We start from the raw sequence: 55,741 nt of genomic DNA on the forward strand, positions 1-55,741 counted from the left end.
GACCACGCCAGGCCCGCAGGCGCCAGCAGCCCCAGGATTGCCAGGGCGAGCGCAGCAAGAACGCGCGAGATGGCCGCCGTCATTTCTGGCCGTGGACGATATCGACGCCCTTGAAGCCGCCACTGGAGTGGCAGTCCGCGCAGGTTTCCTGTGTGACCAGCGACTGTGTCTGCGTGCGGTTGCCATACGACGCGCTGCCAAAGCTGGTCACGTGGGCGATCGCCTTGGACGAGTCGTGGCAGGCCGTGCAGGTGGCCGCCTTGGGCGATATCACCGTCCACAGTTTCGGATCGGCGGTGCCGCCTGGCTTGCCGGTGACAGCGCCGAGCGGGCCCTGGTCAACCTTGTAGGAGTTGTTCACGTGGCACGCATTGCAGTTGATGCCCACGCCCGGCCACGCGACCTCGGCTGCGTAGTTCTCGACGTATCCCGTCGGTGCGCCGGTATAGCCAGCCGTGGTGGCGGCCTGCCGCACGAGGTCAATGATCGACACGAACGTGCTGCCCGCCGGGACAGTGGTGCCGGCCGTGATCACCGTCGAGGCAACGTTGGCGATCGTGAAGCGCTGGTCGGTGTAGAACGTGCCCGTGGCCGTCAGCGCGCCGTCCTTGTTGAACGGGCCTTGCACCGGGTTGCCGTGCGTGAACGGATAAGTGCGTTTCGAGTTGCCGTGGATGCCGTGGATCATCCGCTTGAACTGGTACGACTCGTTCATGGCCAGGCCGTTGGTCATCACGGTGGCCGACATCTTGTTGGCGTCGTGGCAGGTGACGCAAGCTTCCACCGTATTGCGTGCTCCGCCGTGGAATGCCTCGGACAACGTGTTCGAGCCCGAGGTCGTGCCCAGGGAGCCGTGGCATGCGTTGCACTTCTCGTTGGACACGATCACGCGGCGCGGCGTCAGCGGGCCTGACAGTGCGACGTCCATGTACGTGTGCTGCACGACGGTGTTGACCAGCGCCTTGGGGACGACTTCGGGCCGCGGGTCGGTGGCCCACTTCACCTGCAGCTTCGGCTCCTTGATCTGCCCGATGCTGACGACGCGCGCCGTACCTGCAGCCACCGCAGTCGCCGTATCGGCCGGAACAGTGATCTGGACCGTGTAGTGATTCGTGCCGTCGTTGGTTCCGGCCGTCGCCCAGGCGTTCGCACCGCTGCCGCCGGTGTTGTTCGCCGAGAACTCCGTGATCGCCGTGTTCTGGCCCACCATGTTCATGTAGGCCAGGTAGAAGCGCAGGTTGCCGAACCTGGTGTTGTTCGTGCCCGAGGCCGGTGTGCAGGCGCTTGCTGTGCCGGTGTACGTGCACTCGGGCGTGATCAGGTTGTAGGCGGCGTTGCCAGCCGTCGGGTCAGACAGGAAGTACTTGACCGTGACCTTGCGCGTAACCGCGTCAAAGGCCACGCTCTCGATGTTCATCTTGTACTTGGCCGCGTTCTCTTCGTTCTGGTTCCAGTGCACGCGCTCCGGCGAGATGTTGGAGCCCACCACGTGGCAATCTGCGCACTGCTTGTTCGTCAGGGCCTTGGCTTGCGCGCCCGCACCGACGAGCGTGCCGGCAATGACCTTGTGACTCGTGTCCCAGTCAGAGCCCGCATTGTTGGCGTGGCACGTCAGGCACGCTTCCTTGCTGGGGCGGGTCTTCCAGTTGTCGCCCTGTGGCGTGGCGGGGTTGGAGCCCGAATGGCACTTGGTGCAATTGCGCAGGTCTTGCGGGAAGCCGACCTCGGCAAACCCGATCTTCTCGTCCTTGTAGCCCCAGATCGTGTAGTCCTCGCCGCCTTTGCCTTCGTCGAGTGCCTTCTTGAGCAGCTTGCCCGAGTGGATCTTGTGCACCATGGTCGACAGCGTCAGCACGTTGCCGCTGTTGGCATCGGTCGTGCCGGGGTTGTGGCACGTCACGCAGAACTGCGTGTCGACCCGGCCACCGCCGTGCAGCGCCAGCTTCTCGTGGCACGAGTTGCATGACGTGACGTCGGTCATCTTGCGCGTGAGGGCGGGGTCGGTCACCGCGACGGATTTGCCGTCAGCGCCAATGCGGAAGTCGAAGTACGGATTGACCTTGACGGTTTCGCCGGCCGCATTGACGTAGCTCAGCTGTATTGCCACCCGGTGCGTGCGGTTGGGCTCATACGTCACGCCGTTGGTCAGGGCGGGGTTGGTGATGTCGGTCTTGAAGGTGTAGGTGTAGTAGCCGTCTGCGTTGTAGGTCAGCTGCGCCGCGGCCAGTGCGGGGTCGGTCTGCTTGCCGTCGGCAGCGGCCTGCTTGGCCGAGGCGAGCGCTGGCACGCCGTTCGGGCCAACGCCAGCGGTCGCTGTCTCGGTGCGGAAGGTGTAGCTTTGCCACACGTCGGGGTCGCCGTTGGTGCCAGGAACCAGCTTGGCAATGATCAGGCTGACATCGGAGAGCTTCAGGTCCTGCTTGACGGCGCCGTTGGTGAAAACGGCGAAGTTGACTTTCGGCGGGCTGGCTATGGTGACTGCAGCCACGCCTGCTGCCTGCAGTACGCTGAATGGAGCCGAGGAATTGGCTGAGGTGTCGTTGGCCGGTTGCGCCGCCGCAGCGGCCAGGGCCTGCTGCACTGTGGGTGCAGGTGTGGGCGGGACCACGGGGCTTGCGCTACCGCCGCCGCCTCCGCCGCAGCCAGCGAGTGTGAGCGCGGCAGCGGCAACTGCCGCGAGGGCGATATGGGTAAACGAGCGCTTCATGGTGACCTCCGCCAAGGGATGCATTGCTGCCTGGTCGGCGCCCCGCGAACCCATGCAGCGAGGCGCTCGATTGCCCCCATTCTGGGGATGGCTACCCGCACCCGGTATCGGAACCCGCTCAAAAGTGAGCTAGGAAAACTCCTAGCGTCACCTCTGCCTTCACATGCCGCTGAAGAACCCGACACCCACCAATGTCAACAGCGTCAGTCCCACCACGATCAGGACGAACGCGAGTGCCTTCGATGCCGTCACCTTCGCGGCTGATGGTGCATCGACCAGCCGTCCTTGCAGCTCGCCGCTGGCGACAAGCCGCTCGTACTCCAGCGCATGTTCGCGCCTGAAGTGCTCCAGCGACAGGGTGCCGGTGAACATCGCGACTTCCACCGGGAACTTGTCAGGCCGGAAGTGGTTGTTGAAGAAGTGCACCGTGAACAGGAACACGACGGCAAGGAACGCCTCTTCACCGTGGAAGATGGCCGCCACGTTGAAGACCCAGCCCGGCAGGAAGGAGCCGAAGAAGCCCGGCAGCCACATGACGAGGCCGCTCACGCCAATGATCGTCACGCCCCAGAAGGGAGCCCAGTAGTCGAACTTTTCCCAGTACGTCCAGCGGTCGAACACGGGCCGTGGGCCCTTGCCGAAGAACCACTTGAACATGGCGACGATGTCCCACAGGTCCTGCAGGTTCGGGATCAGCGAATCAGGCCCGAAGAAGCGGAAGGTCTTCCAGTGGCGCGCGATCCGCAGCGCGACATACAGCAGGTGCCAGAAGAACACGCCAGCGAAGATCACGGCCGATGTCCTGTGGATGAGGCCTGCAACCTTGGGCCCGCCGAGCAGGTGCATGACCGTGGAGGCCCACGGCACGTCCGGGTAGAACAGCGGCATGCCCGTGAGCGTGAGCACCATCAGGCTGAGCGCGAACAACAGGTGGGCGATGCGCCAGATGGGGCTGAACCGCATGATGTGCTTGCCACGCAGGTCGGCCGGCACGTCATCGAGCCGCACGCGCCTGTCGCCGCCATGGGCCTTGCGGTCCTGGTACTCGCGGTAGAACCACAGCGCGGTGTGCAGCCAGAAGAATCCGAAGGTGCCAACCAGCAGCCCGGCCATCATCTGGAAGGCGATCCAGATCTGCGGGTAGCGCGCGAAGTTGTGCGCGTGGCCGTGCGGCAGGAAGCTCGCAAAGCCAGGCGGCGGGTCGGCGAGCCCCTTCTTCGGGTTATGGCAGGTCGCGCAGGTTTTCATCCGGTTGTCCGGATGCACCGTCGACTTCGGGTCGTTGACCTTCAGGATTTCGTGGCTGCCGTGGCAGTTGTAGCACTTGGCTGTGTAGCTGTAGCCGAGCGTGGTGATACTGCCGTGGTAGGTGGCTTTGTACGAGTCGAGCTGCTCTTTGTGGCAGCTGCCGCAGTTGCTGCTGATGGCCAGCTTGAACGGGTCGCCCGTTGTGTTGGCGACCGAGTGCGCCGAGTGGCAATCGGTGCAGACGGCGGCTTTGGCGTCCTTGTTCTTGTCGTTCGCCCTGCCATGGACCGAGTCCTTGTAGGCATCGAGCTGGTCGGTGTGGCAATCGGTGCCGCACGTTTGCGAAATGCTCATGCGCCACTGCTGGTACTCGGGTGAGGTCTTGGCCGGCACGTTGAAGCTGTGCGTGTCGTGGCAGTTGTCGCACGTCGCGTTGGCCTTTGTCTTGTCGTCGGCATTGGGCCGCGCGTGGAACGACTTGTGGTAGGCCTGCACGTTCTTTGCGACGGCAGCGAGCCCCGGCCGTTCTGCGGCCTTGCCCTGCTTCTGGGCCTGGTCCCACAAGTCCTGGTGGCAGCTGGCGCAGTCCACTTTTTTCAGTGGCGTGGATGTGGCCTTGGCGTGGGCGTTGGCCTTGTCCGCGTTGTCGGTGATGTCCGTGTGGCAGGCGACGCACTGCATCTTCGCGTGCACGCTCCTGCCGAACTTGTCGGGTTCGACCGGATGCAGTGCACGTGGCTTGCCAGCAACGCCTGCTACTTCCAGTTTCGATTTCTTGCCGTCATGGCAGCTCAGGCAGGTGGCGTTGTCCAGTGACGGCGGCGCGGCCTGCGCCTGGGCATGCACGGCGGGCGCGCAAAAAAGAAAAGCGGCAAGCCACAAGGCTGCCGCGAATGGGAAACGATGCCTGAAGTGCATGTCAGCCTCGCCGTGTTCGCCGGTTGGAGAAGTCGCGCATGGGGTCTACCCACGGTCACTGCCGAGCAACTGGTGCTCGATCGCATAGCGCACCAGGTCGACCTGGCCGCTCAGCGTCATCTTGTCCAGGATGTTGGACTTGTGGGTGCTGACCGTCTTGATGCTCAGAGACAGCTCGTCAGCGATCTGCGTGAGCTTGGCGCCACTGACGATGCGGCTGAAGATGCCGTATTCGCGATCGGTCAGGCGCGTGTGTGGAAGGTGGTCCCCATTGCGTACAGGATCGGTCGCGAGCAGCTCGGCGACCTTCTGGTTGATCCACATGCTCCCATTGGCGACCCGGCGCATGGCCTCGAGCACGATCGCGGGCTCCGAGCGCTTCATGAGATAGCCCGAAGCGCCGGCGCGGATCGCGCGCACGGCGTACATCTCCTCTGGCTGGTCGGTGAACACCAGCACAGGCAGGCGCGGCCGTTCGGCCTTGAACCGCTTGATCAGCTCCAGGCCGCTGCGCCCGGGCAAAGACAGCTCAAGCACCAGCAAGTGGTACTCGTGTGCGAGCACCATCGCCAACGCTGCATGCGCATCGCCAGCCTCGCCAGCGAAGGCAAGGTCAGTGCAATCTGCGAGCAGGGTACGCAGGCCGAGCCGAACGACTGGCTGGTCATCTGCAATGAATGCGTCGTGCTTCAAGGGGCTGTCACCATGGTTGAATCAAGTCCGTTCTGCGTTGATGGTTTTTATTAGGCGCGTCGTGTTCGAGCTCGGGCTTCACATATGTCAACGTGCGAGTCGCCGCCTGCCAACCGCATGCCAGGCGCAGCGCCGGATGGATAGCGCCTTGTCCTGAATCAACCCCGCGAGCCTTCGGCTATTGGCGTGCGGCATACTGGCCGCGAAAATGGCCGGTATGTTGAGCGCGCAAAGTCTTTCCTGTATCCGTGGTGAACGCCCCTTGTTCGAGGGCGTGGGCTTTGACGTTGGCGCCGGTGACCTGGTTCACGTGCGCGGCGCCAACGGCTCTGGCAAGACGAGCCTGCTGCGAATGCTGGCCGGGCTTGCCCTGCCAGCTGCGGGGGATGTGCTGTGGAATGGCGTCTCCATCGCCAGCGAGCCGGCCGCCTACCACCGCGAGCTGCTGTACCTGGGCCACCTGCCTGCCATCAAGGACGACTTGAGCGGCACCGAAAACTTGCAACTGGCCAGCGAGCTCGATGGCGACAGCCTGGGTGAAGACGCTGCGCGCGCGGCCCTGTTGCGAATCGGCCTGGCCGGGCGTGAAGACCTGCCGGCACGGGTGCTGTCGGCGGGGCAAAAGCGCAGGGTGCTGCTGGCGCGGCTGCTAACGCGCCGCGCCAGGCTCTGGGTGCTTGATGAGCCGTTCACCGCGCTCGACGTGAAGGCCGTTGACATGCTGGGCGCGCTCGTCACAGAGCACCTGGCCCAAGGCGGCAGCGCTGTCGTCACCAGCCACCAGCCACTGCCCATGGCCGATGCCAGGGTGGTTCAGCTGTGAACGCGCTGCTTGCAGTCACCCGCCGCGACCTTCTGTTGGCCATGCGCCGCAAGACAGAAGTGCTCACGGCGCTGTTTTTCTTCGTGATCGTCACCAGCCTGTTCCCGCTGGGCATTGGCCCTGAGCCAGCGCTGCTGCGCAAGATAGGCCCGGGCGTGCTGTGGGTGGGTGCGCTGCTGGCCACGATGCTCGGCCTGCAGCGCATGTTCGCTGCCGACCATGCCGACGGCACGCTCGAACAAATGGCACTCGCGCCTTCGCCGCTGGTGTTGCTGGTGGCCGGCAAGAACCTTGCACACTGGCTGGTGTCGGGCTTGCCGCTGGTGCTGCTCGCTCCTGTGCTGGGCCTGCAGTTCGGCCTGGATGGCGAAGCGCTGGCCATGCTCACGCTAGGGCTGCTGCTGGGCACGCCTGTGCTCTCGCTGATAGGCTCCATCGGCGCTGCGCTCACGCTGGGTGTGCGCGGCGGCGGTGTGCTGCTCAGCCTGCTGGTGCTGCCGCTTTTCATTCCCACCTTGATCTTCGGGGCCGGCGCTGTGCAGGCGCAGCAGTCGGGCCTGGGCGCGGGTGGGCACTTATCCTTGCTGGCAGCCATGCTGCTGCTGGCCCTGTTTTTTGCGCCGTGGGCGACCACGGCGGCCGTGAGGATCGCACTCGAATGAGCAACCGTGTTGTCAACTGGTTTCGCCTGGCAAGCCCTGCCACCTTCTACCCGGTGGCCGGCCGGCTCGTGCCGTGGTTTGCTGCGCTGGCCGTGGTGTTTGGCGCAGCAGGCCTGTGGACGGGCTTTTTTATCGCACCGACGGACGCAGTGCAGGGCGAGGGCTACCGCATCATCTTTGTTCACGTGCCCGCGTCGTGGATGTCGATGTTCATCTACCTGGTGATGGCTGCGTGGGCGGGTATCGGCCTGGCGTTCAACACGCGCCTGTCATCGATGATGGCGCAGGCGCTCGCACCCACGGGCGCATTGATGGCCTTCCTGTCGCTCGTCACGGGCTCGTTCTGGGGCAAACCCATGTGGGGCACGTGGTGGGTGTGGGACGCGCGGCTCACGTCCGAGCTCGTGCTCATGTTCCTGTACATCGGCTTTATTGCCCTGCAGGCGGCGATTGACGACCCGCGGCGTGCCGACAAAGCCGGCGCGATCCTGGCGCTGGTGGGCGTGGTGAACGTGCCCATCATTTATTTTTCCGTGAAATGGTGGAACACATTGCACCAGGGCTCATCTATATCCATGACGAAGGCGCCGTCGATGGCGCAGACGATGTTGTGGGGAATGTTGTTGATGGCGCTTTGTTTCTGGATGTATTCGATTGCCGTGGCCTTGAAGCGGCTGCGTGCGATCATTCTTGAGCGCGAATCCCATGCGCAATGGGTGCACGAACTGCCGCAGGTGGCCGCATGAGCTGGAACTCGCCTTCTGAATTTTTTGCCATGGGCGGCTACGCCCTGTACGTGTGGGGCAGCTTCGGCGCCTGCGCACTGGCACTCGCTATCGAACCATTTCTGGTGTCGCGCCGCACGCAGGCCGCTTTGCGCGGCGCGAAATTGCAAGCCCGGGCCCGGCGCCTGGACAAGGAAAACTCATGAAATCATGGAAGAAGCGCGGCGCGATTGTGGTGGGCGGCGTGGCCGTGATCGGCATCGCAGCTGCACTGGTGCTCAATGCGCTGAACAGCAACATCGCGCTGTACGTCACGCCAACAGATGTCGTCGCGGGCAAGTCGCCAAAGGGCCAGGCGTTTCGCATCGGCGGCATGGTCAAGGACGGCTCGGTCAGGCGCGACAACCTCACTGTGCACTTCGTTGTGACCGATATGGCGCATGACATCCCGGTGTCGTACACCGGCATCCTTCCGGACTTGTTCAAGGAAGGCAAAGGCGCCGTGGTGCAAGGCCGCCTGACGCCCACAGGCGACTTCACGGCTTCCGAAGTGCTGGCCAAGCATGATGAAAACTACATGCCGCCCGAGGCCAAGCATGCGCTGGACAAGGCGCAGAAAGCCAAGGACGCCGCCAAGCCTGCGACGACCGAGAGCGCTGCAAAGGTCGCACCATGATTGCCGAACTCGGTCACTTCTGCCTCATCCTGGCACTGTGCGTGTCAATGCTGCTGGGCACGCTGCCCTTGATCGGCGCCCACCAGGGCCGGCGTGAATGGGTCGTGCTGGCGCGGCCCAGCGCACAGGCGCTGTTCGTGCTGCTGGCCGCTGCGATGGCTGCCCTGGCATGGAGCTTCTACCTCAACGACTTCAGCGTCGCCTACGTGGCGGGCCACTCGAATTCATTGCTGCCCACGGTGTACCGACTGGCGGCCGTGTGGGGCGGGCATGAAGGCTCGCTGCTGCTGTGGGTGTTCATGCTCGCGGGTTGGACATGCGCCGTGGCGCTGCGTTCGCGCACGCTTGACGAGGCGATGGCTGCGCGTGTGCTTGGCGTGCTCGGGCTGGTCACAACCGGCCTGCTGCTGTTCATCCTGCTCACGTCCAATCCGTTCGACCGGCTGCTGCCTCCCGCTGAAGAGGGGCGCGACCTGAACCCGCTCCTGCAGGACCCGGGCCTGATCATCCACCCGCCGATGCTCTACATGGGCTATGTCGGTTTTGCGGTGGCGTTCGCTTTCGCGATTGCGGCGCTGCTGTCTGGCCGCGTCGATGCGGCGTGGGCACGCTGGTCGCGCCCGTGGGCCACCACGGCGTGGATATTCCTGACCATCGGGATTGCACTCGGCTCATGGTGGGCCTACTACGAGCTGGGCTGGGGCGGCTGGTGGTTCTGGGACCCGGTCGAGAACGCATCGTTCATGCCGTGGCTGATCGGCACCGCGCTGCTGCATTCGCTGGCCGTGACTGAAAAGCGCGGCGCGTTCAAGAGCTGGACGGTGTTGCTGGCGATCGGCGCTTTCTCGCTGTCGCTGCTGGGCACGTTCCTTGTGCGCTCGGGTGTGCTCACGTCAGTTCACGCCTTTGCGACCGACCCGCGTCGCGGCATCTTCATCCTTGTGTTGCTGGCACTGGTGATCGGCTCGTCGCTGTTGCTCTTCGCGTGGCGCGCGCCCAAGGTGGGGCAGGGCGGCACGTTCGCGCTGATGTCGCGTGAAACGCTGATGCTCACTGGCAACGTGTTGCTCGTTGTCGCGGCGGCATCGGTGTTGCTCGGCACGCTGTATCCGCTGCTCATCGACGCATTGGGCATCGGCAAGATTTCTGTCGGCCCGCCGTACTTCAACACGGTGTTCGTGCCGCTCATGACGCCCGTGCTGTTCCTCATGGCCGCCGTGCCGCTGGCCCGCTGGAAGCAGGCAAACGTGGCTGACATGGCGCGCCGTCTATGGGCGCCGGCGCTGGTTGCGGTGATTGCCTCGGTCGCGTTCCCGCTGGCGATGGGCGGCTGGACGTTCCTCACGGCGCTGGGCAGTGCGCTGGCCGCGTGGATCACCGCGTCGATGGTGCAGCAGATCGTGCGCAGCCTGAAGTCGTCGGGCATGCCGCCGATGTCGTTCTGGGCCATGCATTGCGGCCACGTGGGCATCGCCGTGTTCGTGCTCGGCGTGACCATGGTGGGCGGCTTCCAGGAAGAAAAAGATGTGCGCATGGAGCCGGGCGACACCGTGACGGTGGGCGGCCATGAATTCAAGTTCCTGGGCGTGCGCAAAGTGCAAGGCCCGAACTACGTGGCTGACCGCGGCGAGTTCCAGGTCACGAAAGGCGGCGGCGCGCCCAAGGCGCTCTTTCCTGAAAAGCGTGCCTATGCATCGTCCACGATGCCCATGACCGAAGCCGCGATCGACGCAGGATTTACGCGTGACGTGTATGTGTCGCTCGGCGAGCCGCTCGAAGGCCAGGCGTGGGCCGTGCGCGTTTACTTCAAGCCGTTTGTGGACTGGATCTGGGGCGGCTGCCTGCTGATGGCGCTGGGCGGATTCTTCGCGGTGCTCGACAAGCGCTATCGCGTGGGTCGTGCGAAGGCGAAGTCACCGGCGATGGTGCAGGGAGCCGCGGCATGAAGGCGCGCTTTCTCATCCCGATCGGCCTGTTCCTGGTGCTGGTGGTGTTTCTGGCGCTGGGCCTGCAGCACGACCCGCGCGAGATTCCGTCGCCGCTCGTGGACAAGCCGGCGCCGCAATTCAAGGTGGCGCAACTCATCGCCGAAGACAAGACGTTCTCGCCGCAGGACATGAAGGGCCAGGTCTGGATGCTCAACGTGTGGGCGTCATGGTGCGTGGCCTGCCGTGTGGAGCATCCGTTGCTGATGGAGATCGGCAAGTCGAAAGCGGTGCCGCTGATCGGCCTCGACTACAAGGACACGCGCCCCGCAGCGCTGAAATTCCTCAGCCAGCACGGCGATCCGTACACGCTCGCGATCGTGGATACCGATGGCCGTGTGGGCATTGACTTTGGCGTGTATGGCGTGCCCGAGACCTTCATCATCGACAAGCAAGGCGTAATCCGCCACAAGCAGATCGGCCCGATCACCGAAGAGGCGCTGCAGAAAACCATCATGCCGCTGATCGAGAAGTTGAAAAAATCATGAAGCGTTTTTTTGCGTGCGTGGCCCTCGCGCTGGCCCTTGTTGGCGCAGCCGCGAAGGAAGCGGCACCGCTTGCTGAGGACCCCGTCGTCGAAAAGCGGCTGATCGCCATTTCCGAGGAATTGCGCTGCCTGGTGTGCCAAAACGAGTCGCTGGCCGGCTCCCGGGCGGACCTGGCGAACGACCTGCGCCGCGAGTTGCGCACGCTCATTGGCCAGGGCAAGACCGACGCGCAGATCCGTGAGTTCATGGTCAGCCGCTACGGCGACTTCGTGCTGTACCGCCCGCCCGTCAAGCCGCAGACGTGGCTGCTGTGGGCTGGCCCGTTTGTATTGATGCTGGTGGGCGTGATCGTGCTTGTGGTGTATGTGCGCCGCCGCCGCGCCGAGCCAGCGGCAGCCCCCCTGACAGAAGAAGAAGCCCGCCGCGCGCAGGCGCTGCTTGAAGTGAGCGAGCCATGATTGAATTTGTATTGATCGCAGCCATTGCGGTGGCCGTGGTGCTGCTGCTGGTGCTGCGCCCGTTCTTCTGGCAGCGTGCGCAGGCGGGCCCGGTGCAGTCGCAGCGCAGGCTCAACGCGCAGATTTATCGCGAGCAGATGGAGCGGCTCGACGCCGACCTGGCAGCGGGCACGCTCGCGCAGAGCGAATACGCAGAGACGCGCGCCGAACTGCAGCGCCGCGCGCTGGACGACACGCAGGAAGAAGACGCCGCGCTGGTGCTCAAGACGCCGCGCCGCACGATGCTTGCCGTGGCTTTCGTGCTGCCCGTGGCCGCAGCGGCGCTTTACGCCGTGATCGGCACGCCGGCTGCGTTGTCGCCGCAAGCGACAGCGCCAGCGGCAGCGGCCACGCCCGACATGCAGCAGATCGAGCAGATGGTCGCGGGCCTGGCAAAAAAGCTGGAGGCTGATCCATCGAACCTGAAGGGCTGGGCCATGCTGGGCCAGTCGTACAAGGTGATGGGCCGCAATGCCGAGGCTGAGAAAGCCTTCGACAAGGCGGGCGCCTTCCTGGAAGGCGACGCTGCCCTGCTCGCGAGCTACGCAGACGTCGCCGCCAGCAACGCGGGTGGCAGCTTCAAGGGCAAGCCCGCGATGCTGATCGACAAGGCGCTGAAGGTGAACCCGGCCGAGCCGATGGCGCTGTGGCTGGCCGGCACCGTGGCCATGCGCGACAACGACAACCGCAAGGCGCTCGCATACTGGCAGCAGCTGCTGCCGCTGCTCGCGCCCGGCTCGCAGGACGAGCAGATGCTGCGGGGCATCATCGAGGAAGTGCGCGCCAAGGCGGGCGACGCGCCGGGCACGGCGGTTGCGGCCGCCACACCGCAGGCCAGGCCCGCGGCTGCGGCCACAACGCCGGCTGCCAGTGTCACCGGCACCGTCACGCTCGACGCATCGCTCAAAAGCCGCCTGGCCGCTGGCGACACGCTGATGGTCATCGCCCGTGTGCCGGGCACCCGCATGCCGGTGGCCGTGCTGCGCGTGCCCGCTGCCGGGCTGCCCATGCCCTTTACGCTGGACGATTCACTGTCGATGAGTCCGCAGGCGCTGCTGTCGTCTGCGAAAGAGGTCGAGATTGAAGCGCGCATCTCCAAGTCGGGCCAGGCCCGCGCGGAGCCGGGCGACTTGATCTCGACGGTGCAGACAGTGAAAGTGGGCGCGCGCGGCGTGACGCTTGCCGTCGCCTCCGTGCGGCCCTAGGAATCGTCCTAGTGGGGCTAGGCGCGGTGGCCCCCGCGCTTCGGAATCGGCCCATGCGCCGATTCAGCGCACGCCGATGGAGCAAAAACGCCATGACTGAGACAGTTCACTCATGGCGCACAGCACCACTCCCCTCAAGGTCTTCCTGGCCGATGACTCCGAGCTGATTCGCGCTCGCGTCGCCGCCATGCTCGGCGCGCCCGCCATGGACATCGTGGGACAGGCGCAGACACCGCGCGCCTGCATTGACGGCATCCTCGCCACGCAGCCTGACGTGGTCGTGCTCGATGTGCAGCTGGAAGGCGGCATGGGCCTGGACGTGCTCAAGGCCGTGCGCTCCGCCGACCCGGGCATTGCCTTCGTCGTGTTCAGCAACAACTCCGCGCCTGCCTACCGCAAGCGCTACCTCGCGCAGGGCGCTGTCCGCTTCCTGGACAAGACCACCGAATTCGACCAGCTCGTGCAGGCCGTCGCCGCTGCACCTGGCCAGCTTGCTCATTGATTCTTCCGGAGACCCGCCACATGACTTCCTCTGCAGCTGTCCCCGCATCTTTTACTTCCACCATGCGCGTGATCCCAGTGACCAGCCGAAACCCCAACTCGACGATCTCGCCGATGCGCACCAACTGCTCTGCATGCCACCTGCGTGACCTGTGCCTGCCGTGCGGCATGGAAAACGCGGACATGGCCACGCTCGATGCCATGGCCTTCAGCCGCCGCCGCGTGTTGATGGGCGAGGCGCTGTATAGCGCCGGTGAACGTTTCCACAATATTTACGCCGTGCGCAGCGGCACATTCAAGTCGAGCCTGGTGCTTGCCGACGGCCGCGAGCAAGTCAGCGGCTTTCACATGGCAGGCGAGTTGATGGGCATGGATGGCCTGGCGCAAGGCACACATGCCAGCAGCGCCACTGCACTGGAAGACACGGAAGTCTGCGCCATCCCGTACACGCACCTGATCGAGCTGTCCGCCGCCAACCCCGGCATGCAGCACATCGTGGGCCGCCTCATGAGCCGCGAGATCGTGCGCGAGCACAGCCTGATGCTGCTTCTGGGCAGCATGAACGCCGAAGAGCGGCTCGCTGCCTTCCTGCTGAACCTGTCGCAACGGCTGAAGGCCCGCGGCTATTCGCCGAGTGAATTTCACCTGCGCATGTCGCGCGCCGAAATCGGCAGCTTCCTGGGCATGAAGCTCGAGACAGTCAGCCGCACGTTCAGCGCCTTCCAGCAGCAAGGCCTGCTGGAAGTGGACAAGAAGCGCGTGCGCATCACCGACCTGGAAGGCCTGCAGCGCGCACTCGACGTGCGCGTGCATTAACGCGCGCCTGCGGCGATGCACCCCCTGCCCACTGCCGATGCGCAGGACCTGCGCGTGTATCTGCGCTACCTGTCGATGACAGGCGGCTCCGACCTGTTCTTCTCGGTAGGCTCGCCTCCGGCGCTGAAGGTGCAAGGCATCATTCGCGCGATGGGCCTGCCGCCACTGGCGCCGGGCAGCGTCAGGCAGCTGGCCCATTCCGTGATGAACGAAGCGCAGGTAGCGCAGTTCGAGCGCGACCTTGAATACGATCTTGCCGTGGTGGTGGAAGGCGCGGGCCGCTTCCGGCTGAATGTCTTCATGCAGCGCGGCGAAGTGGGCCTGGTCGCGCGCTTCGTCAAAGACCACATCCCCTCCCTCGCGCAGCTGCGCATGCCGGCGCAACTGGCAGACCTGGCGATGCTCGAGCGCGGCCTGGTGCTGGCCGTGGGCGCTGCGGGTTCGGGCAAATCGACCACGCTCGCCGCCATGATCGACTGCCGCAACGCGGGCGCGCCGGGCCACATCCTCACGGTGGAAGACCCCATCGAATTCCTGCATGGCTACAAACGCTGCGTCGTGGACCAGCGTGAAGTCGGCATGGACACGCACACCTTTGCCGATGCGCTGCGCCACGCGATGCGTGAAGCACCCGACGTGATCATGATCGGCGAGATCCGCGACGCGGAGACGATGCAGCACGCGCTGTCGTATGCGGACACGGGGCACCTGTGCCTGTCGACGATGCACGCGAGCAATGCAGCGCAGGCCATCGAGCGCATCGTCAACTTCTTTCCCGCCGATGCGCGGCAGCGCACGTTGATGGACCTGTCGATCAACCTCAAGGGCATCATCGGCCAGCGGCTGATCCATGGGCGCGGCGGCAAGCTGGTGCCTGCGACCGAGCTGATGCTGCAGTCGCCCTTCATCGCCGACCTGATCGAGCGCGGACGCATCGACGACATCACGGCCGCCATCGGCCGCAGCGAGCCGCTGGGCATGCACACGTTCGATCAGTCGCTGCACGAGTTGTTCGTGGCCAGCGAGATCACCGCCGAGCAAGCCATCGAGCATGCCGACTCGAAGACCGATGTGGCCCTGCGCATCCGCCTGGGCGCTGGCGCGGCTACTGCGGGTAGCGACCTGTCGATGCAAAGGGGCTGACGCGATGACGTGGCCCTTGCCGCCCGGCTGGCTGGCCGGCGTCGCCACCGCAGCCGGTGACGCCGTACCCGGCGGGCCCTGCAACGTTGAAATCGAGCGCCTGCAGGGCAACCGCGACGACGGCGTGCTCGCGGCGTGGGACGACCCCGGCCCGCGCCATGTGTTCGAGCTGGAGCGCGATGGCGAGACCGTCCGCATTCCTGTGGACGAGGTCCGCAAGGTCACGTTGCTGCAGACTGTCGAGCCCGGCGACGATGCGGCCAAAACGCCCCTGCAGGACTTCAACGTCGTCTATTCAGACGGCAAGGTGTTGTGCGGCCAGACGCATGGGTTTTTTCATCGCCGGCATTCCGGGCTGTACCTCTACCTGGTCGGCCCTGCAGGGCTGCGCGCAATCTGGCTGCCGCGCGGCGTGATTGCGGGGATGCATGTGGAGGCGGCCCATGCGCCTGTCGAGGCGCCCGCGACGGATATGCGCGGCCTTGCCGATCGCATCGAGTCTGCGCACCACCGGCCGGTCGCACGCCTGCCGCGCGCGCTGTTCGAGCTGGGCTTCATCGACGGTGCGACGCTGGCGCAATGGATGCTGCTGGAGGGCGACGCGCTTCGCGATGCGCTGGAAGACGCGCTGATGCGCCACCGGCTCACGCAGACGCAACTCGACCGTGCACAGGCGCGCTCGGCCGGCATGCCCGAAGTGGATGCGTCCGGCTTCGCCAGCTCCGCCGATGCCATTGACCGCTTGCCGTGGCCGATGGCTGCCAAGTACCGCGTGGTGCCGCTGGGCATCGTCGGCGAAGTGATGTACGTGGCAACCGCTTCGCCCGCAGACACCGCGCTGCAGCGGCGCGTTGCCGTGCAGGCGGGCTGCGACGTGGCATTTGCATGGTCGTCGCAACAGCTCATCGACGCGCGCCTGGCCCGGGAGGTCGAGGGCGCGGGCCAGGGCGGGCTGAGCGAGAAGGACATGATCATGTGGACGCCGCCTGCCAGCGGTGCGAATGCCACGCAGGACTTGCAGGAGCTGCTCACGTCGGCGCGCGATGAAGTGCGCGCGAGCGGCGGTGAAGTGCAGGGCACCATCATCGACGAGCGCTCGAGCGTGGTGCGGCTGGTCAAGCGGATGATTCTGGACGCCTACGAGCAGGAGGCCTCCGACATCCATATCGAAACGAATTCGCCTGCCGAACAGTCGCGCGTGCGCTTTCGCAAGGACGGCGACCTGGAGGACTACCTCAGCTTGCCGCCCGACTTGCGCTCGGCGCTCGTCTCGCGTATCAAGGTGATGAGCAAGCTCGACATCGCCGAGCGCAGGCGCCCGCAGGACGGCAAGATCAACTTCGCGGACTACGCCGGCATCAAGCTCGAACTGCGCGTGGCGATCCTGCCCACGCACGACAGCCTCGAAGACGTGGTGCTGCGCCTGCTGGCCACCACCCGGCCGATGCCGCTGGCCAAGCTCGGGTTTTCGGCGCGCGATGCATCGCTCGTGATGCAGCTCGCGCAGCGGCCCTATGGCCTGTTGCTGGCCTGCGGCCCTACGGGTTCGGGCAAGACGACCACGCTGCATTCGCTGCTCGCGCAGATCAATACCGACGCCCGCAAGATCTGGACGGCCGAAGACCCGATCGAAATTACGCAGCCGGGGCTGCGGCAGCTGCAGGTGAATCCGCGCATCGGCGTGACGTTTGCGTCTGCGATGCGTGCTTTCCTGCGGGCTGACCCTGATGTGATCATGATCGGCGAGATCCGCGACGAGGAAACATCGCGCATCGCCATCGAAGCTTCGCTCACGGGCCACCTCGTGCTGTCAACGCTGCACACCAACAACGCGGCAGAGAGCATCGTGCGCCTGCTCGACCTGGGCATGGACCCGATGAACTTCGCGGATTCGCTCGTCGGCATCGTCGCACAGCGGCTCGTGCGCAGCCTGTGCCCGGCGTGCAGGCAGGCCGAGCCGATGATGGATGCCGAGTTCACCCAGCTCATCGCGCTGTACTGCGAAGGCACACCCATCACACCGCAGGAGGGCCGCGAGAGGCTGCTGCACGCGGCAGGCCCCGCGGGGCCGCAGCGCTGGAGGCCCGTGGGCTGCACGGCATGCGGTGGCAAGGGCTACCGCGGCCGCATGGGTATTTACGAGCTGCTGGAAAACGGCCCGGGCGTGCGCAAGCTGATACAGGCCCGCGCATCGACTGCCAGCATCTTCAACGAAGCTGTGGCCTGCGGCATGCGCAGCCTCAAGCAGGACGCGCTCGAAAAGGCGCTCACCGGCGCGATCGACATGGCACAGGCCGGCACGGTGTTCGCACAGCCCAGCTCGCCGGCGCTGCAGGCCGGCGAGTTTGCTTGACCCATATCAAGTGCGGTTGAGCAGCGCTTCTCCAGAATGAACGGCGACCAGACGCGGGCCTGGAATGGCATGAGCCCGCTGGAGACCCCATGACGCACGACACGACCCAATCCATCCGTGAGCAGCATTCGTCCCTGGCTGCCGTGCTGCGCTCGCTCACGATGATGATCGCGCACGGCCCTGCCGACGAGCCGGACCGCTTCTTCGACGTGATGCGTGCGATGCTGTTCTATATCGACGAATTCCCTGAGCGGCTGCATCACCCGCGCGAGTCGAATGTGCTCTTTCCGCGGGTGCTGAAAGTCGCGCCCCAGCTGATGAACGTGATCGAGGCGCTGGAACACGATCACCTGGCCGGCGAGCAGCGCGTGCGTGACTTGCAGCATCTGCTGCTGGCGTGGGAGCTGCTGGGCGAGTCGCGCAGGCAGGCCTTCGAGCAGGCCGCGGCGCAGTACGTGCGCTTCTATCTCGACCACATGCGCGTCGAGGAAACGGAAGTGCTGCCGCTCGCCAAGCAGTTGCTCTCGCCCGAAGACTGGGCCCAGCTCAATGCCGCCTTCGACGCTGACCCGGACCCGCTCACCACGGTGAACCGGCAGCCAATTTACGACCGGCTCTTCAGCCGCATCGTGTTGGCGGCACCGTCGCCGGTGGGGGTGGGGCCGGCGTTCGGTCGGGCGTAGTCAACCCGCTTGCGGTTGGCCCTGTTAACTGTCGGTCTTCGCAAAGAGCGCCACGCCTTCCAGTCCCTCAAAGTGTGAATCGCAAGTCAGGAGCTGCGCGCCCACGTGGAGCGCCGTTGCATAGACGATGGCGTCGGCCGTCGCCAGCTTGTGTTCACGGTGCAGTTCAGCTGCACGCAGCGCGATCGCCGTGTCGAGCGCAACGATCTGGCACTTGCTGGTGTAGGCGATCACCTGGTCGGCTGCCTCCTCGCCGACTTCGCGCACCAGCCATTTCGACAATTCAAGCTGCACGATCGTCGGGACGATGCAGTGGTCAGTCGCGGGAATCTGCTGGCCCAGCTTCTTGCCAAGCGGGCTGGCGACGAGCCACTCGATCCACGCCGACGTGTCGACCACGCGCATTTGCAATCGCGGCGGCGTCGCCATCAGGTGCGGTCCTTGCGGTCGCGATAGCCGTCTTTGCGAGCGCCCCTGGCGATACCGGCCAGATCCTGGAGCGCGGGCACCGGCATGACCAGCACACCTTTGCCCTTGGGGACGAACACGAACTCCTGGCCGGCCTGCCAATGCTGCTCGTCGCGCACCTGCTTGGGAATGGAGATCTGGAACTTGCTGGAAAGAGTGGCTGTCGCTTGCATTTGTACCAATCCATGATCGATAAATAATTGGTAAGAATACATCATGCATTTGAACCGCTATGTCTTCCTTCAGCCAACGACGCCCCACGCCGGCCGCGGGTAATCCCTGATACGCAGGATCGCCTCATCTCCTAATCTCTGTATACAGAGTACAGAACACGGAGACAGCATGACCGCGCCCCAGGACAAGTTTGAAGACACGGCCAGCACAGGCGGCACCACCGCCCGAAAGCTCACGCCCTTTGGCGGCTACTTCACCAACAAGGAGCCCGGCCACGACAAGGAGCTGACGGAAGTCGGCCCGGGCACGCCGACGGGTGAGTACATGCGCCGCTTCTGGCACCCCGTCTGCATGACGATGGAGCTGACGGATACGCCGCGCTTCCTGAAGATCCTGGGTGAAGAGCTGGTGTGCTTTCGCGATCACAGCGGCCACATCGGCCTGCTGCATGCGCACTGCGTGCATCGCGGTGCATCGCTCGAATACGGAAAGATCCAGGAGCACGGCATCTCGTGCTGCTACCACGGCATGGTGTTCGATGTGGACGGCACGTGTTTGCGCGTGCCCTTCCCGGAAGGTGAAGAGGAAGAGGGCGAGCGCTATCGCTGCTCGATCCGCCAGGGCGCGTACAAGACCGTGGAGCATCACGGCCTGGTGTTCGCCTACATGGGCCCGCCCGACCAGGAGCCGCCGTTTCCCGAGTGGGAGGGCAACTTCACCGTGGCCGATGGCGACGAGCTGGTGCCTTACAGCAACTTCCAGCATTGCAACTGGCTGCAGGTGCAGGACAACTCGGCAGACAACTATCACACGATGGCGCTGCACGCGAAGGTGCAGGTGACCGGCGAGCATTACCAGGGCACCACGTTCGATGAAGTGGGCGCCGCCTCGATGGAAGTGCCGCCCGACATGCACTTTGTGCCGATCCATGGCGGCCGCGGCCTGGCCTGCTCGGGCGCGCGCCGCTCGGACGACGGCCACATGTACATCCGCGTGCAGCATCAAGTGCTGCCCAACCTCAGCCTGCATGCGTACACGTCGGAAGACGGCCACAAGAAAAAGCTGTTCGGCCGCTTCCACATGATCCGCTGGACGGTGCCGGTGGATGACGTCAACACGAAGATGGTGGGCTGGCGCGTGATGGGCCCGGGCATCGACACGCGCGGTGTCGGCGACAAGGCCCTGGTGGGTTACGAAACCATCGACTTCCTCGAAGGCCAGGTGGCCATGCGCAGGCCGCAGCGCTTTGGCGACTACAAGCTCGAAGACATGCCGCCCATTCCGGGTGATCACCGCGCACGCCCCAACTACAAGGACTGCCAGTACGCACCGGGCGACTACGAGGCGATCATCAGCCAGCGACCCATTGCGATTCACGCGCTGGAGAACCCGACGAAGTTTGACGCGGGCCTGTACATGTTCCGCAAGCTGTTGCGCGACGCGGTGCGCGGCACGAACCCGAAGGCCGGCCCGGAGCAATTCGCGGCGTGGCTGCGCGAGTGTGGCGGAGCACCCAACAGCTATTGCTCGGGCAATGTGTTCGAGCTGCCCGTGGGCCGCACCAAGGAAGAAGAAGTGACGCTGCGCCGCCATCTGGCGCGGCAAGTCGTGGCGATCCTCACGGAATCAGACACCTTGAAGGGCGCAGAGCGCGAAAGCTTTGTGAAGGCGAGGCTGGAGGTGCTGCAGCAGGACGTGCTCGCGCGGCGGCAGGCATGAGTGTTGCGCTGCCCGAAGCGTTGATCGATGTCGAGGCCGCGGCTGCGCCCTTGCTGCGTCTGCGCGTGCAGGCGATCCGCATGCAGGCGGAGGGCATCCACGCTTTTGAGCTGGTCGATGCGGATGGCACTGAACTTCCGCCCGTGGCCGCGGGCGCGCATGTCGATGTTCATTTGCGCGGCGGTCTCGTACGCTCGTATTCGCTCGCCGGCGACCCGGCGGACCGCACAACATGGACGCTGGGCGTACTGCGTGAAGCCAACGGCCAGGGCGGATCGAAAGCGATGCACGAGAGCGTGCGAGTCGGCGAGTTGCTGACGGTGAGCCATCCGCGCAATGCATTTGCGCTCATGCCGCAGGCCGCACACACAGTGCTGCTGGCCGGTGGCGTCGGCATCACGCCGATCAAGGCGATGGCGCATGCGCTGGCTGCTCAAGGCGCATCGTTCGAGCTGCATTACTGCGCGCGCACGCCGCGCCACGCAGCGTTCACGCGCGAGTTGCAGGCGATCGTGCCGCCGGGCAGGTTGCACTTCCACTTCGACAACGGCGTGCCGGGCCAAGGGCTCGACATTGCCGGCGTGCTTCTGAAACAAGCCGGTGGCGCACACCTGTACTACTGCGGCCCCGCCGGCTTCATGAAGGCATGCGCCGAGGCCAGCACACACTGGTCGCCGGGCAGCGTGCACTTCGAACACTTCAAGCCGCCGGAGCCTGCGCCCAGGGCGGTTGCAGATGGCAGCTTTGAAGTGCGCCTTGCACGCCGTGGCATCACATTGCCGGTGTTGCCAGAGCAGACCATCGTGCGGGCCATCGAGCTTGCGGGCTTTCGCGTGCCCACCTCGTGCCTGTCGGGCCTGTGCGGCTCGTGCAAGGTCAACTACCTCGAAGGCGAGGTGGAACACAACGACTACATCCTGAGCGACGAAGAAAAAACCCGCTGCCTCACGCTGTGTGTTTCGCGGGCCCGCAGCCCGATGCTTGTGCTTGATCTCTGAATTGCCAGTCACTTCTTCTTGCGAAAGAACATCATGCTCGACAAAGTCAAAAACCACTCGATCTACCAACCCACGCAACCCGGCCTCACGTTCCCGCAGGTGCCTGAGTTCGACAACTTTGAAGCAGATCGCCTGCACCGCAAGCAGCGGCTCGTGGCAGCGTGCCGCGCCTTCGCGATGGAAAAGCTCGACTATGGTTTTGCCGGCCACCTGACCATTCGCGACCCGGAGCATCCAGAGCTCTACTGGACCAACCCGATGTGCGTTCACTTCGCGCAAGTGAAGGTGTCCAACCTCATCCTCGCAGACCACAAAGGCCGCGTCGTTGAAGGCAACTACGCCATCAACCGCGCCGGGTTCGTTCTGCATGCGGCCGTGCATGAGGCGCACCCGGACATCGTTGCGATGTGCCACGCGCACACGGTGTACGGTACCGCGTTCGCTGCGCTGGGTCGCCCGCTCGATCCGATCTCGCAAGACGCGGCGGCCTTTTTTGAAGATCATGTCGTGATCAAGGACGAGGCGGGCCAGGTGGCGGTGGAAGAGAGCGCGGGCCTGGCCGTTTGCGACTGGTTCAAGGGCGTGAAAGCCGCCATCCACCAGAACCACGGACTGCTCACTGCCAGCCGCCACAGCATTGAAGCCGCGGCCTTCTGGTTCATTGCGCTGGAGCGCTGCTGCCGCCAGCAGTTGCTGGTCGAGGCCTCGGGGCACAAGCCCGTGATGGTGTCGCCGGAGCGCTCGCGCTACAGCCGCGAGCATGTGGGCTCGGAGTACATCGGCTGGCTGCACTTCCAGCCGATCTATGAGCACCTGGCGGCCACGCAGCCGGACATGTTCAACTAGGGGCCTGTATTCACAAGCCTTTCCTGCATGCGCCTGCAACCAGAAAATCTTCCGACCCGCAGCGACTTTGTCGAGACGGTTTACAACGTGTTGGTGCATGCCATCACCGACGGCTCGCTCGCGCCGGGTGAACGCATCACGCAGGAAGAAATTGCGGCGCAGCTGCATGTGTCGCGCTCGCCGGTGTTGCAGGCGCTGCGCCTGTTGAAGAAAGACGGCCTGATCGAAGACGCACCGGGCCGTGGTGTGCAGGTAGCGCCGCTGAACCCGCAGTGGGTGGGCAGCCTCTACGAAGTGCGTGGCGCGCTCGATTCGCTGGCTGCGCGGCTCGCTGCGCAGGCGCGGGCGAAGATTGATCCGGCCGTGATCGAGCAGGGCAGGCTCAGCACTCAAAGCGGCGACCTCAAACGCATCATCGACGCGGACATTGCTTTTCACCACGCGATCTACGCTGCGTCGGGCAACCCACTGATCGGCGAAAGTGCAGACCGCTATTGGGTGCACTTGCGCCGTGTGATGGGCGCCGTGCATCGCGGCACCTTGCAGCGCTCCGCTATCTGGGACGAGCACCAGGCCATCGCCGATGCGATTGCGCGTGGGGACGTGGCCCGCGCGGTGTTGCTCACCGAGCAGCACATCACGCGTGCCAAGACCAATCTGGTCGCCCAGCTCACGGACAAGCTGGCGCACGATATGGCCGGTGCATAGCACGTCCTGAGCGTCCAGGAGCTGCGCCATTGGTCTGCGGAACGAAGTAGTGCGGGCGGTTACTCAGGGCTGTCTACCTACTGGAGCGCATGCCTTGCCAGTGAAATCCGTTACGCCGATACGCACCTCATCACCTGCCTCGCGAGCATCGTGCGATGGCAAATCGCCAGTTGCCGGCGACAGGCCACTCGAACTGCCGCAGCCATTGACGCCGCAGGCCGATGGCCTTCCACCACTGCGGCTTCATGTCGCAGACGCTGCACCTGAACCGCAAGGTGCCAACGCAGACAAGGCGGCCAAAGCAGGCAATACAGAAAAGAACAGGGCAAAAAAGCAGCGCCAGAAGGCAAACAAGGCGAGCATGGCGAACCGGCCGCTAGCCAAGCTGAGCGCGCAGGTGGCGGAGTGCTCTGCATCCGCAGGTTCCCGACGCCGCTTTCTCATGACGAGCGCAGATGGAGAACTCACTTTCTCAGACCGGTTCCTGGAGTTTTCTGAAGCTCAGAAACTAAAGAACCACTTGATTCGCGTCGTACAAGATGAACTGCTGTTCGCCACTCGCCACCTGCCCTTCGCGCAGCGGTGGGCGCTGAACTATGAGCACTCGAGGCTTGCCAAGGTTTTGGTCTACGAATTCGCCGAAACAGACCCTGCGTTCACGCGCGTGGGGGCAAAAGAGCTGCTCGTGCAAATCGGGGATGCGGTAACCCTTCAAGATCCCGCTGCGGTGGAAAAGCGCTGCCAGCGCATGAAGCTCGTGAGCCGCGCCATGGCCGACAAACGTATCCTGTACGGACAAGCACGGATCATGCATCTGTTCACTTGCATGGTTGAGGCAATCGATAGCCTCTTGGTGGAACCGCAGCCCGAACCCCGCCCGATAGGGCCGATCCATTCGCGAAGCGACATCGACGCACTTTTTTCATTTGCGATGGATGAGACCGCGTGGGATGTCGCTGAGACTTGCGCAGTCCACATTTCGAACCTGGTCCAGCTCGTCTGCCTTGCCCGCCGGGATTTCGACGTGGCGCAGTATCTGATGGAGTTTGCCATCCAGTTGCCTGAGGTCGCGGCAAATCAGGACGAATCAGAGATTCTGGAAACCCTGTCGGTGGGGTTGCTGGTTTTGCAGTCGCCTCAATTCCTGCGCAAGCTTGTCGTGACCCAGGAGGAACTCAAGTGGATCCAGGCTCATATTGCAGTGCTCGTCGGATATCTGGGTGAGTCTATGACGGTGGATCAAGCGCACCGTCAACAAATTCGTCCGAGTCACTTCAATCGAGGCGCTACGGTCGAGCGTGTTTCCATGCCGTTCATAGAGACAGATCGGGGCAAAAATCTTGCAGCCAAATTGCTGGAAATGACGCGATGCTTGACCCTCGTCAATGACGCAGAAACCCGCATCGAAAAATTGGTTGAATTGGAGCAGAGCCTTCAACGTGTCGATTCGCAGATTGACTTTGAAGGAATGCCTCTGGACGAATTGCTGGACGCGTTCGTTCCCCAAACACGCCAACAGAGCGATGTGACGCATCTACACGAGCCCAGATTGCTGGCGTATGTTGACGGCGCGCCGGGTGGTGAAGAGGCAGACGGCAAGGCGCCGCCCGCTGTAGAGGCGCTTGCTGCTGCCGGGTCGGCGGATGCCGGGCAAGCACCGGCACTGGCGCCGGAAGAGACCCTGGAATATTGGCTAGCCAAATGGCAGGCGCTCAAGCGCAAATACCCAGGCAGGAGCGGCCCGGGTGCTGCGAGCAGGACGCAGCCTTCGCAGCCAGAACAACAGGCCGAGGTGAAATACGCTGGCCCGACCGCCAGTGCCGTGTCTGCATCCGAGCCTGACTCCAGAAGCAAGCAGCCGGGGTCAAAGCCGCGAGCCAGTGGTTACCAGCATCATCTGCCCAAAGCAGACAAACACTTGCCCAACACCGTCAGCAAGGCGCGGATGAAGGCGATCTTCGAGCGCAAAGGCAAGAAGTACACGCCGGAAATGCGTCGCAAGGCCCTGGAGCGGATTCGCGAACAAACTGTTCAGGTCGTCGACTGACCCGCTCGCCTCAGTTGTCCGGCTTGATCTGCGCACACGCGACGATTTCCGAAATGGCGAATGCGCAGCACGCCCTGAACGTCCAGGCGCTCCGCCATTGGTCTGCGGAACGAAGTAGTGCGGGCGGTCACTCAGGGCTGTCTACCTACTGGAGCGCATGCCGTGCAAGTGAAATCCGTTACGCCGATACGCACCCCATCAACTACCTCGCGAGCATCGTGCGATGGCAAATCGCCAGTTGCCGGCGACAGGCCGCTCGAACTGCCGCAGCCTTCGACGCCGCAGACCGATGGCCTTCCACCACTGCGGCTTCATGTCGCAGACGCTGCGCCCGGACCACAAAGCGCCAACGCAGACGAAGCAGCCAGAGCAGCCAAGGCGGCGAAAAACAGGGCAAGTAAGGTGCGCAAGAAGGCGGCAAAGGAGCGACTGGCGCAAAGGCCACTAGCAAAGCTGGCCGCGCTGGTGGACGAAACCGCGGGGCACCCTGGCCCCCACTTTCTCACGGTAAACGAGCATGCGGAGTTCGCCTTCAAGCCTGAGTTTTCGGCCGAGCATGACTATGAGCCTCTGCGCGACTGCCTGATTGCCACCATCCGCAATGAGTTTGTTTTCGCAAGGCGTCACCTTCCGTTCGCGCAGCAATGGGCGTTGAGCGATGAAGGTATCGTGCTTTCCGAGATCATGGCCGACGATTTCTTATTGAATGGCTTTGACGTGAAAGCTACAAATTCGCTGCTCGCGGATTTTAAGAAGGCGGCACGCCTTCAAACTCCCCGCGAGTTGCATGAAGTTTGGGGGGGACTGGTGCAGACCGATGCCGAACTTTGTCGGCTCGAAAGCTGGCTAGACTCCTTGCACCTGCAACGCCGGATTGGTTTGTTTACGATCGTGGTTGGAGGTATTGACGGCGTTCTTAAAAATGTGGCTATCGACGGCCCACCGATCGGGCCGATTGGCTCGCAAAGTGACGTCGATGCAATCTTTTCGTTTGTCCTGAAACCGGGTAAATCCATCACGGCTGCTGAAATTCAAGGGCACATATTCCAGGTTGCTCAACTCATCAGGCTGGCCAAGCGCGATACCGATGTGGCGCGGTACCTGCTGAAGTTTGCCTGTCAACTGCCTGATGTGGCGGCAGACCAGGAAGAAGCCGAGCTCCTGGAACTCTTGTGTGTGGCGCTGGTGGTATCACTGCCGGGCGCGCTGTTGCGTGAGCTTGTGGTGACGCAGAACGATCGCAAGTGGATCGAGGCTCATATCTTTGCTTTGGTCGGAGCTTTGCGTGACGTCACCTGGTGCGACTTCTCAATTGATGATGAAGATATAGAGATCGGTTTGCGCCGGGCGGACTTTGTTGGCACCAAATGCAGCGAGTACATCCAAACAGCACAAGGACAAGCTGTGGCCAGGAAGCTGTTGGCTGCTGTTGAAAACTTTACGGTCATACAAGACTGGGATCGCCGCATCGAACAACTCGTCAACCTGGAGGAAGAGCTGCATACCCTCGATTCGACGATCGACTTTGCCGAGATGCCCCTCGTCGAATTGCTGCAAACATTCGTTCCGCAAACGCGCCAAGAATCTGCTGTGACGCATTTGCCCGAGAGCAGAGCGTTGACTTTTTCGGGTGATGCCAAGGATGGTGCCTCGCCAAGTGGGCAAGAGGCAGGCGGCAAGACACCACCCGCAGTGCAGGCTGTGGCTGTGGCTGGGTTGCCAGAAGCCGCGCACGCACCGGCACTGGCGCCAGAAGAGACCTTGGCACATTGGCAGGCCGTATGGATGGCGTTCAAAGGCAAGCATGCGGCATGCGCTAAAGCCGTTGCTGCGCGCCAGGCGCAGCCGCCGCTACCTGATCTTGGGGGCGAGATGAAACATGAAGGTTTGCCAGCCGGTGCCGGGGCTGCATCCGATTCCGGACGCAGGCAGCCGGGCTCCAGGCCGCGGCCGACCGGCTACAACCACCATCTGCCCACAGGTGACAGACACCTGCCCAAGGCGGTTGTCAAAGCGCGGATGCAGGCCATCCTCGAGCGCAAGGGTGCCAAATACACCAAGGGAATGCGTGACGAGGTGCTGGAGCGCATCCATGCAAAAACGGTGGAAGTCGCTGACTGACTCGCTCACCGGGCCGCAGCAAGACCTGCCGTCCTGACCACTGCCAGCGGCAGGCTCGCCATCTCAAGGCGGTGATTGACTGCGTTTTGTTTGCCGCCCTCAGTTGTCCGGCTTGATCTGCGCACGCGCAATCACGGGCTTCCACCTGGCTTGTTCCGCACGGATGAACGCAGTGAACTCGGCGCGTGTGCCGCCCACGGCAATCGCTGTTTCCTGGCCCAGTTTGTCCACAGTCGTGCGCGAGCGCACCGCCTTGATGGCTTCGGCTTCCAGTTTGTCGAGATGCTCTTTGGGCAGCTTGGCTGGCGCCATCAGGCCGTACCACTGCGTCATCTCGAAATTCTTGTAGCCCTGCTCGGCCACCGTGGGCACATCGGGCAACTGGGCCAGCCGCGCTGAGCTGCCCGTCGCAATGCAACGCAGCTTGCCCGCCTTGATGAATTGCAGCAGCGCGGGCGCGCCCACCGATGCGGCTTGCAGGCGGCCCGCCATCAGGTCAGTAAGCATGGGGCCCGTGCCGCGATACGGCACGTGGACCATGAACATGCCCGATGCCATCTTCAGGTATTCCATCGCGAGGTGTCCGGCGCTGCCGTTGCCGGCCGAGCCGTAATTCAGCTGGCCCGGTTTCGATCTGGCATACGCGACGAATTCCTTCAGGTCTTTCACAGGCAAGTCGGGGTGCACGACATACAGGCTCGGCACTTTGGAGATGAGCGTGATCGGCGCGAAGTCTTTTTCGGCGTCGTAGGGCAGCTTGGGAAAGATGTAGGGGTTCACGGCCAGCGTGCCGATGTGGCCGAGCACCAGCGTGTGGCCGTCAGTGGAGTTCGCTACTTCCTGCATGGCGATGTTGCCTGCGGCGCCGGGCTTGTTGTCCACGAACACGTTCTGCCCGATGGACTTCGACATCTCGCCGGCGATCGCGCGCGCAACGATTTCCGAGCTGCCGCCCGGTGCGAACGGCACGATGAGGCGCAGTGGCCGGTTGGGCCATGCATCAGCGGCGCGCGCTGCGAGCACGGGCGACAGCGCCATGCCTGCAGCGGCAGCTTGCGCCAGCCAGTCGCGGCGCGAGATCGGGTGGTTCTGGTTCATGTCTTGTCTCTTCGTGAAGTGCGGGGCCGGCGTCGCGCCGGAGGGGTCATTGCGCTTCAAATCATAGTAGGGCCGGTGCAAGGTCCTGTAGGCTCTAACCCGTGGAAATGCACAACCCATCGCAGCCCCCAGTCCGGCGACGCCGCGTGCTCCTGCTCGGCGCCACCGGCACCATCGGCCGCGCCACCGCGCGCGCATTGGTGCGGCATGGGCACGAGGTGGTCTGCCTGGTGCGCCAAGGCCGCGCAGAGTTCGTGTTGCCCGGCGCGCAGGTGCGCCACTGCGATGTGACCGACGCGGCTTCGTTCACCCGCGACGGCTTGCGGGGCGAGCAGTTCGACACGCTGGTCTCTTGCCTCGCATCGCGCACGGGGGCGCCTGCGGATGCGTGGGCCATCGATCACCGCGCGCATGTCGATGCGCTCGCTGCTGCGCGCAGCGCAGGCGTCACGCAAATGGTGCTGCTCTCGGCGATCTGCGTGCAAAAGCCGTTGCTGGCCTTCCAGCAGGCCAAGCTCGCCTTCGAAGCCGAACTGATTGCATCAGGCCTGGTGTATTCCATCGTGAGGCCCACTGCTTTTTTCAAGTCGCTCTCGGGGCAGGTTGAGCGCGTGCGCAGCGGCAAGCCTTTCCTGGTGTTCGGCGACGGCACGCTCACGGCCTGCAAGCCGATCAGCGACGACGACCTCGCCGAATACCTGGCCGCATGCGTGCACGACACCAGCCTGCACAACCGCATCCTGCCCATCGGCGGGCCGGGCCCCGCGATCACGCCACGTGAGCAGGGCGAACACTTGTTCCGCGCACTGGGAAAGCCGCCGCGCTTCAAGCATGTGCCGGTGCGTTTGCTCGACACGATCATTGCCGTGCTCAGCGCGCTGGGCCGCGTCGTGCCCGCGCTGGCAGCCAAGGCAGAGCTTGCACGCATAGGCCGCTACTACGCCACGGAGTCGATGCTGGTGTGGGATGCGCAGGCGGGCCGCTACGACGCCGATGCCACGCCATCGACGGGCAAGGACACGCTGTTCGATTTCTATGACCGGTTGGCGATGGGCCGCGAGGCCGCGCCGGACCGCGGGGATCACGCGGTCTTCTGACTGCCTCTGAATTTCCTCAGGAATGTGTCGAACGACATGGCGGCAGCGATCGTCGTGAACATGGTGGCAAACGCCAACCATGCGTAAGGGTGCAGCAGCGGGATGCCGATCAGGATGAGTCCGTCGTTCGAGCCGGGAATCAACAGGCTGCCCCATCCCATCACGACTCCACCGGCAAAGCACTGGAGCACTTGCCGTGCCGACACGCGTATGGATTGCCAGCGTCCCGCCGTCAGGCCGCCGGCCAGCGAACCGGCGTAGAGTGCAATCAACAGCAGCACAGGCATCGCCAAGCGGACTGACGCGCTATCCATGGCTCGTGCCAGATCGGCGAGGACGTCGGTGTAGGCCCAGCGGCCCGCCAGCAGGAACGTCACGATGAAACTGACACCGATCACCACGGTGGCGGCGTGTGGCGTCCAGACTCGCTGGCCCAACCAGTCGAAGCGATCGGGCCTGCGTAGCGCAAGCAGGCCCGGGCGCAGGCGCCAAAGCACGAATCCCACGAAGATCATCGCCAGCAGCGCCGACGCCTGGAACAGGGGTGACGTGTCAGGCAGTGCACTGGCCATCGGCCGCGAGAAGAGCCGCATCTCGCTGAGACAGCCAGCGTAGAAGCCGACGGGCGTGGCTGCATAGGCCCACTCGCCCGAGCCCAGGCGCGCCACGGCACCGAAGACGCAGGCTTTGTTCACCCATGCGCCGAGGCCGAGCAAAGCGGCCCCCATGACTGTCCAGGCGCTGACGGCATAGCCAGCGGGCATGCTGCCTGCCAGGTGCGCCAGCTGTGCGAGCGCCAGCCCACCAGCCACCCACAGCGAGGCTTCCAGCATCGCGACCAAACGATGCGCACGGCGCCTGGTGAGCACTTCGTCGACCGCAGCGACGGTGCAGGTGGCACCCCGCTGGATGGCGAATCCCATCACGCCCACGCACAGCATGGACACCAGCCAGGCCACAGTCATTCTGGCGCGCCGAAGACAAGTGTGTTGTGCGTATGCATGGCGCAGGCTCAGCGATGTTCAACCACGCCCTCGATGGGATCGGTCGGCTCGCGCCAGGGCGAGCGTTCGACCATGCGCCGGGTGTCGGCGTAACCGGCCTCGCGCCGTGCTTTCACGCCGCCAGGTGTGAAGTCGATGTCCTTCGTGTGGTCCTCGCTCTCCAGCCGTGGCGCCAGCAGATGGGCGACGTGCATGGTCGTGCCGCAGCCCCACGACGCCAGCTCCTTGACCGCAGGATCGGCTTGCCTGCTGGCCGGCAGATGCTGCGTCAATTGGCGGATCACGTGGCGCAAGCGGTGAATCTGCTTTTGTCGTGCGATGTGGCTGTCGGCCCGGCTGGCGAACTGGATGTCTTTTTGTCGCCCCATGACCTGCCAGATCGACTCAGGCTCCGGCGCGGTCTGGTGCCAGACGTTGACGGCGAAGATCAGCGAGTCGCGCCGCGGGCGGTCGTCCAGGACGGCTTCGATCGGCGTGTTCGAGTAGATGCCGCCGTCCCAGTAAGGCTCGCCGTCGATGCGCACCGCCGGGAAAGCAGGTGGCAGCGCACCTGATGCCATCACATGCTCGACGCACAACGTCTCGCGACGGCTGTCGAAGTAGCGCATGGCGCCGCTGCAAGCATTGACCGCACCTATCGTCAGCCGTGTTGGCCCGCCTTCCAGGCATTTGAATTCCACCAGCTCGTTCAGTGTCCGGCGCAGCGGCTCGGTGCTGTAGTAGGCGGCAGATTCCACTCCGACGTTGGCTCGTGTGCCGCGAAAGGCTGCCAGGTTGGGCTCGAAAAACGCCGGGATGCCGCGCATCACCGTGGTCATGTTGGCCATCCAGTTGCCCATGCCCAGCCAGTCCAGCGGGCCGGCAATCGTGCCTTGCTGTTCAACGTGCTTCCAGAACGCATTGAGGCGCGCCATGCGTACATCCACTGGATTGCCGGCGATCAAAGCGGCATTGATGGCGCCGATCGATGTGCCGATGACCCACGCTGGTTCGATGCCTGCGTCGTGCAGCGCCTCGTAGACGCCAACCTGGTAGGCACCCAGGGCGCCTCCGCCCTGCAGCACAAGCACCACCTCGCCTGGCAGGCCGGACTGCGGGTCCGCGCGGCGGCGGCTTGCGGCAGGAGTAGCTGGGGTCTTTTTCATTGTGAGTCTTCTCGATTCCATGGTTGGCTGGGCATAGCGGCCCTCTATCGGCCTGTGTCGGCATAGGGCAGTCGGCGGCGCATGGCCTGGGCTTACATCATCTTTTCCATCGTCGCGGGCTTCTTGTCATTGACGATGTCGCCGATGGTCAGGTCGACTTGCACCGAGCCGGTGTTCTTCCACCAATGCTTCGTGCCCATGAACTCACGCGCGGTTTCGCCAGCCTTGTGCAGGATGGGGACCGCGCACTTGCTGTTGTATTCGTAGATCTCGCCGCTGTTGACCATGATCAGCGCGGGCCGGTCCTCGTGACTGTGCATGGGCACGATGCCACCGGGTGCAATGGTCATGTGGCGCAGGCGCAGGCGGCGCTGCTCGAGCTTGACGTTTTCGCGGGCCAGGTCGATGGAGGCGAGTTCGGTGTCGACAACGCCAACCGGCGCGGTCGGTGCACCGGGCAGGTCGTTGGCCGCAACCTTGTCGGCCGGGCATACGCCTGCGTGTGCGGCGCCGGCAAGCGCAAGTGCAGCGGCGAGGGTGATCTGGCGAAAAGTCGATTGGTTCATGGGGAGTTCTCCGTTGGGGGTTGGCGGCAAAAGCCGGTTGATGAAACGTGTGGTGAGAGCCGTACAGCGCAATGCTTCAGTGCGCCGTCCAGCCGCCTTCGATGGGAAGTACGGCGCCGGTGATCGAGGCAGCGTCGTCTGTGCACAGGAAGCAGGTCAGTGCTGCGACCTGTTCGACCGTCACGAACTTCCTGGTCGGTTGCGCGGCAAGCAGCACATTGCGAATGACTTCGTCCTGGCTGATGCCACGTGCCTTCGCGGTATCGGGGATCTGCAGTTCGACCAGCGGCGTCAGGACGTAGCCGGGACACACGGCGTTGACGGTGATGCCGAGTTCGGCCACCTCCAGTGCCACCGTCTTGGTAAAGCCAGCCACGCCGTGTTTGGCAGTGACATAGGCTGATTTGTACGGGCTGGCGACCAGGGCATGTGCGGAGGCGATGTTGACGATCCGGCCGAAGCCCTTTTTCTTCATCGCGGGCAGCGCCAGCCGTGTGGTGTGGAAGCCGGCCGACAGATTGATCGCGAGGATCGCGTACCACTTGTCGACCGGGAAGGCATCGACCGGTGCGACATGCTGGATGCCGGCGTTGTTGACCAGCAGGTCGACGCAGCCGAACTCCGACAAGGCAGCGCCCATCATGGCTTCGATGGCGTCAGGGCGGCTCATGTCAGCGCCGTCGTAGCGCACCTGCACGTCGTAGAGTTCGGCGAGCTCGTCCTTCAGTCGCGCCATGGCGCCAGCCTCGCCGAAACCATTGAGGATGACGTTCGCGCCCTGTGCGGCCAGGCTGCGGGCAATACCCAGGCCAATGCCCGAGGTCGAGCCGGTGACGAGGGCGGTCTTTCCGATGAACATGGTGAGGTGCTCCTTAAGTTTTCGGGATGGGGGCCGGATGGGCTGGCACACGCTGGTCCAGCGGCGCGTCGACGCCTGCGGTACGGGTGAAGCGCAAGTGGGTGATGTCAGCGGGGAAAAACAGGCTCCAGGTCCACTCCACCCAGATGCGCAACTTGCGCCCCGGTGTGGGCATGCGCATCAGGTAATAGGCGCGCCAAAGCATCCAGGCCGGCAGTCCGGTCAACGCAATGCCAAACACCTGGGCCACGCCCTTGTGGTGTCCGGTCGTGGCCATCATTCCCCTGGATCGGTGCCTGAACGCCAGTGTCACGCGGCCGTCAATGTGGGCGATGAGATTGCGCGCGAGGTGCTCGGCCTGTGCGATGGCAAACTGCGCCGTAGGAGGGCAGGGCCGTCCGTCGGCGGCGTTGACCGTTGCTGCGCAATCTCCAATGGCCCACAGGCCCGGCACGCCGGCGACCCGCCCGTTGGGCGCAGTCACGATGCGGCCGCGCAGTGTTTTCACAGCAAGTTGCTCGACCAGCGGATTGGCGCTGGTGCCGATCGTGCAGACGACCGTGTTGGCCGCCAGCCAGGTACCGTCGTCCAGTTCAACGCCGTGTGCATCGACGCGCGCAGCGCGTGTGCCCAGGCGAACGTCCACCCCGCGCAGCCGCAGCGAGGAAGCAGCGACCTTGCCCAGGCGGGCAGGCAGTTCCGGCAGCAGGCAATCGGTATCGTGCAGCAGCGAGATTCGCAGCTCGTCTGCGTTGACGCGGCGATAGGAACGGCGTGCGCTACGGATGAAGTCTGCAATGGCCCCCGCCACTTCAACACCGGAAAAACCACCTCCAATGACAACGAAGTGGCCCAGCGAGCGCCGCCGGTGTTCGTCGCTGACCAGCTCCATGTGCGCCAGCCGCTGCAGCAACTGGTTGCGGATGTGCATCGCATCGCCAACGAGCTTGAGCGGCAACGCGTATTCGGCGAGGCCGGGGATGATGCTCAGATTGGCGCGTTGGCCAAAGGCGAGCACCAGGTGATCGAACGCGATCTCGAGCGGACCTGCCAGCGTCGAGCACACCAGAACCTGCATCGCGGTGTCCACGTGCTGGACGCGACCCATGATGAAGCGCGTTGCGGGCACGATCTCGCGAATCGGCACGATCACATGCTCGGGAAATATTGCCGCTCCCACAACTTCGGCCAGCATCGGATTGAAAGTCGTGTAGCTCTCTTCGCTCACCAGCACGACCTGCCAGCCTGCGCGCAAGCGATTCTGGATGGCACGCGCCAGCGTCGTGCCGGCGAAGCCGCCGCCAGCGATTGCTATGGTCTTGATGATGGGTGCCTGTGTGTGCATGGCTTGCTTGAGGAAGAGGGCAAGCGTAGGCACCGATCGCGACTTGTGGAAATCACAAGTATTCATTGCCTGATCTGTGCCGGTTATGGCGTTGGCGTTCGATCGTTGTAAGAATCGGCCAGCCTTCCCGACAGAGAGCGACGTATGGAGCTCTACCAGATTCGCTATTTCCTGGCCGTAGCAGAAACGCTGAACTTCACACGGGCGTCGGAGCGATCATTCGTATCGCAGCCGGCCCTGACCAAAGGAATCCAGCGGCTGGAGGAAACGATAGGCGGGCGCCTCTTTGACCGCACGAAGAGCGCCGTGCAGCTGACCGAACTGGGCCGCCGCATGCTGCCGAATTTCAGCCAGATCTACGAGACGGCGAATCACGCGCGCAGTGAGGCGCGGCGGCTGGTGCGGGCGCAAAAGGAGGTCGTGCGCGTCGGGGTGATGTGCACCATCGATTTCCACCAGGTCCTGCCGGGCTTTGTCGAGAGCCAGGAGGGCCGCAGCGAGGTCGAGCTGAGTTTTCGGGAAGGCAATCTCGAGGCGTTGTCCGATGCGCTCGACGAGGGCGATGTCGACGTGGGCATCATGTGCTCACCCTACGAAATACCCAAGCGATTCACCGCCATGCCGCTATTTCGCGAGGAGTATGTACTGGCCATCGGTGACGATCACCGTTTCAGCGGGCGCACGAGTATCGACATGACCGAATTGCAGCGCGAGCGTTACTGCGAACGTGTGATGTGCGAGTTCTCGACGTACATCGAACGCCTGCTGCGGGACCAGAACGTTGTTGTGGAAGTTGTGCAGCAATCGTCTCGCGAGGACTGGATACAGGCCTTCGTGCGAGCGAACTTCGGCGTGGCCTTCATGCCCATCTCACTGGCCCGGGCAGCCCGGCTGGCCTACGTGACCATGACTGGCGTGCCGATCGTGCGGGAGGTCAATGTGTTGACGCATGCCGAGCGGCCAACGAGCACCGCGCAGCGCGCCGTCATCGACTCGCTGGTGGCCTATGGCTGGGGACGCGGATCGGCTGGGCCACCTGAAGGCTCCAGTGCTGACGATGCATAGGAAATTCAGGCGCCAAGAGAGTCGTCAGGTCAGCTTCGGCCGCCACACCGCGAGCACGACATTCACGACGCACAGCACGATCAGCAGCCACAGCGTGTTGCGCTCCGAGCGCAACAGGGTTTGCAGCATTTGCATATCTCCTGCCGCGGCCGCTTGTGCGACCTCGCCCTGGTTGCCTGCGGAACCCGCGATCATCAGCGTGGCCGCAAACACACTGATGCCGGTCAACGCCTTTAACCAGGCCCAGCCTGCCTCGCTATAGGCGCGCGTCGCAGCCAGTGCCAACAGGCCGCTCAAGACCACGACAGCCATCGACGGCACCAGCACGTACTTCGCTATCGCTGCATAAATCAGCCGCGCCGCGAGGAAGTCCGAGGTCGCTGCCAGGTCGGCGGTGTGATTGATGACGAGGCACGCCGCAAGCGCGCCGCCATAGGCAATCGATGCCACATCGTGCACTGTCTTTGCGCCCAGGCGCAGCCACGCGCGATGGTTCATCTCACCAGCCCTCGCTGGCCGGATCGCCCTTGAAGGGGCCGGCCAAGTCAGGTGTGACCCAGCCGCCGTAGAAGCCGCCGGGCTGAGGCGTGGCCGGCAATCCGCCGACGCTGCACTCGAGGCCGCGCGCATAGAAAGCCACGCAGTCTGCAAGCGCCTCGGCACCTGCAAGCGGTTGCGGGTAGCTCCAGGCGTGCGAGGGCAGCGACTTGTTGCCGCGCACCAGGCTCCAGTAGCGGGCCGGGCCTTTCCATTCGCAGAACGAGCCACCGGGCGCGGGTTGCAGCAGTTCGCGCGCGACGTCGTCCCAGGGGATGTAGTACGTCGGCGGATGCGCTGTCTCGAGCACGCGCAACGTTCGAGCGCTGCGCGCCACCTGCACGCCGCCCCACATGATTCGCACTTCCCGTGGCTCGGGCGCGAGGCGCGGCGGACGAGGAAAGTCCCAGACCGACAGTTGCCCGGGCCCGGGCTGCGCCGCAAAGGGCGGGCGCGCCTGGCCGCGCCACTGCCAATGCTCGCGGGCAGACTGCAGCCACGAGGGCAGGGGCGGGGATGCTGGGCGCGCGGTCATGCGTTGCAAGCGTACCGCAGCGGCACGTGCCCGTGTTTTTGTCGTAGCCTTTTCATTCAAGTCGGACCTGCGCGGTGTCCCTACGATGCGCACCATTCCAACCAACGAAAGAAGCGTGTGTTTCATCCATCGCACCTGAATGTCATGCGGCTGTTGGCAGCTGCGCTGGCTGCACTCGCGGTGTCCGCGCATGCGGCGCTGGGGATGATGGAGCTGCCGGCCAATGCCGTGTCTGGCCCCGTGACGGTTTTCTATCCGGCGCAGGCCTCGGCAGCTGCCGTGCGACGAGGCGTGTTCACGCTGGAGGCAGCTGCCGATGCAGTGCCCGCTGCGACGAGCTCGCGCCTGATCGTGATCTCGCATGGCTCACCCGGCTCGCCCTGGGTGCACCTGGACCTGGTCCGCGCGCTGGTGGATGCGGGCTTCACCGTCGCGCTGCCGGAGCACCAGGGCGACAACTACAAGGACGACAGCGAGCCCGGGCCGCCCGCATGGCGACGCCGGCCGCTGGAGGTCTCGCGCGCCATCGACAGGCTGGCGCACGAGCCGGCGTTCGCTACAAGGCTCGACTTCTCGCATGTCGGCATGTTCGGCATGTCTGCGGGTGGCCACACGGCGCTCACGCTCGCCGGCGGGCGCTGGTCGCCTTCGCGGCTGCGCGATCACTGCCGCAAGAATCTTGCGGACGACTTCAGTGCGTGCGCAGGCCCTTCAGTGGCACTGACGGGCGGCGTGTTCGACGGCGCGAAGAAGCTGGTCGTGCAGATCATCAACGACCGGAAGTTCGACGACGCCAGCTGGTACGGACACGTCGACAGCCGCATCGTTGCCGTTGTCGCGGGCGTGCCGTTCGCGGCCGACTTCGACCCCGAGTCGCTGCGCCAGCCCCAAGTGGCGCTCGCACTGATCAGCGCTGCGAAGGATCGCTGGCTGGTGCCAAAGTTTCACAGCGACGCGATTGCGGCGGCCTGTGGCGCCTGCGAACGCCTGATGAACGTGGAGACTGGCGGCCATGGCGCGCTGCTGGGGCCGTTGCCACCTTCAGGCGGCTTCGATCTGGTGGCAGACCCGCCCGGTTTTGATCGCGCGACGCAAGTGCCGCTGATCAACAAGGCCATCACCAGGTTCTTCCAGAAGACATTGCCTGGCACGGCGATGTAAGTGCCGGCGATGTAAGCACGCCGGCCGCGCGGCGGCACAATCGCGCTGATGCAAGACTTGATGGCGCAATTTGACGAGCACGACGCACGGCGCATCGTGCTCATCCAGGCAATCGAGCTCACCGACACGCGCGCCGCGCTCATCAGCGACGCAGAACGAGACCGCGCTGACCGCACGGTGCTGGCCCAGCGCAGCTCGGGCCGCAATTGCGCGCCCGATGCAAAGTGGTTCATCGCCGCGCGCGCTGCCGAGCTGCTCCACACGGTTGAGTCGCGCAGCCCGGCGCTGGCGCGCATGGAAAGGCGCGACCCCTGGTGGGACCGGCTCGCGTGGCTGTTGCCCTTGCTGGCGCTCGCGGCAGGCTTCTCGTCGGACCGCCTGTTCAACTGGAGCCGCACCGACTTGCTGTCGATTCCCCTCATCGGCGTGATCGCATGGAACCTGGTCGTGTACGCGCTGCTCATCGCCTCTGCCGTTCGAAAGCGGGGCGACACACGCTTTTTGCGCGGGCTCGCCGAGATGCCGTCGTGGTTCTCGCGCCGCGCGGCCGCGCGCCTGCGCGAATCGGCCGCGCTGCAATTCCGGCTGCTGTGGTGGCGCGTGGCCGGCGCGATGGAGGCCGCGCGGCTCTACAAGCTGCTGCACCTGAGCGCTGCTGCGTGGGCCGTTGGCGTCGTGCTGTCGATTGCCGTGGCGGGCTTGGCGACCCAGTTCCGGATCGGGTGGGAGAGCACCTGGCTGGACGCGAACGGCGTGTATGCCGTGTTGCGCGTGATGGAGCTGCCCGCGCGTGCACTGGGGCTGGACGGCTTCACGTTCGAGCAGGTGCGCAGGCTGCAGTTCGGCCCCGGCGCCGCGCCGGGCCAGCCGGAGGCGCAGCGGTGGGCATTGATCTACATCTGCTTTCTCACCGCCACCGTGATCGTGCCGCGATGCCTGTTGTGGTTGCTCGCCGCGTATCGCGTGCGTGCAGCGGGCCGTGGCGTGACGATCGACCTGAGCCAGGACTACTTTGCAGGTGTGCTCGCGCGAGTCAGCCCGGCGCGGGTGGTGCTCGGCATTCATGCGAACGACTTGCGGCTGAAGCAGGCCGTGCTCAACCTGCTGGCGCAGGCGGGCGAGAGCGGTGCCGGTGCGCGCGGCGAGGCATTTGACCCGGCCCTGCTCACCACTGAACAAGGTGACCGCCTCGAACTGGCAGCGCCCGGTGAGCCGGCTGACCTGGTGTGGCTCGTTGTTGAATCAGGCGTGCAGCCGGGCGACGTGGCTCTGCGCCTTCGCGACGCATCGCCCGGGAACGGCAAGGTCCTGTTGTTGTGCGAAGACGCGGACCTGGTGGCCGCCTGTCGCCAGCAAGTGCCAGCCGACGTGATGCTGCTGCCCGACTGCGGCGCCTGCTGGCCGCTCGAGCAGCCGCTGCACCACTGGCTGCTGGTCAGCATCACCGGGCGCAAGCGTGCGGGCATGGACCGCCTCGTCAAGGCATGGTCCGCCCACCATGCCAACCGCTTGACGGCGGCCATGGCGTTGCTGGGTGCTGCACTCGCAGCCTCCGTGCAAGACAGCGAGAAGGTGCGCGGCCTGCTGCCGGGCGCGAAAGAGCGGGCTGTGGCCACTTCGGCACTGCTCGAGCGCATGCAGGCGCGCCTTGATTCGTTGCATGCCGAACTGGTGCGGCTGTATTCGGTGCCAGCCTCGGCACTCACGCATTCGATGGACGACGCAAGCGGCCACGGCCAGGCCATCGGGCAGGCCGGCGCGGGTGCGGCCGGCGCGCTGGCCGGTGCATTGGCTGGCGCCAAGATCGACCTCCTGACGGGTGGCCTCACGCTGGGCGCAGGCATGGCGGTGGGGGCCATTCTGGGCGGCGCCGGTGTCTTCACGGCGGCGCGCTACTGGCTGCTGGGCAGCGACGTTCGCTTGAGCGATGAACAGGTGCTGGGCCTGGCAGAGATGCTGGTCATGCAGTACCTGGCCACCATTCATTCAGGGCGTGTGCGCGATGTGCGCAGCACTGTCATGGCGCCGGGCTGGAAGAGCGAGACGGTTGCGGCAGTGGCAGCCGACGCACCGCACTACCAGCGCGAAGCCAAGCGCGCGCGCGACGCCAGCGTCGACACGTCAGGTGAGCTGGCGGCAACGCTGCGGCGCAGCACGTGGCGGGCGCTCGGTGGCATCTACGCGGGTGTGCCGCTGCATGGCGTGGGTGATGCGCCGGCCCCTTGACGGTGCTAGCGGCGCTGCCCCCGGTTGATAGACTCGCGCGATGACCTACCAGCTGATCTGTTCGTCGCGTTCTTCGATACCGATGCAAAGTGGCCGAATGGGTCGGATTCGCGCCGAAGGCCGCCATGCCGCAGGTTTGCGCTGAGTGCGGAACATGCTGGCCCGCCTTGTCGCCACGTGTGTGGTCGCCCTGGGCGCCTTGCTTGGCGCCGGTGCCTATGGGCAAGCGCAGTCACCCGCACCTTTGAAGGTCTTGCCGCCCCTGTCCGCAGTGCAATGGCAGCAAGACCTCCAGGTGCTGGCCGACGAGATTCGAAAGCGGCACCAGAATCCATTCCACACCGTTGACGCTTCCACGTTCAACAACGCTGTGGCGCAGCTCGAGGCAGCCATTCCTTCCATGCAGCGGCATGAGATCCTGGCGGGCTTCATGCGCATCGCGGCGATGGTGGGCGACGGGCATACCCGGGTCGAGCCGCGCAAAGACCGCGCTTTCCAGCTGCCCTCGCTTCCGCTGAAGCTCTATCTCTTCGACGACGGCCTGTATGTTCGCGCGGCAGCGCCCCAGTACGCAGGCCTTGTTGGCGGCAAGGTCGAGGCGATAGGCGGCGTGCCCGTCGATGAAGCGATCCGCAGGGCCGGTGAGCTCGCCTCGCGCGACAACGCCATGGGCGTGCGGCTGATGGTGCCGATCTACCTGAACATGCCGCACCTGCTGCATGCCTTGAAGCTGTCACAGGAGCCGACGCGCGCCGGGCTCACCATCATGAAGGCTGGTATGCGGCAGACCGTCACGCTTGCAGCCGGTGACGTTGAACCGATGTGGCCCGCAGACACCGACGTCTCGCTCACAACGCCCGATGGATGGGCCGATGCGCGGGCCATTGCGCAGCAGCCCCTGTGGTTGCAGGCGCCGCTGCAGCGCTACCGACTCATCGAGCTGCCGCAACGCGATGCCGTTTACGCGCAGCTCAACATGGTCGCTGACGAGCCGGGCGAGACGCTGGCTGCATTCGGCAAGCGCATACGCGAGCGGGCGCAGGCGATCAAGGCCAGCGCGATTGTTCTGGACCTGCGGCTCAACCAGGGCGGCAACGGCGACTTGCGCACGGGCTTTGTGCGCGAGTTGATCAGGGCCGAAGACGAGGGCAGGCGGCTGTTCGTGTTGACGGCACGCGGCACATTCTCTGCCAGCCAGTTCATCCTGGACGACCTGGACCGGCTGACGCAAGCCGTCTTCGTCGGCGAGCCCGCGAGCTCAAAGCCGAGTTCTTACGGCGACGCCTACCGCATCAACTTGCCGCACAGCGGCATCCAGATGCGAACGTCGATCTACTGGTGGCAGGCCGGGCAGAACACCGACCCGTGGACGTGGATCGATATCGCAGCGCCATTGAGCTTTGCGGCCTACGCGGCGGGGCAGGATCCTGCGCTCGAAGCCGCTTTGCAGTATCGGCCCGCGGCGAGCCTTGACGAGCTTGTTGTCGCGGCAAATCGTTCGGGCGGTGCAGCCGGAGTTCAGCGCCTGCTGGCGCAGCGCCTCGCCGATCCGGCGCTGCGGTATTCGGACCACGCCACGCAATGGATCGACACGGCACTCAAGCTCGATGTGGACAGCACGCGTGAGCTGGCGATGCTGGTGGCAGACGCGGCAGCGGCAGCCTTTGCGACAAGTTCCGATGCGGCCGTGGTGCAGGCGTCCATCGCCAAGTCGCTGGGGCGATTCGATGCAGCGCGCGTTGCTGGCCAGCGCGCGCTGGCGCTGAACCCGAACAGCCGCTTTGCGCGCAGCCTTGTCGAGTCGCTGCCGGCGCGCAACTGAGTTGATCGTGATCGGGCCATGAACCGCCTCCCTGGCCTCGACCTGCTGCGCGCCATCGCCGTCATCTGGGTGATGCTGTTCCACTCGTTCCTGGTGGGAGGCCTGGGGCCGCACTTTGAATGGCTGTCGCGATTTGGCTGGGCGGGCGTTGACATCTTCTTTGTGCTGAGCGGGTTCCTCATCGGCTCGCAGGTGTTTCGCGCGTTGCAACGCGAGCAGCGGCTGTCATTGGCCAGCTTTTACGCGCGGCGCGCCTGGCGCATCGTTCCGGCCTTTGCTGCGGTGCTGGCGGTCTATGTGTTTTTCCCGTCGCTGCGCGAAGCGCCCGGCCTGCAACCCTGGTGGCAATTCGCGACGTTCACGCTGAACCTGCTGATCGACTACCAGCGCAACCAGGCTTTCTCGCACGCGTGGTCGTTGTGCGTGGAAGAGCATTTCTATCTGGTGTTTCCACTGCTTGCGATGGTGATGTCGCGCAGGCCATCGACCATCAAGTTCATGGGTGTGTGCATCGCGCTGGTCATGGCGGGCATTGCGTTGCGAACCGGTGTGTGGCTGCATAACGAAGCCATCGATCCTGAGCGCAACTGGTACATCGAAGCGATCTACTACCCCACGTGGATGCGGCTGGACGGCCTGCTTGTGGGCGTGATGCTGGCTGCGGCGCGCATCTATCGGCCGCAGGTGTGGGCTCGCCTGCAAGCCCGCGCGAATGCTGTCCTCGTGCTGGGCGTGGCCGTGCTGAGCGTGGGCTTCTGGCTGTTCATGGACCGCACCGGCTTGCTGCCCAATGCAATCGGCTGGCCGCTGCTGTCATTGGGCTTCGGGTTGTTGGTGCTGGCGGCTTCAGGCCAGCGCAGCTGGATAGGGCGATGGCCCGTGCCGGGCGCGGGTTGGGTGGCAGCCGTTTCATACAGCCTGTATCTCAGTCACAAGCTGGCGTTTCACTGGGTCAACGTCACGCTCGTGCCGCTCATGAGCGGGAACGCTGCGATGGAGTTTGCAGCGTATGCCGTCGTGACCTTCGCGGTGGGTGCGGCGCTGCACTACGCAGTCGAGCGGCCGTTTCTGCTCTGGCGGGATCGGTTGGTCACCACTGCCATCCGCGACGGGTCGCAGGTTCGTGCGTAGACAAAGCGATTGCGCTATGCGCGCTGCTTTTTCTTCGGCTTGACGCGCGCCCGCAAGCCCGCCTCGAACGCAAGCTGCGCCCAGGGCCGCATCAGGGCAGGCGAGTCCATCGCTTCTGCTGGCGCCGACCAGAAGCGCGTGGCCTGTACCTTGCCGCGCGACGTGAAGCAGAACTGCGTGCCGCCAGCAGCCGTGAAATTCGCCAGCGTCTGCTCGTCCGTCTTGAGGTACAGGTCGTCGCCGGTGATGATGGCGACGAAAACGTCATCCACGTAGAGGCCAAAGCCGCCAAACATGCGCCTGGTTTGCACGGGGCCTGCTGCGCTGAAAAGCTCAGCGCAGTGGGCGGCGAAATCGGGGTGAGTGGGCACAACGCGAGTGTAGAGTGCCGAGATGCGCGATACGGATGGCAATCTTATTGAATTGCGGCAGTGGAATCGCCGTGAGCAAGGACATCCATGAAGTTTTATCAATGGGTTGTGCTGGTGGCCTGCCTGGCTTGTGTGGCCTGCAGCGCGCAGCCGCGCAAATGCCCGGCCGGGTACCACCCGCAAAGCGCGATGTGCGTGCCTGATTAGGCGACGTTCATGAACACCCCACCCGCACGCGCCGCGGGCCGCATCGTCGTCTTGAACGGCGCGTCGAGTAGCGGCAAGACGTCCATTGCCAAGGCGCTGCAGGCGTCGTCCACCGCCGAAGCTTTTCTCCACATTTCACTCGATGCATTTCGCGCATTCGAACCTGCCGGCTATTGGTCGCCTGATGTGCGACAGCTTCATGCCCAACGGGTCGAGTCTCTGTGCAGGGCGATGAACGCGGCGGCTGCAGCCTATGTGCGCGCAGGCGACAGCGTCATCGTGGACCACGTGCTGCCGCCCGAAGCCTGGGCATGGCTCGCGACCGCGCCGCAGTCGCGTTTCATCAGTTAACGAGATTCACGCAGGTGGGCTACTCACCATCCCAGTAATCTCTTGCCTGGTCCGCCCGTGTCATGTGGCGCAGCCGCTGCTCGCCCTCGCCGCCGAACGCGCCGACCTTGCCGGAATCGGGGTACTCGCAGACTTCGGCCGGCATCATCGTGCTGACCGAGATCATTTCGAGCGGTTCACCGGAGTCGTTGATGATCTGGTGCGCTGTCTCCGGCCCGCCTGTCGGGCAGCAGATGAAATCGCCCGCTCGCACCGTGCGAGTTTCAGCGCCGTAGCGCAGCAGGCCGCGGCCTCGCACGATGAAGAACATTTCTTCTTCGGCGCGGTGCGAATGAAACGGGCAACCCGTTTTGCCGGGTGGCAACACGTCATAGGAATAGCCCAGCTGCTTCGCGCCGATCAACGGCCCCACGCGCACGCCGCGTGACTCGTACTTCTCGCCTTGCTGGAAATGCTCGAGCTTGAGCTCGTCGATGTTGATCACACGCTTGCCTGCCGACATGAGTTCACCTCCTGGCCCGCATCATCGCGCAACGGCATTCGCACAGATGTCAGCAGTGACCCTCACAACTGCGTTTGCGCGGGCACTCTTTCGTAGCGCACCGTGTTGCGATGGATGTGATCGGCGCCGACGAAGATGTCGCGCGATTCGAAGTGAATCTCGAAGGTGGCGAATGGCAGGTTCAGCCGTGAGGGCGGCTGGCCATTCATCAAGGTGTACTTGCGCTTGAGATTCGTGCCGTCGTACAGCCACGTGCCGGCGTGTTCCTGCCGCGTCACCTCACCGCTCGCGCTCACGATCTGCACTTCTTCGCGGAATGTGCCGGAGGGCTCCAGGTGCAGCAGGCGGCGCGACCGCATGCCTTGTCCGCCGTCGTCAGCCTGCTCGCGCAGCCATGTTCCCGGCAAGCTGGCAGCGATTTCCGCGCTGTCGAATGAGCTGGCGCCGGGCGTTGCGGCGGTGAACACAGCGTCAGTGGCGGGGCGGTCGTAGCTGGCGGCCAGCAGCGCAAGCGATGCAATCCCTACAGCGACCGCAGTCGCTGCGCGCCAGCCGGAAAGCGAATGTCGGGGCATGGCCGCCATGATGCCTTCAACGCCTTCACAGGCGTGAGCTTCACGCCAGGAACAGCGCCGGGTCCACCATCGTGCGGTTGAGCATCACGCCCCAATGCAGGTGCGGCCCGGTGGCGCGGCCGGTGGCGCCCACGGCCCCGAGCCGGTCACCGGCGCGCAGCACGTCGCCCACGCGCACGCTCGTCTCGCTCAGGTGGCAGTACAGCGACAGCAGGCCGCCGCCATGGTCGAGCCAGACCGTTGCGCCGTTGAAGAAGTAGTCGCCGGTATCGATCACGGTTGCCGCAAGCGGCGCCAGCACGGGCGTTCCTGACGCAGCAGCGATGTCCATTCCCGAGTGGGGGTTGCGCGACTGCCCGTTGAAGACCCGCCGCAAGCCGAACGAGCTGGAGCGCGGCCCGCCCACCGGCGCTGCCATGGCGAGCGAGTCGCCTCCAGGTGGCGCAGAAAAAGTGGCCATGACTTTGAGCTGGTGCTCGCGTTCGCGCTCGTAGCGGGCCTGGTCCTGCGCAGACAGGTCAACCTGGCCCGGCGCGACGCGCAGCCGCTGCTCGCGATACTTTTTGGGCCGCACTTCGTAGTGGAGCGAGCGCGAGGCGGCATCACTGATGCGAACTTCAATGGCCGCAGTGCCCACGGGCGCTGCGAGCGCAATGCCGACCACGGCAGTCCATGCAGATGAGTCACCCACCACCAGCAGCGGCACCTGCGCCTGTTGCGCGACAGGGCGTGACGGCGCGGGCCCGAGTGCGATGCGGGCGACGCCGCCAGGAACACTTGAATGCCGCGGCGCCTGCTCAGCAGGTGCGGCGCGAGCGTTCACGCTGGTGGCGGCGAGGGCGAGCAGCAGGGTGCGGCGTGAGAGGAGCGATGAGTAAAAGTTGGGTTCCACCAAAGCAGTATGAATGACATGTAGGACGACGCCGTGACATCAATGGGCACACCCCAAGGATGCGCGCGCCGCGCCCAGAATAACCACCCGATCCCATCCGGGGTCTCATCCAAGGATATCCATGACCGTCGCACGAATTACCGAGATCAGCAGTGTCAGCTCCGTGAGTTTTCAGGACGCCATCGTCCAGGGCGTCGACCGGGCGAACAAAACGCTCAAGAACCTCAAGGGCGCGTGGGTCAAAGACCAGGAAGTGATGATCGAGAACGGCCAGGTCGCCGGCTACAAGGTCGTGCTGAAGGTGACGTTCATCCTGATGGACTAGCGTCTGGCATGGGCGTGAGCAGCGGCGTCTTCAGCTGCTCCACTGCACCGTGTCGCGATACGCATGCCACGTCGCGTGGCCCAGCAACGGGCCTGCGACCAGCAAGCCCAGCGCCCACGGCCACAACGCAAACAGCGTGAGTGTGACCACCAGCAGGCCCCAGAACAGCATGGTTGCCGTGCTGGTCAGCACGACGCTGAAACTGGTGATCGCTGCGGTGATGGCGTCCGTGTCGCGATCGAGCACCATGGGTATCGCGACCACCATGCTGCAGAACACCAGCGCCGCGAACGCGCTGCCCACCAGTGTGTAGATGGCAAGAAACTGCCAGTTGGCCATGCTGAACACGGCCTGCAGCACGCTCGCAGTCGAAGGCATGCCGGTGTTGAAGAACACGGCAAACACCACGAGCGAGGCGCGGCCCCACAACAGCTCCAACACCGTGAGTACCAGCACCAGCAGGCCCATGCTGCCGATGTGGCTGCGCCAGCAAGTCAGCGATTCGCGCAGCGACTGCGGCATGCCTTGTTCGCGCCGCCTGCTCACCTCGTACAGGCCCATCGCCAGGAAGGGCCCGACCAGCAGGCACCCTGACACGAACGTCATCGTGTATTCGGGCCGGTTCCTGAACACAGCGCCAAGGATCTGCGCCATGAGCCAGAAGCAGGCGCCGTAGAACAACCCGATGCCCGGTGCGGCGGCGAGGTCGGCCCAACCCCGGGCAAGCCAGCGCAGGGGTGCCGCGAAGGCAATACGCTGCGCACGGGGCAGTGCAGGTGTTGCTGCGGTTGCGGCAGCCATGTCTTCAGGAACGTCGGGTGCCATGCTCGCTCTCCTTGGCGCAACAGGATACCGTGGACGCGATGGCTTGCGCGCTGCGCATGTCCGCACAACCCCGATTCCCCTCAGGGCGGGTGCTTGCTGCACTCCACGCCGGCAATGGCGACCGCGTTGTTGAGAAGTCCGCTTCCCCTACCTGCCGCCGCCCGCCCCGTGAAGAAACAGCGACGCGATCGCCTGCTGCTCTGCGCTGTCGTCCCATCGGGCGTCCGGCGCGAGGATGTGCCTTCCGACCAGGTATCCGATGTTGAGCGACAGGAACATCCGCACCAGTGACTCTGGCGCGAACTGGCGCGAGAGCTTGCCTTCTTTTTGCAGTCGCTCGAAGAGCTCACGCAGTGGCTGCCATACGGCAGGTGACCACTGCGACGCGAACCGTTGCAGCAATGCCGGGTCGCGCAGCATCTCGACCAGTAGCACACGCGTGAGTTCAGGCGCCTGCGCCAGGCTGTCGGCGCGCGCGCGCAACAGGGCGATGTGCCACGCACCAAAGTCGTCGCCATGCGCCTCGATGACCTGGCGCAGGGCATCAAGCGAGGAAGGCGCCAGGTGCGGAAGCACTGCCTCGGCGATCACTGCCTGCAGCAGACCCTCTTTCGAGCCGAAGTGCTTGAAGAGCGTGCGCTCCGTCGTCGATGCGGCGGCGGCGACTTCGCGCGTGCTGGTCTGCGCCACGCCCTTGGCGGCGAACAGCCGCGCGGCCGCCCACAGGATGTCGATGTGCTTCGTCGGGGCGGGGCCGCGCCGGGCCGGAACGCGAGGGGTTTCCATGGCGTGAGTGTAGGCAGGCCTGCCGTGCAGCGGCATCACTCGCGCAAGCCGGTTTCCTGCAGATACAGCGGCGGCAGAAGATGTTCGAAGATCCCGACCTCTTCGACGTTGTGGCGCAGCCAGGCCAGGCCGTGCGCCTGGTCGAAGCCGAAGCGCTGCATCAGCGGCGTGGCCCAGCGCCTCCAGCCCTCCACGCCGCCGATCAGAAGGCGGTTTTCGTACAGCGTGCCTTCTGCCACCCGTGTGAACGTGTATTCCATGCGAACCAGCCCCGTGATGCCTGCGAGTGCCGGGTTGTGGATGTAGCCCTCCTCGTCGAGCTTCTCGATGGTGGTGACGGTGTCCACATTGAAGCGCGGGTTGGCGCCCAGGTACTCGCGCAGTCTGATCTGCGCGCCGGGGCCAATCGTGCCGTCGGGGCAGCGGCGCACATAGCTGGCGTGAACGTGGTCGTAGGGGTGCCACGCACGGTAGCGGTTGATGCGCTGGCCAGCGACGGTGACTTCTCCTTCCAGGTTCGAAAACCACCAGGCGAGCATGCGCGGCGTCACACCCCGCACGATGTCATGACGGATCCAGTAACTCAGGCGCCCGTCCGCCAGCCGCTCGGCGCCGCACTCGGCCGAGCCCAGCGGCTTCAACGGCCACGGCACGGTCACGGGTTCCGGCGGCGCGTCGCGGTTGTCGGCATACAGCGGGAAGTCGCGGCGCTCGCTGACGCCAAGACGAAGGGGAAGAGTGGCTTGCATGGGGGTCCTTTCAAGCGGCGTGCCGCAATTGGTATAGCCAGCACTATACCTAAATTCCAATAAATGTAAAGTGACGGCTATACATTTAATTCGCCTGGCCTTCGGTGGTCGACCGATTCCGGTCTAATGCCACCCATGAAGAAGCTCATCCTTTCCCTGGTCGCGCTGGTTGTCGCTGCAGGCGTCGCCGGCTGGTTCACCCTCGACAAGGAGACTCGCGCGTTGCTCGCGACGTTTCCGACCAACCGCGACTTGCTGTTCTGGAACCAGGCGCAGCGCGACGCAGCGTTCCGCGCACTCGACCGCCTGCCGATCCTCGCGAAGGCGCATGTCGTGCCGGCCGGCAGCACCCCGTCGCCGTTGCCGCCGGGCGCATCACTCAAGCTGCCCGTGGATATCGATGCCTACATGGCGGGGCAGCGCAGCGCGGCGCTGATCATTGTTCAAGGCGGCAAGGTGCGGCTCGAGCGTTACGGCCTGGGCTTTGATGCGGCGGGCCGCTGGACGAGCTTCTCGGTCGCCAAGTCATTCACGTCCACGCTGGTGGGCGCGGCGCTGCGCGACGGCTTCATCCGCAGCATGGACGACAAGGTGAGCCAGTACATCCCGCAGATGAAGGGCTCGGCCTATGACGACGTGAGCATCCGCCAGCTGCTCACCATGACGTCGGGCGTGCAGTGGAACGAAGACTACGCCGACCCCAACTCCGACGTCGCGCGCTTCAACAACCACAAGCCCGAGGCCGGCCTTGATGCGCTGGTCGATTACATGCGCCGGCTTCCACGCGCCGCGCCCGCGGGCACACGCTGGCACTACAGCACGGGTGAGACCAACCTGGTCGGCGTGCTGCTGGTGAACGCCACTGGCAAACCACTTGCGCAATATCTTTCGGAAAAGATCTGGATTCCCGCGGGCATGGAGCAGCAGGCGACGTGGCTCCTGAGCAAGTCGGGCAAGGAGATCAGCGGCTGCTGCCTGCAGGCCGCAGCGCGCGACTACGCACGCATGGGGCTGTTCGTCCTGGGTGGCGCCAAGGTGAACGGCCAGGCCATCGTTCCCGATGGCTGGCTGGCCGATGCAACCACCAGGCGCACGCCGATCGACGTGCCGGGCCGCGGGTATGGCTACCAGTGGTGGACGTATGACGACGGCAGTTTTGCGGCGCGCGGCATTTTCGGCCAGGGCATCTTCATCGACCCGCAGCGCCAGCTGGTGATCGCATCGAATGCGGACTGGGGCGGCGGCGCCACCGAGCCCGCAGCGAACCGCGCGCGCGAGGAGTTCTACCGCGCGGTGCAAAAGGCCGTCGACGACGAAAGGAAGAACCCGCTTTAGGCAGGCCCGGCCCGAGTCGGCGGACGCCATGATGGCGGCGGGCATTGCCCCGCCAGACCAAGGGCAAATACGCACGCAGGACCCACGCAAACTCTTGACGAAGATCAAGCCCGGGCGCGCCAGCCCGGAGCACAGTCGAGCCTTCAAGTATTCAGGCTCCGTCATGACTGTTGTTTCACCCGAATTGCTGCCGCGGTATGACATCTCCGGGCCGCGCTACACGTCGTACCCCACCGCTGACCGCTTCGTGGAGGCATTCACCGCCACGGACTACCTGCAGGCGCTCGACCACCGCAGCGGCGGTGCTTCAGCGCTTTCGCAGCCGCTGTCGGTGTACGTGCACGTGCCGTTCTGCGAATCGCTGTGCTACTACTGCGCCTGCAACAAGATCATCACCAAGCACCACGAACGTGCCTCGGGCTACTTGCGCTACCTCACGCGCGAAGTGGAGCTGCACACCGAGCGCATGGGCATCGGCCAGGCAGTCTCGCAACTGCATTTGGGCGGCGGCACGCCCACCTTCCTGAACGACGCCGAGCTCGCCGAGCTCATGGCCATGCTGCGCCGCAACTTCCAGCTGGTGCCTGGTGGCGAATATTCAATCGAAGTCGATCCGCGCACGGTGGACGGCACGCGCCTGAAGGCACTGGCCGCGCTCGGCTTCAATCGCCTGAGCTTCGGCGTGCAGGACTTCGACACCGATGTGCAAAAGGCCGTGCATCGCATCCAGCCGGCAGAGCAGGTGTTCGAGCTGGTGCGGCAGGCGCGTGAAATCGGCTTCGAATCGACGAATGTCGACCTGATCTATGGCCTGCCGAAGCAGACGCCCGAGACCTTTGCCCGCACGCTCGAGCAGGTGTGCGAGTTGCGGCCCGACCGCATTGCGCTCTATGCCTACGCGCACCTGCCCGAGCGCTTCAAGCCACAGCGCCGCATCATTTCTGCCGACTTGCCGATGGGCGCGGCCAAGCTCGCCATGCTCGCGCAGTCGATGGCTTCGTTCGACAAGGCCGGCTACGACTACATCGGCATGGACCACTTCGCGCTGCCCAACGACGCGCTCTCGATCGCCAAGCGGCAGGGGCGGCTGCACCGCAACTTCCAGGGCTACAGCACGCAGTCGGATTGCGACCTGATCGGCCTGGGCGTCTCTGCCATCGGCCGCATCGGCGCCACCTATTCGCAGAACGCCAAGACGATGGAGGAATACTGCGATCACCTCGACCAGGGCCGCCTGCCAGTGGTGCGCGGCCTGGCGCTCAGCCGCGACGACCTTGCGCGCCGCGCCGTGATCATGGCGATCATGTGCCAGGGCCAGCTGGAGTTCGAGTCGATCGAGTCGGCATGGCTGATCGACTTCAAGGCGTATTTCGCCAATGAGCTGGTGAAGCTGAGCGAGCTGGAAGACCAGGGGCTCGTTGTCCTGGAAGACAAGGGCTTCCACGTCACGGAGAGCGGCTGGTTCCTCGTGCGCGCCATTGCGATGGTGTTCGACAAGTACCTGCAGGCTGACCGCAACCGCGCGAAGTTCTCGCGCATCATCTGACGCGGCCGCGCACCTGACGTGACCACCACGCTCGCCACCACGCTTGCTGTTTCCGCGCTCGTCATGGGCCTGGCAGGTGGGCCGCATTGCGCCGCGATGTGCGGCACGGCCTGTGCGGGGCTGATGCGCGCGGGGGTCAATCCTTCACGCTCGCTGTGGCTGTTCCAGGCGGGCCGGCTGGCCGGCTATTCGCTGGCCGGCGCTGCAGCGGCAGCCGCCGTGCAGAGTTTTGCGTGGCTCGCGACGAACAGCGCCGCGATCAAGCCCTTGTGGACGCTCTTTCACCTGGCGGTGCTCGCCTGGGGGCTGATGCTCGTCACGCGGGCGCACCAGCCGGTGTGGGTGAGCAACACCGGGCGCAGTGTGTGGTCGCGCGTGCGGCCGCTCGCGGCCAGCGGAAAGGGCGTCTTCGCGGCCGGTGCGCTGTGGGCTTTCATGCCGTGCGGCCTGCTCTATTCGGCGCTGCTGGTTGCATCGCTCAGTGGTGGCCCTGCCGAGGGAGCGTTGACGATGGCGCTCTTCGCTTTAGGCAGTGCGGTGTCGCTCTCGCTCGCGCCGATGTTGCTGCTGCGTCTGCAGGGTGCGGGCAACCGGTTCCGTCAGGAATGGGGCACGCGTGTGGCTGGCTTGCTGCTCGCCGCCGCCGCCGTGTGGGCACTGTGGATGGACATGGCGCATCAAGTCGCCGTGTGGTGCGGGCTGGCTTAGGGGCGCCCGTCGGGGGGCTGTAAATCCGCGTGCGTGTTTGTTTTGATCTTGTTGGTTCGGGGTAGCAAATCCGCGTGCGGGTGGGCTATGTCGCGCGGTCGTGGCGTCCTTTCGGGTGCGCTGTCGCGCTCCCTTCAGGCAACCTGCGCTGGCCGGGCTCGCGGCGCTGCGGCAGAACTCGTTGCGCCTGAAGGCTCCACTCAAACAGCTGCCGCAAGTAGTCAGAGTACGTCCCGCGTTGCTCGATCTGCTTGCTCGCGCAAGCACTCGTAGCAACGCTGCGCCACAAGCCCAGCCATCGCAGGCACCACGCCCTGATTGCGCGCCACAGCCCACCCGCACACGGCTTTGCCGGACAGAGCGGTTGTCGATCGACGCGTTGTTGACTTACCGCTCTGATCTCGTGGCGTGCTCGTTGGCGTTTAACTCCTTGATTGCCCACCGCCCCGCGGGACAGCACCGCACACCGCCTGGCGTGACGCGCCCCGAACAGATGACTGACAACCAAACCCGGAACGAAATCGGAATCAACAAAATCGGAATCTGACCCCAATACTGTGCCGACCCCAATAACCTGTCGTGCGCCCCCGCCTGAACGGCCGGCCCTACAAGAGCCCGGTGGTTTCCAGGTAAGTCGGCACGCGGCACTGCCAGTGCAGCTCGCGTTCGATGCGCTGACGCAACGCGTCAGAGGCCGCAGGTTCTCCGTGGGTGATGAACGTCATGCGCGGCGGTGCCTTGAAGCCGGCGAGCCACTGCATGATCTCCGGCGCATCGGCATGGGCAGACAGGCTGCCCAGGCTCGCCACCTCCGCGTTCACCGGGACATCCTGTCCATGGATGCGCACCGCTTTGGCCCCGGCCAGAATCGAGGCGCCGCGCGTGCCACCCGCCTGATGGCCCGCGAGCAGGATCGTATTGCGCGGATCTGGTGCAAATGCCTTCAAGTGGTGCACGACACGGCCGCCGGTGGCCATGCCGCTGGCCGCGATGATGATCATCGGGCCCTTGCGTGAATTGAGCGCTTCGGATTCTTCGGGCGTCTGCACGATGTGCGGCAGCGAGGCCATCGCTTCGCATTCGCCTCTGTCCAGCCGCAACTGGTCACCGTGTTTGAGGTACGCAGCCGTGGCGCTGGCCGCCATCGGGCTGTTGAGGTAAACCGGCACATCGGCAATGCGGCCCTGTGTGCGCAGAATCCGCAAGCAGTGCAGCAGGCTTTGCGCGCGGCCCACGGCGAACGCCGGGATCACGACCACGCCACCGCGCTTCGTGGTGCGATTGACCACATCGGCCAGCATGTCGAGCGGCGCGGATGCCTCATGCACCCGGTCGCCATAGGTCGATTCGACAACCAGATTGTCATTTTCAGAAGACGACTGCACGGAATATCAGAAGTCAGCCGCACGACCTTCTCCGATGCCAATTAGGCAGGCCGCTCACGAACCCAAAATCGCAGGCTAATGTCGGCGTGCGAAACACTTCATGCTATGCGTTGCATCCCGGATGATTGCAATCTGATAAACCTTGCAAGATGCCACATGCCTCTATTCGTCGAGCGCCCGAGCATTTTTCACGCAGCGAGAGCAAGTGCCGCTTCAATTGCAACAGCGCTTCGACGCGATCTTCGGTCTGACGAATATGCGCATCCAGTAGTGCATTGACGTCGCCGCAGTCCTGAGCAGGGTTATCTCGTAGGCCCAGCAGTATCCTGATTTCGCTCAGCGTCATGTCGAGCGAACGGCAATGCCGGATGAACTGCAAGCGCTCGATGTGAGCATCACCGTACAGTCGGAAGTTGCCACCGCTTCGCGCTGGCTTCGGCAGTAGCCCTTCCTTCTCGTAGTAGCGGATGGTCACAACCTCGCACCCAGAGCGCTTGGCGAGGTCGCCAATTCTGATTTCCATGCCTCAATCTCCATTTATCACTTGACTCTATAGCTACTATAGAGATTTTAATGGAGTCTGAATAGACTATCTGAAGGAGTTATCCATGAGCGAATGCGCTTCAAAGGCGTGTGGCTGCTCGGCTGGGCCGATCATCCAACCCACGATACAAGCCCCGCTGACAACCGAATCGGCTCAAGCGGTGTATCGCATCGAAAACATGGATTGCCCCACGGAAGAGGCGCTGATCCGAAGCAAGCTGGCCGGGCTGGCGGGGGTGGTTAGTCTTGAATTCAACCTGATGCAGCGTACTTTGGCCGTTCGGCACGAACTGCCTTCGCTGTCTCCCGTTGAGCAGGCGCTAACCGCTATCGGCATGCAAGCCATGCGCATGGATCAGGCATCGACCGGACAAACGACCAAGCTGTCCATTGCCAAAATGGATTGCCCGACCGAAGAGACGTTGATCCGCAACAAGCTGGGTACCATGCCCGGCGTTGCCGATCTCGATTTCAACCTGATGCAGCGCACGCTGTCGGTACGCCACGCGAACCGGGTTCTGCCAGACGTGCTCGTGGCACTGCAAGAACTTGGGTTCGAGGCCAGTGTGATGGACACCGCAGAGGTCGTATCGCCAGCCACTTCCCCTGTGACCGCGCCAACCAACTGGTGGCCGCTAGGCATCTCCTTGCTCACTGCATCGGCGGCCGAGGCGGTCTACTGGCTCAACAACGGCAATCATTGGTCGGTCGTCGTTCTGGCGCTCGTCGCGGTCTTCACGGGCGGCCTCTCCACCTACAAGAAGGGTTGGATCGCGCTCAAGAACCGTAATCTCAACATGAACGCCCTGATGTCGATTGCCGTCACGGGCGCCATGTTGATCGGTCACTGGCCTGAAGCGGCGATGGTGATGGTGCTCTTTGCGTTGGCCGAAGTGATTGAAGCCAAGTCGCTCGATCGTGCTCGCAACGCCATTCGTGGCTTGCTCGACCTAACCCCCGAACAAGCCACAGTGCAACAGGCTGACGGCACATGGCGCGAGGTGGGCGCAAAGCAAATCGCCCTTGGCAGCCGCGTCCGGGTCAAGCCAGGTGAGCGCATCGCGCTGGATGGTGAGGTGCTGGAAGGCCGCTCTACGGTCAACCAAGCCCCAATCACAGGGGAAAGCCTCCCGGTCGATAAATCCCCCGGTGATCCAGTATTCGCGGGCACGATCAACGAATCCGGTTCATTCGAGTACCGCGTCACCGCCGTGGCCAGCAACTCCACACTGGCTCGCATCATTCACGCGGTAGAGGCTGCTCAGGGGAGTCGTGCGCCGACCCAGCGTTTTGTCGATCAGTTCGCCCGTTGGTACACGCCTCTCGTGTTCGCCCTAGCCATTGCCGTCGCGTTGCTGCCCCCGCTTCTCATGGGCGCGGCATGGATGGACTGGATTTACCGTGCACTGGTTCTGCTGGTGGTTGCCTGCCCGTGCGCATTGGTGATCTCCACGCCGGTCAGCATCGTCAGCGGCTTGGCCGCCGCTGCCCGCCACGGCATTCTTGTCAAGGGCGGTGTCTATCTGGAAGAAGGCCGCAAGCTGCGCTGGCTGGCTCTGGACAAGACCGGCACGGTCACTCACGGCAAGCCCGCACAAACCGATTTTGTCGCATGGGGTCATGCACTCGCCTCGGATAGCCGCAGCATCGCTGCCAGTCTGGCGGCCCGCTCAGACCATCCGGTATCCAAAGCGGTGGCGCAGGCTGCGCAGCGGGATGGGGTTGCCTTGCTCGACGTGGCCGAGTTCAGCGCGCTGCCCGGTCGGGGCGTGCAAGGCCAAATCGACGGGGAGACCTACCATCTGGGCAACCACCGGATGCTCGAAGAGCTGGGGCAGTGCACACC

The 55,741-nt window shown here is 64.5% G+C and carries 54 protein-coding genes and 1 pseudogene (2 of these 55 only partly in view); 32 read left to right on the forward strand and 23 right to left on the reverse strand.

The features are described 5' to 3' along the window. The 4 genes from GHT07_RS11570 to GHT07_RS11585 all read right to left on the reverse strand — a co-directional run. On the reverse strand, positions 1-83 hold the 5' portion of the coding sequence (locus tag GHT07_RS11570; protein WP_153585246.1) for a DmsE family decaheme c-type cytochrome. The gene continues 907 nt to the left of window position 1, outside the view; 83 of the gene's 990 nt are visible here — the first part of the coding sequence; its start codon is at positions 81-83; the stop codon falls past the left edge of the window. Then, the gene (locus GHT07_RS11575; protein ID WP_153585247.1) at positions 80-2,707 is read right to left on the reverse strand and encodes an OmcA/MtrC family decaheme c-type cytochrome; all 2,628 of its coding nucleotides are present in this window, start codon (positions 2,705-2,707) and stop codon (positions 80-82) included. Before GHT07_RS11575 ends, GHT07_RS11570 begins: the two co-directional genes overlap by 4 nt. 159 nt (positions 2,708-2,866) lie before the next feature. Continuing rightward, positions 2,867-4,873 (reverse strand): cytochrome C, encoded by a 2,007-nt coding sequence (locus GHT07_RS11580; RefSeq protein ID WP_153585248.1) that lies wholly within the window; start codon positions 4,871-4,873, stop codon positions 2,867-2,869. A gap of 45 nt (positions 4,874-4,918) precedes the next feature. Continuing rightward, positions 4,919-5,566 (reverse strand): response regulator transcription factor, encoded by a 648-nt coding sequence (locus GHT07_RS11585; protein WP_153585249.1) that lies wholly within the window; start codon positions 5,564-5,566, stop codon positions 4,919-4,921. Positions 5,567-5,774: 208 nt separating this feature from the next. On the opposite strand from GHT07_RS11585, the gene ccmA reads away from it, so the two are divergent. The 14 genes from ccmA to GHT07_RS11655 all read left to right on the forward strand — a co-directional run bounded on the left by ccmA (position 5,775) and on the right by GHT07_RS11655 (position 18,123). Continuing rightward, positions 5,775-6,389, forward strand: coding sequence for a cytochrome c biogenesis heme-transporting ATPase CcmA (gene ccmA, locus GHT07_RS11590; RefSeq protein WP_228488306.1), 615 nt, complete (start codon positions 5,775-5,777; stop codon positions 6,387-6,389). A 41-nt stretch (positions 6,390-6,430) separates the two neighbouring features. Then, positions 6,431-7,051, forward strand: coding sequence for a heme exporter protein CcmB (gene ccmB, locus GHT07_RS11595; RefSeq protein WP_153585379.1), 621 nt, complete (start codon positions 6,431-6,433; stop codon positions 7,049-7,051). Further along, a complete protein-coding gene (ccmC, locus tag GHT07_RS11600) occupies positions 7,048-7,797 on the forward strand; it encodes a heme ABC transporter permease CcmC (protein WP_153585250.1) in 750 nt (249 codons plus the stop codon). The genes ccmB and ccmC overlap by 4 nt, the downstream gene beginning before the upstream one ends. Further along, positions 7,794-7,982, forward strand: coding sequence for a heme exporter protein CcmD (gene ccmD, locus GHT07_RS11605; protein WP_153585251.1), 189 nt, complete (start codon positions 7,794-7,796; stop codon positions 7,980-7,982). Before ccmC ends, ccmD begins: the two co-directional genes overlap by 4 nt. After that, a complete protein-coding gene (gene ccmE, locus GHT07_RS11610; protein ID WP_153585252.1) occupies positions 7,979-8,452 on the forward strand; it encodes a cytochrome c maturation protein CcmE in 474 nt (157 codons plus the stop codon). Before ccmD ends, ccmE begins: the two co-directional genes overlap by 4 nt. Continuing rightward, positions 8,449-10,398 (forward strand): heme lyase CcmF/NrfE family subunit, encoded by a 1,950-nt coding sequence (locus tag GHT07_RS11615; RefSeq protein WP_153585253.1) that lies wholly within the window; start codon positions 8,449-8,451, stop codon positions 10,396-10,398. Before ccmE ends, GHT07_RS11615 begins: the two co-directional genes overlap by 4 nt. Further along, a complete protein-coding gene (locus tag GHT07_RS11620) occupies positions 10,395-10,925 on the forward strand; it encodes a DsbE family thiol:disulfide interchange protein (protein WP_153585254.1) in 531 nt (176 codons plus the stop codon). The genes GHT07_RS11615 and GHT07_RS11620 overlap by 4 nt, the downstream gene beginning before the upstream one ends. After that, entirely contained in the window at positions 10,922-11,383 is a 462-nt protein-coding gene (locus tag GHT07_RS11625) for a cytochrome c-type biogenesis protein (protein ID WP_153585255.1), read from the forward strand. Before GHT07_RS11620 ends, GHT07_RS11625 begins: the two co-directional genes overlap by 4 nt. Further along, complete coding sequence (gene ccmI / locus GHT07_RS11630; protein ID WP_153585256.1) at positions 11,380-12,627, forward strand: c-type cytochrome biogenesis protein CcmI; 1,248 nt, start codon at positions 11,380-11,382, stop codon at positions 12,625-12,627. The genes GHT07_RS11625 and ccmI overlap by 4 nt, the downstream gene beginning before the upstream one ends. A 112-nt stretch (positions 12,628-12,739) precedes the next feature. After that, the gene (locus GHT07_RS11635) at positions 12,740-13,129 is read left to right on the forward strand and encodes a response regulator (protein ID WP_153585257.1); all 390 of its coding nucleotides are present in this window, start codon (positions 12,740-12,742) and stop codon (positions 13,127-13,129) included. Between the two features lie 62 nt (positions 13,130-13,191). Next, a complete protein-coding gene (locus tag GHT07_RS11640; protein WP_228488307.1) occupies positions 13,192-13,944 on the forward strand; it encodes a helix-turn-helix domain-containing protein in 753 nt (250 codons plus the stop codon). A 15-nt stretch (positions 13,945-13,959) separates the two neighbouring features. Further along, positions 13,960-15,087 (forward strand): PilT/PilU family type 4a pilus ATPase, encoded by a 1,128-nt coding sequence (locus tag GHT07_RS11645; RefSeq protein ID WP_153585259.1) that lies wholly within the window; start codon positions 13,960-13,962, stop codon positions 15,085-15,087. A gap of 4 nt (positions 15,088-15,091) precedes the next feature. After that, on the forward strand, positions 15,092-17,440 hold the full coding sequence (locus GHT07_RS11650; protein WP_194792910.1) for a GspE/PulE family protein: 2,349 nt from the start codon (positions 15,092-15,094) through the stop codon (positions 17,438-17,440). Positions 17,441-17,529: 89 nt separating this feature from the next. Continuing rightward, on the forward strand, positions 17,530-18,123 hold the full coding sequence (locus GHT07_RS11655) for a hemerythrin domain-containing protein (protein WP_153585261.1): 594 nt from the start codon (positions 17,530-17,532) through the stop codon (positions 18,121-18,123). A gap of 24 nt (positions 18,124-18,147) precedes the next feature. Here the strand turns inward: GHT07_RS11655 and GHT07_RS11660 are convergent, their stop codons facing one another. Both GHT07_RS11660 and GHT07_RS11665 read right to left on the reverse strand, forming a co-directional pair. Beyond that, positions 18,148-18,552, reverse strand: a complete 405-nt coding sequence (locus tag GHT07_RS11660; protein ID WP_228488308.1) for a type II toxin-antitoxin system VapC family toxin — start codon at positions 18,550-18,552, stop codon at positions 18,148-18,150. After that, positions 18,552-18,764: an AbrB/MazE/SpoVT family DNA-binding domain-containing protein gene (locus tag GHT07_RS11665; RefSeq protein ID WP_153585262.1), complete on the reverse strand. Its 213-nt coding sequence runs from the start codon at positions 18,762-18,764 to the stop codon at positions 18,552-18,554. The genes GHT07_RS11660 and GHT07_RS11665 overlap by 1 nt, the downstream gene beginning before the upstream one ends. 169 nt (positions 18,765-18,933) lie before the next feature. Between GHT07_RS11665 and GHT07_RS11670 the strand changes: the two genes are divergently transcribed. From GHT07_RS11670 to GHT07_RS11700, 6 genes are all read left to right on the forward strand, one after another. Continuing rightward, positions 18,934-20,484, forward strand: coding sequence for a Rieske 2Fe-2S domain-containing protein (locus tag GHT07_RS11670; RefSeq protein WP_153585263.1), 1,551 nt, complete (start codon positions 18,934-18,936; stop codon positions 20,482-20,484). Next, entirely contained in the window at positions 20,481-21,482 is a 1,002-nt protein-coding gene (locus tag GHT07_RS11675) for a PDR/VanB family oxidoreductase (protein ID WP_153585264.1), read from the forward strand. The genes GHT07_RS11670 and GHT07_RS11675 overlap by 4 nt, the downstream gene beginning before the upstream one ends. A gap of 33 nt (positions 21,483-21,515) precedes the next feature. After that, positions 21,516-22,328, forward strand: a complete 813-nt coding sequence (locus tag GHT07_RS11680) for a class II aldolase/adducin family protein (protein ID WP_153585265.1) — start codon at positions 21,516-21,518, stop codon at positions 22,326-22,328. 27 nt (positions 22,329-22,355) lie between these two features. Beyond that, the gene (locus GHT07_RS11685; RefSeq protein WP_153585266.1) at positions 22,356-23,036 is read left to right on the forward strand and encodes a GntR family transcriptional regulator; all 681 of its coding nucleotides are present in this window, start codon (positions 22,356-22,358) and stop codon (positions 23,034-23,036) included. Between the two features lie 94 nt (positions 23,037-23,130). Then, entirely contained in the window at positions 23,131-25,083 is a 1,953-nt protein-coding gene (locus tag GHT07_RS11695) for a hypothetical protein (protein ID WP_194792911.1), read from the forward strand. A gap of 162 nt (positions 25,084-25,245) precedes the next feature. Next, a complete protein-coding gene (locus GHT07_RS11700; RefSeq protein WP_153585269.1) occupies positions 25,246-27,204 on the forward strand; it encodes a hypothetical protein in 1,959 nt (652 codons plus the stop codon). Between the two features lie 99 nt (positions 27,205-27,303). Here GHT07_RS11700 and GHT07_RS11705 read toward each other — a convergent pair whose 3' ends face one another. Then, a complete protein-coding gene (locus GHT07_RS11705; protein ID WP_153585270.1) occupies positions 27,304-28,302 on the reverse strand; it encodes a Bug family tripartite tricarboxylate transporter substrate binding protein in 999 nt (332 codons plus the stop codon). A 146-nt stretch (positions 28,303-28,448) separates the two neighbouring features. Between GHT07_RS11705 and GHT07_RS11710 the strand changes: the two genes are divergently transcribed. Beyond that, entirely contained in the window at positions 28,449-29,399 is a 951-nt protein-coding gene (locus GHT07_RS11710) for an NAD(P)H-binding protein (protein WP_323740899.1), read from the forward strand. On the opposite strand, the gene GHT07_RS11715 is transcribed toward GHT07_RS11710, so the two are convergent. The 5 genes from GHT07_RS11715 to GHT07_RS11735 all read right to left on the reverse strand — a co-directional run bounded on the left by GHT07_RS11715 (position 29,384) and on the right by GHT07_RS11735 (position 34,351). Continuing rightward, positions 29,384-30,364, reverse strand: coding sequence for a YeeE/YedE thiosulfate transporter family protein (locus GHT07_RS11715; RefSeq protein ID WP_153585271.1), 981 nt, complete (start codon positions 30,362-30,364; stop codon positions 29,384-29,386). The two genes, GHT07_RS11710 and GHT07_RS11715, sit on opposite strands and share 16 nt — an antisense overlap. Before the next feature lie 47 nt (positions 30,365-30,411). Beyond that, positions 30,412-31,548, reverse strand: a complete 1,137-nt coding sequence (locus tag GHT07_RS11720; RefSeq protein WP_153585272.1) for a patatin-like phospholipase family protein — start codon at positions 31,546-31,548, stop codon at positions 30,412-30,414. A gap of 92 nt (positions 31,549-31,640) precedes the next feature. Then, a complete protein-coding gene (locus GHT07_RS11725) occupies positions 31,641-32,114 on the reverse strand; it encodes a cupin domain-containing protein (protein WP_153585273.1) in 474 nt (157 codons plus the stop codon). Between the two features lie 76 nt (positions 32,115-32,190). Further along, positions 32,191-32,973: a 3-hydroxybutyrate dehydrogenase gene (locus GHT07_RS11730; RefSeq protein ID WP_153585274.1), complete on the reverse strand. Its 783-nt coding sequence runs from the start codon at positions 32,971-32,973 to the stop codon at positions 32,191-32,193. 13 nt (positions 32,974-32,986) lie between these two features. Then, positions 32,987-34,351, reverse strand: a complete 1,365-nt coding sequence (locus tag GHT07_RS11735) for an NAD(P)/FAD-dependent oxidoreductase (protein WP_323740900.1) — start codon at positions 34,349-34,351, stop codon at positions 32,987-32,989. Positions 34,352-34,462: 111 nt separating this feature from the next. Between GHT07_RS11735 and GHT07_RS11740 the strand changes: the two genes are divergently transcribed. Continuing rightward, positions 34,463-35,383 carry a LysR family transcriptional regulator gene (locus GHT07_RS11740; protein ID WP_153585275.1) on the forward strand — a complete coding sequence of 307 codons (921 nt, stop codon included), beginning with the start codon at positions 34,463-34,465 and terminating at the stop codon, positions 35,381-35,383. Between the two features lie 24 nt (positions 35,384-35,407). On the opposite strand, the gene GHT07_RS11745 is transcribed toward GHT07_RS11740, so the two are convergent. Both GHT07_RS11745 and GHT07_RS11750 read right to left on the reverse strand, forming a co-directional pair. Beyond that, the gene (locus tag GHT07_RS11745; RefSeq protein ID WP_153585276.1) at positions 35,408-35,881 is read right to left on the reverse strand and encodes a hypothetical protein; all 474 of its coding nucleotides are present in this window, start codon (positions 35,879-35,881) and stop codon (positions 35,408-35,410) included. 1 nt (position 35,882) lies between these two features. Continuing rightward, positions 35,883-36,455 (reverse strand): DUF427 domain-containing protein, encoded by a 573-nt coding sequence (locus tag GHT07_RS11750; protein WP_153585277.1) that lies wholly within the window; start codon positions 36,453-36,455, stop codon positions 35,883-35,885. A gap of 144 nt (positions 36,456-36,599) precedes the next feature. Between GHT07_RS11750 and GHT07_RS11755 the strand changes: the two genes are divergently transcribed. The 4 genes from GHT07_RS11755 (at position 36,600) to GHT07_RS11770 (ending at position 42,795) form a co-directional block, all read left to right on the forward strand. Beyond that, entirely contained in the window at positions 36,600-37,616 is a 1,017-nt protein-coding gene (locus tag GHT07_RS11755) for an alpha/beta hydrolase family protein (protein ID WP_153585383.1), read from the forward strand. Positions 37,617-37,664: 48 nt separating this feature from the next. Next, positions 37,665-39,842, forward strand: a complete 2,178-nt coding sequence (locus GHT07_RS11760; RefSeq protein WP_153585278.1) for a DUF3482 domain-containing protein — start codon at positions 37,665-37,667, stop codon at positions 39,840-39,842. 154 nt (positions 39,843-39,996) lie between these two features. Next, positions 39,997-41,664, forward strand: coding sequence for a S41 family peptidase (locus tag GHT07_RS11765; RefSeq protein ID WP_153585279.1), 1,668 nt, complete (start codon positions 39,997-39,999; stop codon positions 41,662-41,664). A gap of 18 nt (positions 41,665-41,682) precedes the next feature. Continuing rightward, the gene (locus GHT07_RS11770) at positions 41,683-42,795 is read left to right on the forward strand and encodes an acyltransferase family protein (protein ID WP_153585280.1); all 1,113 of its coding nucleotides are present in this window, start codon (positions 41,683-41,685) and stop codon (positions 42,793-42,795) included. Between the two features lie 14 nt (positions 42,796-42,809). Here the strand turns inward: GHT07_RS11770 and GHT07_RS11775 are convergent, their stop codons facing one another. Further along, positions 42,810-43,166 carry a TfoX/Sxy family protein gene (locus tag GHT07_RS11775; protein WP_323740901.1) on the reverse strand — a complete coding sequence of 119 codons (357 nt, stop codon included), beginning with the start codon at positions 43,164-43,166 and terminating at the stop codon, positions 42,810-42,812. 216 nt (positions 43,167-43,382) lie between these two features. Between GHT07_RS11775 and GHT07_RS11780 the strand changes: the two genes are divergently transcribed. Further along, a complete protein-coding gene (locus GHT07_RS11780; RefSeq protein ID WP_153585281.1) occupies positions 43,383-43,724 on the forward strand; it encodes a phosphotransferase-like protein in 342 nt (113 codons plus the stop codon). 19 nt (positions 43,725-43,743) lie between these two features. Here the strand turns inward: GHT07_RS11780 and GHT07_RS11785 are convergent, their stop codons facing one another. The 3 genes from GHT07_RS11785 to GHT07_RS11795 all read right to left on the reverse strand — a co-directional run bounded on the left by GHT07_RS11785 (position 43,744) and on the right by GHT07_RS11795 (position 45,693). Then, positions 43,744-44,226: a cupin domain-containing protein gene (locus tag GHT07_RS11785; protein WP_153585282.1), complete on the reverse strand. Its 483-nt coding sequence runs from the start codon at positions 44,224-44,226 to the stop codon at positions 43,744-43,746. Positions 44,227-44,288: 62 nt separating this feature from the next. Continuing rightward, positions 44,289-44,801 (reverse strand): hypothetical protein, encoded by a 513-nt coding sequence (locus tag GHT07_RS11790; RefSeq protein WP_153585283.1) that lies wholly within the window; start codon positions 44,799-44,801, stop codon positions 44,289-44,291. A 40-nt stretch (positions 44,802-44,841) separates the two neighbouring features. Continuing rightward, the gene (locus GHT07_RS11795; protein ID WP_407646627.1) at positions 44,842-45,693 is read right to left on the reverse strand and encodes a peptidoglycan DD-metalloendopeptidase family protein; all 852 of its coding nucleotides are present in this window, start codon (positions 45,691-45,693) and stop codon (positions 44,842-44,844) included. Between the two features lie 121 nt (positions 45,694-45,814). On the opposite strand from GHT07_RS11795, the gene GHT07_RS11800 reads away from it, so the two are divergent. After that, positions 45,815-46,018 carry a dodecin family protein gene (locus tag GHT07_RS11800; protein WP_153585284.1) on the forward strand — a complete coding sequence of 68 codons (204 nt, stop codon included), beginning with the start codon at positions 45,815-45,817 and terminating at the stop codon, positions 46,016-46,018. Between the two features lie 30 nt (positions 46,019-46,048). Here the strand turns inward: GHT07_RS11800 and GHT07_RS11805 are convergent, their stop codons facing one another. The 3 genes from GHT07_RS11805 to GHT07_RS11815 all read right to left on the reverse strand — a co-directional run bounded on the left by GHT07_RS11805 (position 46,049) and on the right by GHT07_RS11815 (position 48,378). Continuing rightward, positions 46,049-46,843 (reverse strand): DUF2189 domain-containing protein, encoded by a 795-nt coding sequence (locus GHT07_RS11805; protein ID WP_194792913.1) that lies wholly within the window; start codon positions 46,841-46,843, stop codon positions 46,049-46,051. 147 nt (positions 46,844-46,990) lie between these two features. After that, the gene (locus GHT07_RS11810) at positions 46,991-47,629 is read right to left on the reverse strand and encodes a TetR/AcrR family transcriptional regulator (RefSeq protein ID WP_194792914.1); all 639 of its coding nucleotides are present in this window, start codon (positions 47,627-47,629) and stop codon (positions 46,991-46,993) included. Between the two features lie 35 nt (positions 47,630-47,664). Continuing rightward, entirely contained in the window at positions 47,665-48,378 is a 714-nt protein-coding gene (locus GHT07_RS11815) for a DAPG hydrolase family protein (protein WP_194792915.1), read from the reverse strand. A gap of 135 nt (positions 48,379-48,513) precedes the next feature. Between GHT07_RS11815 and GHT07_RS11820 the strand changes: the two genes are divergently transcribed. The 3 genes from GHT07_RS11820 (at position 48,514) to GHT07_RS11830 (ending at position 51,967) form a co-directional block, all read left to right on the forward strand. Beyond that, positions 48,514-49,713 carry a serine hydrolase domain-containing protein gene (locus GHT07_RS11820; RefSeq protein ID WP_153585286.1) on the forward strand — a complete coding sequence of 400 codons (1,200 nt, stop codon included), beginning with the start codon at positions 48,514-48,516 and terminating at the stop codon, positions 49,711-49,713. 163 nt (positions 49,714-49,876) lie between these two features. Beyond that, positions 49,877-51,259 (forward strand): oxygen-independent coproporphyrinogen III oxidase, encoded by a 1,383-nt coding sequence (gene hemN, locus GHT07_RS11825; RefSeq protein ID WP_153585287.1) that lies wholly within the window; start codon positions 49,877-49,879, stop codon positions 51,257-51,259. 63 nt (positions 51,260-51,322) lie between these two features. Next, complete coding sequence (locus GHT07_RS11830; RefSeq protein ID WP_153585388.1) at positions 51,323-51,967, forward strand: sulfite exporter TauE/SafE family protein; 645 nt, start codon at positions 51,323-51,325, stop codon at positions 51,965-51,967. A gap of 605 nt (positions 51,968-52,572) precedes the next feature. On the opposite strand, the pseudogene GHT07_RS11835 reads toward GHT07_RS11830, so the two are convergent. Both GHT07_RS11835 and cadR read right to left on the reverse strand, forming a co-directional pair. After that, positions 52,573-53,331, reverse strand: a pseudogene (locus GHT07_RS11835) (MBL fold metallo-hydrolase RNA specificity domain-containing protein); the annotation flags it as partial. Positions 53,332-53,455: 124 nt separating this feature from the next. Beyond that, positions 53,456-53,875, reverse strand: coding sequence for a Cd(II)/Pb(II)-responsive transcriptional regulator (gene cadR / locus GHT07_RS11840; RefSeq protein WP_153585288.1), 420 nt, complete (start codon positions 53,873-53,875; stop codon positions 53,456-53,458). Positions 53,876-53,960: 85 nt separating this feature from the next. Between cadR and GHT07_RS11845 the strand changes: the two genes are divergently transcribed. Beyond that, positions 53,961-55,741, forward strand: partial view of a heavy metal translocating P-type ATPase gene (locus tag GHT07_RS11845; RefSeq protein WP_153585289.1) — the 5' portion only. Its footprint extends 625 nt past the window's final position; the window shows 1,781 of its 2,406 coding nt (coding positions 1-1,781); its start codon is at positions 53,961-53,963; its stop codon lies beyond the right edge, outside the window.

The sequence above is a fragment of the Caenimonas koreensis DSM 17982 genome (assembly GCF_009646335.1).
Lineage (GTDB): Bacteria > Pseudomonadota > Gammaproteobacteria > Burkholderiales > Burkholderiaceae_C > Ramlibacter > Ramlibacter koreensis.

What these genes read in the sequence shown, in the direction of transcription:
- GHT07_RS11575 (WP_153585247.1), bottom strand. Translation starts at nt 2,707, where the DNA reads ATGAAGCGCTCGTTTACCCATATCGCCCTCGCGGCAGTTGCCGCTGCC.
- GHT07_RS11580 (WP_153585248.1), bottom strand. Translation starts at nt 4,873, where the DNA reads ATGCACTTCAGGCATCGTTTCCCATTCGCGGCAGCCTTGTGGCTTGCC.
- ccmA (WP_228488306.1), top strand. Translation starts at nt 5,775, where the DNA reads ATGGCCGGTATGTTGAGCGCGCAAAGTCTTTCCTGTATCCGTGGTGAA.
- ccmB (WP_153585379.1), top strand. Translation starts at nt 6,431, where the DNA reads ATGCGCCGCAAGACAGAAGTGCTCACGGCGCTGTTTTTCTTCGTGATC.
- ccmC (WP_153585250.1), top strand. Translation starts at nt 7,048, where the DNA reads ATGAGCAACCGTGTTGTCAACTGGTTTCGCCTGGCAAGCCCTGCCACC.
- ccmD (WP_153585251.1), top strand. Translation starts at nt 7,794, where the DNA reads ATGAGCTGGAACTCGCCTTCTGAATTTTTTGCCATGGGCGGCTACGCC.
- ccmE (WP_153585252.1), top strand. Translation starts at nt 7,979, where the DNA reads ATGAAATCATGGAAGAAGCGCGGCGCGATTGTGGTGGGCGGCGTGGCC.
- GHT07_RS11615 (WP_153585253.1), top strand. Translation starts at nt 8,449, where the DNA reads ATGATTGCCGAACTCGGTCACTTCTGCCTCATCCTGGCACTGTGCGTG.
- GHT07_RS11620 (WP_153585254.1), top strand. Translation starts at nt 10,395, where the DNA reads ATGAAGGCGCGCTTTCTCATCCCGATCGGCCTGTTCCTGGTGCTGGTG.
- GHT07_RS11625 (WP_153585255.1), top strand. Translation starts at nt 10,922, where the DNA reads ATGAAGCGTTTTTTTGCGTGCGTGGCCCTCGCGCTGGCCCTTGTTGGC.
- ccmI (WP_153585256.1), top strand. Translation starts at nt 11,380, where the DNA reads ATGATTGAATTTGTATTGATCGCAGCCATTGCGGTGGCCGTGGTGCTG.
- GHT07_RS11635 (WP_153585257.1), top strand. Translation starts at nt 12,740, where the DNA reads ATGGCGCACAGCACCACTCCCCTCAAGGTCTTCCTGGCCGATGACTCC.
- GHT07_RS11640 (WP_228488307.1), top strand. Translation starts at nt 13,192, where the DNA reads ATGCGCGTGATCCCAGTGACCAGCCGAAACCCCAACTCGACGATCTCG.
- GHT07_RS11645 (WP_153585259.1), top strand. Translation starts at nt 13,960, where the DNA reads ATGCACCCCCTGCCCACTGCCGATGCGCAGGACCTGCGCGTGTATCTG.
- GHT07_RS11650 (WP_194792910.1), top strand. Translation starts at nt 15,092, where the DNA reads ATGACGTGGCCCTTGCCGCCCGGCTGGCTGGCCGGCGTCGCCACCGCA.
- GHT07_RS11655 (WP_153585261.1), top strand. Translation starts at nt 17,530, where the DNA reads ATGACGCACGACACGACCCAATCCATCCGTGAGCAGCATTCGTCCCTG.
- GHT07_RS11660 (WP_228488308.1), bottom strand. Translation starts at nt 18,552, where the DNA reads ATGGCGACGCCGCCGCGATTGCAAATGCGCGTGGTCGACACGTCGGCG.
- GHT07_RS11665 (WP_153585262.1), bottom strand. Translation starts at nt 18,764, where the DNA reads ATGCAAGCGACAGCCACTCTTTCCAGCAAGTTCCAGATCTCCATTCCC.
- GHT07_RS11670 (WP_153585263.1), top strand. Translation starts at nt 18,934, where the DNA reads ATGACCGCGCCCCAGGACAAGTTTGAAGACACGGCCAGCACAGGCGGC.
- GHT07_RS11675 (WP_153585264.1), top strand. Translation starts at nt 20,481, where the DNA reads ATGAGTGTTGCGCTGCCCGAAGCGTTGATCGATGTCGAGGCCGCGGCT.
- GHT07_RS11680 (WP_153585265.1), top strand. Translation starts at nt 21,516, where the DNA reads ATGCTCGACAAAGTCAAAAACCACTCGATCTACCAACCCACGCAACCC.
- GHT07_RS11685 (WP_153585266.1), top strand. Translation starts at nt 22,356, where the DNA reads ATGCGCCTGCAACCAGAAAATCTTCCGACCCGCAGCGACTTTGTCGAG.
- GHT07_RS11705 (WP_153585270.1), bottom strand. Translation starts at nt 28,302, where the DNA reads ATGAACCAGAACCACCCGATCTCGCGCCGCGACTGGCTGGCGCAAGCT.
- GHT07_RS11715 (WP_153585271.1), bottom strand. Translation starts at nt 30,364, where the DNA reads ATGACTGTGGCCTGGCTGGTGTCCATGCTGTGCGTGGGCGTGATGGGA.
- GHT07_RS11720 (WP_153585272.1), bottom strand. Translation starts at nt 31,548, where the DNA reads ATGAAAAAGACCCCAGCTACTCCTGCCGCAAGCCGCCGCCGCGCGGAC.
- GHT07_RS11725 (WP_153585273.1), bottom strand. Translation starts at nt 32,114, where the DNA reads ATGAACCAATCGACTTTTCGCCAGATCACCCTCGCCGCTGCACTTGCG.
- GHT07_RS11730 (WP_153585274.1), bottom strand. Translation starts at nt 32,973, where the DNA reads ATGTTCATCGGAAAGACCGCCCTCGTCACCGGCTCGACCTCGGGCATT.
- GHT07_RS11740 (WP_153585275.1), top strand. Translation starts at nt 34,463, where the DNA reads ATGGAGCTCTACCAGATTCGCTATTTCCTGGCCGTAGCAGAAACGCTG.
- GHT07_RS11745 (WP_153585276.1), bottom strand. Translation starts at nt 35,881, where the DNA reads ATGAACCATCGCGCGTGGCTGCGCCTGGGCGCAAAGACAGTGCACGAT.
- GHT07_RS11750 (WP_153585277.1), bottom strand. Translation starts at nt 36,455, where the DNA reads ATGACCGCGCGCCCAGCATCCCCGCCCCTGCCCTCGTGGCTGCAGTCT.
- GHT07_RS11755 (WP_153585383.1), top strand. Translation starts at nt 36,600, where the DNA reads ATGCGGCTGTTGGCAGCTGCGCTGGCTGCACTCGCGGTGTCCGCGCAT.
- GHT07_RS11760 (WP_153585278.1), top strand. Translation starts at nt 37,665, where the DNA reads ATGCAAGACTTGATGGCGCAATTTGACGAGCACGACGCACGGCGCATC.
- GHT07_RS11765 (WP_153585279.1), top strand. Translation starts at nt 39,997, where the DNA reads ATGCTGGCCCGCCTTGTCGCCACGTGTGTGGTCGCCCTGGGCGCCTTG.
- GHT07_RS11770 (WP_153585280.1), top strand. Translation starts at nt 41,683, where the DNA reads ATGAACCGCCTCCCTGGCCTCGACCTGCTGCGCGCCATCGCCGTCATC.
- GHT07_RS11780 (WP_153585281.1), top strand. Translation starts at nt 43,383, where the DNA reads ATGAACACCCCACCCGCACGCGCCGCGGGCCGCATCGTCGTCTTGAAC.
- GHT07_RS11785 (WP_153585282.1), bottom strand. Translation starts at nt 44,226, where the DNA reads ATGTCGGCAGGCAAGCGTGTGATCAACATCGACGAGCTCAAGCTCGAG.
- GHT07_RS11790 (WP_153585283.1), bottom strand. Translation starts at nt 44,801, where the DNA reads ATGCCCCGACATTCGCTTTCCGGCTGGCGCGCAGCGACTGCGGTCGCT.
- GHT07_RS11800 (WP_153585284.1), top strand. Translation starts at nt 45,815, where the DNA reads ATGACCGTCGCACGAATTACCGAGATCAGCAGTGTCAGCTCCGTGAGT.
- GHT07_RS11805 (WP_194792913.1), bottom strand. Translation starts at nt 46,843, where the DNA reads ATGGCACCCGACGTTCCTGAAGACATGGCTGCCGCAACCGCAGCAACA.
- GHT07_RS11810 (WP_194792914.1), bottom strand. Translation starts at nt 47,629, where the DNA reads ATGGAAACCCCTCGCGTTCCGGCCCGGCGCGGCCCCGCCCCGACGAAG.
- GHT07_RS11815 (WP_194792915.1), bottom strand. Translation starts at nt 48,378, where the DNA reads ATGCAAGCCACTCTTCCCCTTCGTCTTGGCGTCAGCGAGCGCCGCGAC.
- GHT07_RS11820 (WP_153585286.1), top strand. Translation starts at nt 48,514, where the DNA reads ATGAAGAAGCTCATCCTTTCCCTGGTCGCGCTGGTTGTCGCTGCAGGC.
- hemN (WP_153585287.1), top strand. Translation starts at nt 49,877, where the DNA reads ATGACTGTTGTTTCACCCGAATTGCTGCCGCGGTATGACATCTCCGGG.
- GHT07_RS11830 (WP_153585388.1), top strand. Translation starts at nt 51,323, where the DNA reads ATGGGCCTGGCAGGTGGGCCGCATTGCGCCGCGATGTGCGGCACGGCC.
- cadR (WP_153585288.1), bottom strand. Translation starts at nt 53,875, where the DNA reads ATGGAAATCAGAATTGGCGACCTCGCCAAGCGCTCTGGGTGCGAGGTT.